The following is a 57671-nucleotide window of genomic DNA, read 5'->3' on the forward strand; positions in this document are numbered from 1 at the left end:
GCATTTCAATTATAATCAAAGGATTTCTTTTTTTCAGCACCGCCAGAAGGCTTCTTTAGAACCACCAGCCTAGCTGGTGGTTTTCGTTCTTACAAAAATGTCGCTTGATTATCCAAGCGACATTTTCTTAAAAAATTCAAAGTCACTTTTTGTCACTAATTCTGTTCAAGCCTAACCCTATATTAAGCTATAAAGAAAAAGTATTTTACAAGCTCATTTTTATTTCTACTTTTGTCGTACAAAAATTCGAGAACGTCATGTTCCGAAGAGCAAACAAATCAGAACGAGGATACCTATATGTGTAGACTTTATAATTTTGCTCAAGGCATTTGCCAGTAAGCACTCACCCCCACCAAACAAAATTTAATCGCATCGTGCAAAAAAGTTTTTTGCATGGTTGCTCAACTCATAAAATTTTTCAATCAGGAGATTTATAAATGAATATCAATTCGAAAAATATTGCTGCCAAGATTATCCTTTTATCTGCAATCACCTCTTTCGCCGCAGAACCTCTTTCTGTCACTACAAAGTCTGGCGTAACCGCAACACTCTACGGTTTTGCATCTCTCAACGCCGCCTACGAAGATTCCAAGAGCAATAACGGCAACTTCGCCAACTTCGTTGCAGCCTCGGACCTTACCAACGAAAACGATGGCGGCTGGCATCTCACCCCGAATCTAACTCGAATCGGTTTCAATCTTTCGAGCGGTAACGATACGACTTATTTCAAGGCCAACGGTAAAGTCGAAGTAGACTTTTACGGTGGTGGTTCCGCCAACAATCCTAACCCGCGTCTCCGCCACGGCTACGGTGAAATTTCTTTCGGCAAGACTGGATTCTCTATTTTGGGCGGTCAAACTTGGGACGTGATTTCTCCGTTGGTGACCCCGACTCTCAACGCAGGCGTTCTCAATAACTCCGGCGACGCAGGCCTTCGTAGAGCTCAGCTGAGACTCACCGAGAAAATTCCTGTTGGTGAAGGCTCCGTGGATATTGCCGCCGCTGTTGTCCGCACCATCGGCGAAAACCAGCCGTACAATTCCTCTTCTGCCTCTGAAACCGGTACCGACGCTGACATTCCTACTTTCCAGGGCCGCATCGGCATTACGCTTCCGCTGTGGGTGGAAAACAAGAAGGCTGGTTTGGGCGTTTCTGGCCATTACGGACAAGAAGAAATCGACTTGGACGCAACTGGCGACACCAAGAATATTCCTACTTGGTCTGCTAACGTCGACTTGACTCTCCCCATCACGGGCGCAATCACCCTCCTTGGCGAAGGATTTATCGGCGAAAATCTGGATACATACGCTGCCGGCATCGGGCGCGGATTTGTCGCCAACACCGAAGACCCCGAAAGCGTCAAGAGCATCAAGGCATACGGCGGATGGTTTGCCCTGCAAGCTAAACTGATCCAAAAACTGGCAATTAACGCTGGTGCGGGCATTGACAAGCTGGACCGCGATGACATCGAAACTGTGGGCGGCCGCGAACAGAACATTTCCGTTTTCGCAAACGCCACCTACAGCCTGACCGATGCATTCTCGCTCGGATTTGAATACTTGCACGTTCAAACCGATTACCTGACCGCCGGCACCGTGAAAGAAGCCGACTTGAACCGTTATCAACTTTCTGCAACTTATGGTTTCTAACGAAGGAGACTTGAATAATGAATCAGAAACAAATTTTCAATAAAATCCGCAATCGAATCGCTTTCACATTCCTCTTTAGCCTCGCCTGCGCTACTTCTGCAATCGCCGCAGACAAAATTTCCATCGGTTACCTGTCTTCTACAGGTCAAGGAAAATTCTTTATCGCTAAAGATGCTGGCATTTTCGAGAAAAATGGCCTTGACGTAACGCTCGTAGAATTTTCGAATTCTGGCGACGGCATTGCCGCTGTCCGCGCAGGTAAACTCGATGCAGGCGCATTCGGTTCGCTCGCTCCGCTTATTCACATTTCGCAGGGTGCCGACATCCGCGTGATTGGTGGCATCATGGGCGGTGACCAGGCCGTGATTACCCGCAAAGAAAACGCAGCCTCCGTCAAAAAGTTGAGTGACCTCAAGGGCAAGAAAATTGCCACCATTCGCCTGGGTACTGCCGACGCCATCGTTCGCGGCGGCCTCAAGAAAGAAGGCGTTGACTGGCGCAAGGATGTCACCATCGTAGAACTCAAGAATCCGCCTGCCGTTATCGAAGCCGTCAAGAACGGAAGCGTATTCGCCGGCGTCACTTGGGGCCCTCACGACCTCCGCGCCGAAGAAGCAGGCCTTTCTGTGGTGCTCCGCAGTAAGGACATTAACCCTGGCCATATTTGCTGCCGCCTCATTGCTTCGCTCCGCAAAATCGAAGGCCGCGACGATGTTTACAAGCGCCTGGTCAAGTCGCTGATCGAAGCCGAAGAACTGGTGCAAAATGACCACAAGAAGAGTGTGGAAATTATTGCCAAGTGGATCAAGCTCGATACCGCCCTTGTCAACAAGGCGTTCTACAGCGGGCACGTCACGCAGGATACGGACCCGAACGTGAAGGGTGTCGAATTCTTCTGGGATTTCTTGAAAGATGCTGAATTTATCAAATCTGACAGGAAAGTCTCCGAATACGTTCGCACCGATTTCTACAAGGCCGCCATCGCAGAACTTCGCAAGGAAAATCCCAAGTCCGAATTCTACGCCAAGGCAGAAAATATTTTCAAATCCAGGAATTAAGGAAAGTATGACAACAAAGCAAAATGGTTTTGAAACAACGAATCTCGGTTTTTCGTACGATGGCAGAGCCATCCTGAAAGACATCAACTTGAAAATCAACCAAGGAGAATTCGTATGCCTGCTAGGCGAAAGCGGTAGTGGCAAGACCACTTTGCTTAACCTTCTCGCCGGGCTGACCAAGCCGAGCGAGGGACATGTCTACTGGAAAGGAAAAGAAATCGAAAAGCCTTCTGCCGAAAGGAGTGTAGTCTTTCAGGACTACACCCTTTTCCCTTGGCTTACCCTTCTCCAAAATGTAACGCTCGCCATTAAAAAGACAAAAAAGCTGAAGACGAGCTACGCCAAAAATTTAGCCGAAGAATACTTGAACTTAGTAGGACTTTCTGGAAGCCTGCATAAATACCCCTTTGAACTTTCGGGCGGAATGCGCCAGCGCGGAGCCATAGCGCGTGCCTTAAGTGTCAGCGCTGACGCCCTTCTTTTAGACGAACCCTTTGGCGCTCTCGACCCCGTAAACCGTGCAAGCCTCCAGGATTTGGTGCTGGAACTTTGCCGCGGCGTCAAGGACCGTCCTATTACCACATTATTTGTCACGCACGACATTCGCGAAGCCGTTTATCTCGGGAGCCGCATTATCGTTTTAGGCTCTACCCCGGGGCGTATCATTGCAGACATCCCGCTTGATTTCCCGGTAAAGAAGAATCGTGGCGACTGGTTTCGCAACGAAAAAGTCCAAGAAACCATTGCAACTATTGAAGACGCCTACCACAAGGACATCCTTGAAAAACTAGGCCACATTGTACAAGGAGGTGCCAGCATATGAGAACTTTTACAAAATACTTATCCAAGTTTTCGGGAATCCTTTTTCTTCTCTTCTTATTAGGAATTTGGGTGCTAATCAGTTGCGGCCCGGAATGGGACAGTCAATACCTGTTCCCGTCTCCTAAGGCAATCCTGAAAGCGCTCTTTGATTCTCGCGAAGAACTTTTGCGCAGTGCGGGAGCGTCTCTTTTAAAACTGGTGCCCGCCTATTTGGTCGCATCGATTGTCGGAATTTCTATCGGAATCGTTTCTGGTTCCGTTCCATGGGTATCGAACATGCTAAAACCTATTTCCAGGTTTGCGGCCCCCATTCCGCCCAACGTCTACATTCCTTACGCTATCGCCATTTTACCGACGTTCTATTTGTCTTCGACATTCATCATTTTTATTGCCGCCTTTTGGCCCATCTACTTGAATACGGCTGCCGGTGCCGCCGAAATCCCCGAAAAATACAAGCGTAACGCTGCCATCATCGGAATCGGAAAGTTTGAATACCTGTGGAGAATCGCCCTTGTAGCAAGCCTGCCGTCAATATTTTCGGGGCTTTCTGTAGGCATGGGACTTTCGTTCATCATGCTCACCGTGGCTGAACTTTTCGGCGAAAATACGGGACTTGGTCACTTCGTGCAATTTTACGCGGACTATTCCGATTATCCTAACATGGTTGCAGGCATTCTTTGGACAGGCATTGTGGTGCTTGCGATTATGGAACTGTGTGAACTTGTTAAACGCAAGCTCCTGTTCTGGACAAAAGCGAACTAGTCATGATTAGTAACACTTCAAAAATATTTATATTGGCGGTGAAAATTGGAGATTTAAAATGAGCCTGACCGTCGAACGCGCAAAAGAAATCAGCAAGGGCCACGTGACCGAAGAATCGCTGGTCATCCATTCCCTCAACGTATGCTACGCCATGGGCGCCATGGCCAAACACTTCGGCGAAGACGTTGAACACTGGCAAGCCGTGGGCTATCTGCATGATTACGACTACCAGGAATTCCCCGAAGAACACCTGCAGCACACCGAAAAGGAACTGCTCGCGCAGGGCGTCTCCGAAGAAGACGTGCGCGCCATTTTGGCACACGGCTTTGAAATCGTGAACCAGGTGGAACCCAAGACCAACATGGAAAAGAGCCTGTTCACCGTCGACGAACTCACCGGAATCATCCAGGCCTGCGCAAGGATGCGCCCCAACGGAATTTTGGACCTCGAAGTGAAAAGTTTCATGAAGAAGTTCAAGGACAAGAAATTCGCCGCCAAGTGCAACCGCGACTACATCCTGAAAGGCTGCGCCCTACTCGGCATGGACGTGAAAGACGTCGCCGCCATCTGCATTGAGGGCATGCGCGAACACGCCGCCGAAATCGGCCTTGCCGGTAGCGCCGCGTAATTACGGCGCTATCCAAAATCCGTAAAGTTTTTAAAAAACCGTTACGGAGCGTCAAAAGGCCACCTTTTAATGCAAATATGATATATATTTGTATTAAAGGTTTTTTATGCCCGAAAACAAGAAAGAACTTTCCGAAGAAGATATCAAGAACCGCTACATAACGCCGGCGTTAAACGCTGTAGGCTGGGCGGCCGAAGATATGCGCATGGAAAAGTATTTCACCGACGGGCGCGTTATTTTTCAGGGCGGCAAGCATGCCCGCAAGCAGGGTAAAAAGGCAGACTATCTGCTTTATTCTGCCCCCAACTATCCGATCGCTATTGTCGAGGCGAAAGACAACAACCACCCTGTGGGCGGTGGTTTGCAACAGGCGATGGATTACGCCGAAATTCTCGACATTCCGTTTGCATACAGCAGCAACGGCGACGGCTTTGTGGAGCATGACTTTTTGACAGGAATGGAAGCGGAAATTCCGCTTGACAAGTTCCCAACTCGCGAGCAACTTCTTGCGCGTGTGCGAGCAAGCAAGAAATTCACTCCGGAACAGGAAACCGTCATCAACCAGCCATACTACTGGGACGCGGACACGCACGCTCCCCGTTACTACCAGCGTATTGCGATCAACCGCACGATTGAGGCGGTCGCGAAAGGCCAGCAGAGAATATTGCTCGTGATGGCGACGGGTACAGGCAAAACCTATACGGCTTTCCAGATTATCGAACGCCTGCACAAGTCCGGCTGCAAAAAGAAAATCCTGTACCTAGCAGACCGCAATGTTTTGATTGACCAGACCATGGTCCAAGATTTCAAGCCCTTCAAGAAAATCATGACCAAGATAAAGGGCAAGGAACTAGATTCCAGTTTTGAAATCTACATGGCGCTTTACCAGCAGCTGGTTTCTTATGATGAAGGCGTACCCGATCCGTTTACGGAATTCAAGCCTGAATTTTTCGACTTGATTCTGGTGGACGAATGTCATCGCGGTTCAGCAAAAGAAGATTCCGAATGGCGAAAAATTCTGGAATACTTCAGCGGCGCAACGCAGATTGGCATGACGGCAACACCCAAGGTCAAGAACGGTGCAAACAACCTGGAATATTTTGGCGAACCGATTTTCACGTACTCGTTGAAGCAAGGTATTGAAGATGGGTTCCTTGCGCCGTATCGCGTGACAAACAGTTTCTTGAATGTAGATTTGAACGGCTGGACGCCCGAAAGCGCGCAAGAAATAGACCTCTTTGGGAACGTGATTCCGGAGCAACTTTACCAGCGCCCGGATTTTGGCCGCGAACTTGTCATCAAGACTCGTCGCGAAGTTGTTGCCAGGCGCATTACCCAGATGCTTTACAAGATTGGCCGCATGACCAAGACTATTGTATTCTGCCCCGATGTAGAAGAAGCCGAAGCGATGCGCCAACTGCTTGCGACTTTGAATGCCGACATGATGAAGGAAGACCCGCGCTACGTCATGCGCATTACGGGCGATGATGCTGTCGGCAAAAAACAGCTCGGAAACTTTATTGAACCCGACGAACCCTATCCGGTGGTGGTGACAACATCAGAAATGTTGAGCACTGGTGTAGATTGCAAAACCTGCGGGCTTATCGTCATTGACAAGGAAATCGGATCGATGACGGAGTTCAAGCAGATTGTAGGCCGCGGCACTCGTCTCAAGACAGACAAGGGCAAATGGCATTTCGAAATCCTTGATTTTCGCAATGCGACAAAACTGTTCAAGGACCCCGAATTCGATGGCGAGCCCGAAATGCCCGAGGAACCTCATGGACATGGCAGAGGATTTCACGAACCGCCTCCGCCTCCATATAACGCTGGCCCCAAGAAATACTACATCAATCACGTGGAAGTGAAGATTGACGCCGAGACGGTTTCGTATCTGGGAGCCGACGGCAAGACTCAGGTGGTCGAAAGTTTTACCGACTTTACCCGCAAGAATATCCGCGGCAAATTCGCAACACTTGATGACTTTATCAAGCGTTGGACAGCCGAAGAACGCAAGGCTGCCGTTGTTGAAGAACTCAAGGAATACGATGTTCTGATTGACGCAATCCGCGAGGCGAACCCGGACTTGGCGAAAGTCGATGTTTTCGATATTATTTGCCACGTGGCGTTCGACCAAAAGCCACTGACTCGCAGCGAACGCGCGAACAACGTGAAAAAGCGTAATTATTTGGCAAAATATGAGGGCAAGGCCCGCGAGGTTTTGGAAGCCCTTCTCGTAAAATATGCCGATGACGGCATTTTGCAGATGGAACAGAACGAAGTCCTGAAACTCGACCCGTTCAGCCATATTGGCACCGTTCCCAAGATTATGAAGCTTTTTGGCGGCCGCGAAGGCTACGAGGCCGCAGTTATAGACCTGAAAAAGCAGCTCTACTTGACCGACGACGTCGCATAATATATATATTTAGAATGTCGGTGTAAATGTCGGGGTATTTGTCAGTGTAAATGACTATGTATCTGTCGGGGTATTTGTCATATTATTTGTCGGAGTAAATATGTACGAGCCGCCATACAAACTGAACTCAGAAATTTTGAAAATAGCGACGGAAATATCGTCGCTGGTTGAACGCTTTGTCATCCGTTTGGAACAAGCCGACTCTCTTAAATTGCGCAAGGCGAATAAAATCAAGAGTATTCATAGTTCTCTTGCCATTGAAGGGAATTCTTTGAGCGAAGATGTGGTGAGCGACATTATTAACGGCAAAAGAGTCCTTGCACCTGCGCGAGAAATTCTTGAGGTCAAGAACGCCTTGGCGACATACGAACTGTACCCCAAATTGAACGCTTTTTCAGTTAAGGATCTTTTAAAAGCTCATGGCGTAATGATGCAGGGAATCGCCCTAGATGCAGGAAATTTCCGTAACTGCAATGAGGGTGTTTTTAAAGGGAAAAAATGCATTCACTTGGCCCCACCGCCAAATCGAGTTCCGGCGCTCATGGCGGATTTGTTTGAATGGCTAAAGAAGAGCAACGAACATCTGCTTATTCGTTCTTGCGTATTCCATTACGAATTTGAATTTATACACCCGTTTAGTGACGGCAACGGCCGTATGGGTAGGCTTTGGCAATCCCTTATTCTTGGAAAATGGAACCCGGCCTTTGAACATCTGCCGATAGAGAATATGGTGTATGCGAACCAGCAAAAGTATTATGACGCTATTGCAAAGTCCTCTGCTTCGAGCGAATGCAGTGCATTTATCGTATTCATGCTTCAGAACATCCTTGATTCATTGAAAAAATTTAAGGATGCTCCTATTGAAGGTGATGTTTCAACAGTAACCGAAACGAAACTCTCGACACGTCAGCAAAAAATTGTTGATATGATCCGAAAAGACGATATCACGATTGCAAGTGTCGCGAAAAAATTGAAAGTTTCTGAACGAACTATCGAACGTGAAATGTCGAAACTGCAGCAACTGATGGTTATTTACCGCGAGGGTTCAGACAAAACCGGCCGTTGGCTCGTCAAATAAAGTTTTAGTAGGTAATATATGTCCGTAAACAACTTGGTCAAAAGATTGCAGAACGAAATGCGCGGCGATGCCGGTATCAATGGCGACGCCCAGCGAATCGAACAGATGGTGTGGATGTTTTTCTTGAAGGTCTATGACGCTCAGGAAGAAATCTGGGAATGCACCAAGGACAAGTACAAATCCATCATCCCCGAAAAGATGCGCTGGCGCAACTGGGCTGTCGATGAAAAAGACGGCAAGGCGCTCACGGGCGATGCGTTGCTCGCGTTCGTGAACAACGAACTTTTCCCGACGCTCAAAAAACTGCCTGTCAACGAGAATACTCCGCGCGGCAAGGCGATTGTGCGGATGGTCTTCGAAGATTTGAACCAGTACATGAAAGACGGCATCATCCTCCGCAAGCTCATCAATATCATTGATGAAGTGGACTTTAGCGACGCAGACGACCGCCACACCTTCGGCGATATTTACGAAGGAATCCTGAAAGATTTGCAGAGTGCAGGCAATGCGGGCGAATTCTACACGCCGCGAGCTTTGACAGATTTTATTGTACAACAGCTGCACCCGAAACTCGGCGAAACATTCGGCGACTTTACCAGTGGAACAGGCGGTTTCTTGACCAGTTGCCTGAACTACCTGAAACCCTCCGTAATGACGACGAGCGACGAAAAGAAATTCCAGTCAGCCATTGTCGGGCAGGAATGGAAACCGCTCCCGTACCTGCTTTCAATTACCAACATGCTCGTCCACGACATCGAAGAGCCGAACATCACCCACACGGATTCGCTTGGCCGCAAGGTGACGGAATTCAAGGACAGCGACAAGGTGGATTGCATCGGCATGAATCCGCCGTATGGCGGCAGCACAGGCATGAACGCCAAGCTGAACTTCCCGATAAACATGCAGAGCAGCGAAACGGCCGACCTTTTCATTGTACTCATCATGTATCGCCTCAAAAAGATGGGCCGTGCGGGCGTGATTATCCCCGACGGCTTCCTGTTCGGCACCGACGGCGCAAAACTCGCCATCAAGCAGAAGTTACTCCGCGAATTCAACCTACACACTGTCATTCGCCTGCCGGGCAGCATCTTTAGCCCCTACACCAGCATTGCCACGAACATCCTGTTCTTTGACAACGAAAAGGCGAAAGGCGCCCCGACAGGGTTCAGCACCAAGGAAACCTGGTTCTACCGTCTCGATATGCCCGAAGGTTACAAGCACTTCAGCAAGACAAAGCCCATGCGCCTTGAACACTGCAAGCCCATAATAGACTGGTGGAACAACCGCGAAGAAATCCTTGAAACCAACGACGACGGCGAAGTCGTGAGCGAAAAGTCCCGCAAGTTCACCCCCGAAGAACTCGTGGAAATGGACTGCAACTTTGACCAGTGCAAATTTCCCAAGGAAGAAGAGGATGTTTTGCCGCCCGCAGAACTCCTGGAAGACTACCACAAGAAACGCGCCGCACTCGACAAGAAAATCGACAAGAAGCTGGAGCAGATTCAGAAACTCCTCGGGATTGAGGTAGGCGCCTAATGGACGGAAAGCAACTCAAGAACAGCATTCTGCAATGGGCGATACAAGGCAAACTTGTCCCGCAGAACCCCAAGGACGAACCCGCTTCAAAACTCCTAGAGCGGATTGCAGAATCCCGAAATGAAAGTTCCCTGAGCCTGCCGAAGGGAACTGCCAAAGGCACGAAGTCGAAGGATCCTGGGCGTAAAAAAAGCGCTCAGTCCTCCCGCATCTATCGCGAAAACGGCGTGTGGTATGAACAAGTCGGCACCGCCACCCCCAAGGATATTTCAGATGAAATACCCTTTGAAATACCTAAGAATTGGACGTGGTGTAGGCTAAAGGATTATTTAGACGTTCGTGATGGAACCCACGATTCCCCAAAATATTATTCGTCAGGAATACCATTTGTTACAAGCAAAAATCTTGTAAATGGGCAAATTGATTTCTCTAATGTAAAATACATATCGCAAGAAGACCACGAAGCCTTTTCTGCTCGTTCGAAGGTGGATGACAACGACATTCTTTTTGCAATGATTGGCAGCATTGGAAATCCTGTTTTAGTAAAGAAAACTTGTGATTTTAGTATAAAAAATGTCGCTTTGTTTAAGCCATATAATGAAGAAACTGATATGCATTATATGCTTTTGTATTTTCAGCATATTCAAACGGGCTTGAAGAAAATCGCTGCTGGAGGAGTTCAATCATTTATTTCATTGAATGTTTTTCGTAATTGGTTATTTCCCCTTCCGCCCCTAGCCGAACAGAAACGAATCGTCGCAAAACTTGAACAAGTTCTCCCGCTCGCAGAAGAATACGGAGCCGCCCAGGAACAACTCGACAAACTCAACAAGGAACTTCCCGAAGCCCTCAAAAAAAGCATCCTCCAAGAAGCCATCCAAGGCAAACTCGTCCCCCAGAACTCCAAAGACGAACCCGCCCATAAACTATTGGAACGTATCACGGCCGCCCGCAGCGAAGCTAATCAGCCAAAGGGTGCAAAGTCAAAGAAATCCACCCCAACATCTCGCATCTACTGCGAAAACGGCACCTGGTACGAACAAATCGGCTCCGCTACTCCCAAGGATATTTCAGATGAAATCCCGTTCGAAATCCCTGAAAGTTGGGCTTGGTGTAGATTAGGGAATTGTTCTGATTATGCGGCTTCAAAAGAAAAAGCCAAATCCTTTAAAGACATTCAAGAAATGTGGTCATTAGATTTGGAAGATATTGAAAAGAATTCAGGACGAATAGTAAAAAGATTAAAGGTTAGTGAGCGAAAAATTGTTGGCGAAAAAGTTATCTTTAAAAAGGGACAGGTTCTTTATAGCAAATTGCGTCCGTATTTAAAGAAAATATTGGTCGCTCCCGAAGATGGCGTTTGCTCATCCGAAATAGTACCTTTTTCACCATTTGAGTGTTTGGACGCTAGTTATTTGGTAACTGTTTTAAAATCGCCCCATGTCGATTACACAATAAATCTCGTTACTTATGGTGTGAAAATGCCTCGTGTAGGTACGGACACGATGTTGAATCTACTGATTCCAATTCCGCCCTTAGCCGAACAAAAACGAATCGTTGCCAAATTAGAACAACTCTTTAAGGTGCTGTAAAAAAGGTAATATATGGCATTATTTTCAGAAAGATATGGATTTGTCAAGCCACGTGAAATGTTCCAAATAGACAGCTTGGACGAACGTACTAAAAATCGAATTTGGAATTGGGTTGATGAAAATTTCATAAAAAACATCCCATTAAAGCAATTCATTGGTGGCGACTACATTGACTTAGACAAAGCCTATGTTTTAAAGCATATTTTTTGTGACATCTATGGCAATACTGTAGATAATCCTATTCTCACAACTCTATCTTCCGTAACGGCTTATTTTAAGCTTCGTTTTTCATCAGAGCCATTTTGGGATATTTTGGACCTCATCGAACTTATTGTAGAATCCTGGATTCCGTGTATGGACAAACCATATGGAACAGAATTTGTGAAACGAATGTCCAAATTGAACCGGATTTTGGAGCAAGAAAAAGTTGGCTATCGTTTAGTTAATGGCAAAATGACACGTATTGTAGAAAATGCTGAAATTGACACTATTGAAGAATCGCTAAAAACGGAGCACAAATCAGTCACCGACCATGTTCAAAGCGCTCTACATAGTTTTGCAGATAGAAATAATCCCGACTATAGAAACGCTATTCAAGAGGCTTTTTATGCAGTTGAGGCGTGGCTGAAAAATGAATGCGGCAACCCAAAATCAGAATTCAGATCAGCATTGCAGACGTTGAAAGATAAAGGCAAATTAGACATTCACCCAGTATTGACGAATGTCTTTAATGGCTTTTATGCCTACATGTCCGATGAAAAAGGTCTGCGTCATGCATTGTTGGACCAGAGTGCTAAATTCGAATTTGAAGAAACAAAGTGCATGATTGTCTTTTGCTGCACAATGATTAACTATTTAGAAGCAAAGAAAAAGTAATTTTTTCGCGTGAAAAATGAGCAAACGAAAGCCAACATTAAAAGAAATTCTATTTAATCGATATCAAAAAAATGGCATTTCTGATTTCGAAATAGAGCCACTCTCTAATTACCTAGAAAAAATTATTTTTGAGCAGCAAGCATTTCTTGATAAAAATTTCATAGCCAGATTAAATAGCGACAATGATTTTGCGGACCGATTATACGAACTCTATTTCATTTCCGCGTTGAAAAACAACAATCTAAGCCTTGAGCATAAATCAGACGCTGGACTTGACATCTGGATAAATGATATCTCTGGCTGGGGTGAGTTTGTGTGCGCACACAATACAGAAGAAATGAAAAAAAATAATATTCTAGGAGAAGCCCGTATTGTCGACCCTAATGAAACGCTTTTACGCATTACATCTGTATTAAAAACCAAGTCCGATAAAATATTAGATGATTTAAGTAAAGGACGGGTTGAAGATAATCAGCCGATAATAATATTTTTATCAACTGGGCAACTTATAGATTGGCGCCCAATGAACCCTAAAGGGGACATTTGTAGTTTTGTTAGAGCCGTTCTTCCTATTAGTGAACCGACATTGATGATAAATATGAGCACAAAAGAAAGTCAATTGTGCAGAAAGTATCAATTTGGCATTCCGAAAAAGAATGTGGTTGTTGAAAACGATTTTTTTCTAGAAAAGCAAAACGAACTGATTAGTGCAGTAGTTTTTTCTTATTGTTCAATTTATAATCGCTTTGACAATCCTTCTTCCTCTTTTAAGGATGGAGATGATTTCATCGTTGTTCATAATCCTTTAGCAAAAAATCCTATTCCGCACAGATTGTTGAAGTGTCGCGAAGAATACGTATGCGAATACGAAGAAAATGTTTCTTTTTCGATTCGGAATATAAAAGAGACTTAAATTGACTTCAAAAACATTATACAAATACCTTGATGCCGAAGGCGGCTTGAAGATGATGAAATGTCACAATCTTCGATTCGCTAACGCCACAAGATTAAACGATCCTTTTGACTGTCATCCCAGTTTGATAGACTTCTCTAAAGTTCCTGCAGAAAAATGCAAAAGATGGCCAGCACATTTAATTGAGGAATTAGAGTCTTGCCAATATAAAAACCTGCGCAAGCGTACTTGGATTTGCAGCCTCTCTAAAGTCTATGACTCCTTGCTTATGTGGTGCTTTTACAGCAGTTACAGCGGTGTCTGTATCGGCATCGATATGGAAAAAGCGGAGAAGTACCTCTCTCAAGTAATGAACGGGGTCTATTTTGGCACACAACAATTAGAAGTACAGTACAAAGACATTGTCAATAAACCGGATTTCTTTCACAAAATCGACATGATTAATTACACCCGTTACCAGCTGTCAACAAAAGCTAAGGAATGGGAGCATGAAAAAGAAGTTCGCTTGTTGCTGACAGATCCATTAGTTGGAACAATTCCTTCAGAATATTCAGAAAGTGCTAAAAAGGAAGACGGTTCGGTTGATTATGAAGATGTCCGCTTTTATCCAGTTATAGGGAGAGAATGTTTTTGCGAACTCTATCTCGGTATCAATGTGGAAAAAGACAAACAGGATGAAATTCTGAAAGTCGCGCGATGGCTTAATCCTGAAATGAAAATTTATAGGATGACTGTTGACCCTGATGCTTTTAAGTTGAAGCCCGTGTTGATTCAATAAAAAGTTATATTAACACCTAAACTGCAAGGAATTCCGATGCGAAAGAAACCGTCAGAACTGGATTTTGAAGAATACATCCGTCAGGTCGAGCCCGCCAAGCGGGAAAAGTCCTACGCGTGGTCTACGGCTATTGGCTTGCAGCAGGTTGATGGCCTGACGCCTTCGGATTATCTGCTCGAAGTCGCCAAGAAGAACATCGAAGGGGAAATTTCCCTGAACAAGGCACAGGCGCTTATCGATTCTTATTACGAATCGAAGACGGAGCGCTCCGACGATGAAGACGAAACTGAAGAAGCCGACAAGGTTTCGACTCGCATTGCGCAAATTTTGAGTGAAAAGTCGTTCAATTTTTCACCCTCTTTTTTGATTGCCATTCACAAGCGCCTTTTCGAGGGAGTGTTCAAACATGCTGGAGAAATCCGCAAGTACGATATTTCCAAAAAAGAATGGGTACTGAACGGAGATTCCGTAATGTACGGGGCATCGTTTGAATTGCGGATGGCTCTGGATTATGATTTTGAGCGCGAACGTGAATTTAGCTATAGCAATTTAAGCATGAATGAAATCGTCCGTCATCTGGCGTTTTTCGTGTCGCGTCTTTGGCAGATTCATGCCTTCGGTGAGGGCAATACGCGTACCACGGCGGTTTTTACCATCAAGTATCTGCGTTCCATGGGCTTTAAAGTCGGAAACGACATTTTCGCCAAGAATTCGTGGTATTTCAGGAATGCGCTCGTCCGCGCCAACTACAAGAATGTGCGAAAAGGAATCCAGCAGGAGCCGGAATATCTTGAGAAATTCTTCCGTAATTTGCTGATGGGCGAACACAACGAACTGAAAAACCGCTACTTGCATGTTGACTACAAGAAAGTCAAGGGCAAAACTGCGACTGAAAAATTGAAGAAAACTGAGACGGCCAAAAAAGTGCAGACGAAATGTCACAGCAAAAATGTCACAGTAAAATGTCACAGCAAAATGTCACAGCAAAATGTCACAGTAAAAATCAGTGAGCGCCAGAAACAGATTCTAGACATCGTGAAAGGGAATCCGAATGTTTTGCAAACGGAACTAGCTGAACGCTTTGGCGTCCGGCGAGAGACCATCTACCGTGACATGAAAAAGCTCGTGGATGCGGGAATTCTTAGTCGCTCCGAATCAGACAAAAAATGCACATGGAAGGTGGTGAAAAAGTTTTAGAGGGCAAATGAAGATTTTTTAAGGTGCCAGATTGGATCCTTAAAGCCTTACCGCGCAGGGAATAGTCCTGCGCTATAAAAAGCTATAAAAAAATTGTATATCCCGAAATATTGCACCGCTTAGGTGCAATTTGTATTTTTGCTTGTCACACTTTTAACTCTGTGAGTCACCACTAAACGTTTTTCTACACGACAAAATGTCCGAAGTCAAAAAAATTCTTGCAAAAGATTTCTACAAGATTGATTCCCAAAATTCAACGCTACTCGATGTCCGCGAAACGAGTGAAGCCATCGTGCGCCCTGTAAATGGTGCGCTGCAGGTTCCGTTCTTTGAATTGTCCAAGAAGATTGATAGCATCCCGAAAGACAAGCCTGTTTACGTATTCTGTTCTACAGGAGACCGTTCCGAACAAGTTGCCGAAATTCTCGCCGATCGCGATTATGACGTGTACAATGTAGAAGGCGGGCTTGATGCCGTCCCGAAAATTCACTTCGTTGATGCCAAGGGTCTCAAGTGCCCGGGCCCCATCGTGAAGGTGGACGAAGCGGTCAAAAGTGTGTCCGTTGGCGAAGAAGTTCAGGTGGAAGCGACCGAGAAAGCATTCTTCTCGGATGTGGATGTCTGGTGCCAGCGTACCGGCAACGAGTTGAAATCGCTTTCCGAAAAAGACGGCGTAATCTATGCGACCATCGTAAAGCGCGACGCACCCAAATCTCTTGAAAATCGTGAATTTGAGCATGGCAAGACTTTTGTCGTTTTTAGCGGCGATTTGGACAAGGCGATTGCCTCTTTCATTATGGCGAACGGAGCTGCCGCCATGGGACGCCCGGTTACCATGTTCTTCACCTTCTGGGGAGTAAGCATTTTGCGCAGGCCCGAAAAGGTGCGCATCAAGAAATCGCTCATCGGAAAAATGTTTGGGTTCATGATGCCCCGCGGTTCCAAGAAACTCGGACTTTCGCGCATGAACTTTGGCGGAATTGGCGCAAAGATGATTCGCGCGGTCATGAAGCAGAATGGAGTGTCTTCGCTGGAAGAATTGATTGAAAGCGCAAGGCAGAAGGGCGTGAAGTTTGTCGCCTGCCAGATGTCGATGGAACTCATGGGCATCACAGCCGAAGAGCTGATTGACGGCGTTGAACTCGGCGGCGTCGCGACGATGCTCGGTTCCACTGAAAAATCCGACTTGACATATTTTATTTAAGGTCCCGTTATGATAAACAGACAGACTGCTCTTGAAATTTTGAATGCAAACGCAGATTCGTTACCGAACTTGATTGAACAGGCATATCAGCTGCGTACCAAGTACAAAGGCAACCGCGTAAGCATCCAGTTGCTCACCAATGTCCGCAGCGGAAACTGCACGCAGAACTGCGCCTATTGCGCCCAGTCGCGCGATTCTGCAGCTCCGATTGAAAAGTACCGCTATGTAGAAGACAAGAAACTTTACGGCGACAACGATCTCGTTGACGAAATGCATTTGGCGAGACACTGTATCGGGCTCAGCGGCATCCGTTTTGCGGACGACGATATCGAAAAACTTGCCGAGCGCATCCGCAAGATGAAAAAGAATGACACGCAAATCTGTTGCTCCATCGGGTTCCTGACCGAAAAGCAGGCGTTGATTCTTAAGGAAGCGGGTCTCAACCGCATCAATCACAACCTGAACAGCAGCCGTCGTTTTTACCCGAGCATTTGCACCACGCACACTTACCAAGAACGAATCGACAACCTGAAAATGATGAAGGGCCTCGGCTTTGAAATTTGCTCCGGCGGCATCATCGGCATGGGTGAAACACCCGAAGATGTCATCGATATGCTTTTCGAACTGCTTGAAATCAATCCGGATTCGGTGCCCATCAACTTCTTACTCCCGGCAGAAGGTACGCGCCTTGCGGAGCGTGATATTTCGGCGCTGACCCCCGAGTACTGTATCAAGGTGCTTTGCCTTGCGCGCCTGATGCTCCCGAAATCGGACATCCGCTGCGCCGCCGGCCGCGAAGTGTATTTCAAGGGTCACGAGAAGACGCTCTTCAAGGTAGCCGATTCCATTTTTGCGTCAGGCTACCTCACCGAAGGCGGCCAGAGTCTCGAAGAGACCTTCCGCACCATCGAGGCGGCTGGCTTCACCTGGCAAGTAGAAAGCGAATCATCCCACTAACTTCAAAAAATACTGGTGAATGCTTGTGTCGCTATTGAGTTCCGGATGGAACGAAAGCGCAATTTGGTTCTTGTAGCGAACGGCAACGATTTGCTCCAGCGCGTCGGCTCTATTTGAGCTTGCCGTACGTGAAAGGATTTCGACGCCTTCGCCGACCGATTCAAAGAAGGGCGCGCGAATAAAGGTCTGCGGCACTTTTCCGATGTGAGCGACTTCGTTTTCCGTAAAGAAGCTGCCGAGTTGCCGACCATAGGCATTGCGGCGGATAATCGCGGGGAGCGTCGCGAAATGCGCATTGTTTTCGCCGGCAATTTTTTCGGCAAGGAGGATTGCGCCGGCACATGTTGCGAGTACGGGCAGGCCTTCGGCAATTTTTTTACGAAGTGGCTCGAAAAGCCCTAAGTCGTGGAGCAGTTTTCCTTGCACGGTGCTTTCGCCACCGGGGAGCACAAGACCGTCCAAATGTCGGTTCAAGTCGCGCAACTGTCTGATTTCAAATGCTTCGGCGCCTAGCGATTCGAGGATGCGTTCATGTTCAATGAACGCCCCCTGCACCGCGAGCACGCCAATTTGCGGTTTGTTAATTCCCATTACTTCCCCCTTTCGGCCATCAGCAGCGCGATTTCCTGTTCGTTGATACCGACCATGGCTTCACCCAAGTCTTCAGAAAGCTTGGCGATAAGCTTTGCGTCGGTATAGTTGGTGACGGCCTGTACGATGGCGGCGGCACGCTTGGCGGGGTTACCTGACTTGAAGATTCCAGAACCTACGAAAACGCCTTCGGCACCGAGTTGCATCATGAGGGCGGCATCGGCGGGGGTGGCAACACCACCGGCAGCGAAGTTCACCACGGGAAGTTTCTTGTTGTCGTGAACGAAGCGCACCAGATCGTACGACACCTGGAGTTCCTTGGCGTGATTGAAGAGCTCGTCTTCGCGCATGCTCGAGATGCGGGCGATTTCCTGGTTCATCAGGCGCATGTGTCGTACGGCCTGGACGATGTCGCCCGTACCCGGCTCCCCTTTGGTACGGATCATCGATGCGCCTTCTTCGATACGGCGCAGCGCTTCGCCTAAGTCCTTCGCGCCGCACACGAACGGAACGTCAAATTCGCGCTTGTTGATGTGGAAAATGTCGTCGGCAGGAGAAAGCACTTCGCTTTCGTCGATGTAGTCGATCTCAATGGCCTGCAAAATTTGCGCTTCGGCAAAATGACCGATACGGCATTTGGCCATGACCGGGATAGAGACGGCGTCCTGAATACCTTTGATCATCTTGGGGTCGCTCATGCGCGATACACCGCCCGCAGCACGGATATCGGCCGGGATGCGTTCCAATGCCATCACGGCGGCGGCACCTGCGGCTTCGGCGATTTTGGCTTGTTCGGGGGTTGTCACATCCATAATGACACCGCCCTTGAGCATCTGGGCAAGATTCTTATTGAGTTCGTAACGGTTCTGGTCAGACATGTAAATCTCCTTGGTTGTGGAATGGTTTAATTTCAGGCTGTAATTTAAAACATTCGCTTGACCTGCACAATATTCAGTTTTTTACTATTTTTATAAGGTCAGTTAAATATCAGATTAGCAATACTAATAAGGTCAGTTTCATGTTCACTTACGATATGTCCAAGGCGGGAGCAAATAGCCTCTACCATTACCTTTACCAATGCATCAAAAAAGATATCGTAAGCGGAAACGTCCTTGCCGAAGAACAGCTCCCTTCCAAACGAAACCTCGCGCAGAATCTCGGCATTAGCGTCGTGACCGTTGAAAACGCTTACGCCCAGCTCCTCGCTGAAGGCTACATTTACTCGCTCCCTAAAAAAGGCTTCTTTGTCGCAGACATAAATGCCGCGGCTAATGCGCAAGTCCATCGGATTCGCAAGAAATCTCGCACACGCAGGCTCCTCGCAGAACCCTCCGATGAATCAGAACATATCAACCCGAAATATATCGCTGACTTCGCAAGCAATGGTGCCGACATCGAGGCATTCCCCTTTACCACTTGGGCAAAAATCACTCGCGAGGTCCTTTGCGAAAGGCAAAGTGATTTGCTGCAAGTTTCTCCGGGAATGGGCTCGCTAGAACTTCGCCGAGCCATTGCCCGCATGCTCCGCGAATTCAGAAATATCCAGGTATCGCCCGAACAGATTGTCATTGGCGCCGGAACTGATTACCTTTATGGCTTGCTAGTACAATTGCTCGGATTTGACAAGTGCTATGGCGTAGAAGACCCGGGATGGAGTAAAATATCAAAACTGTACAGCCAATACGGTGTCAAGGTGAGTCACATTCCCATTGCGGCGGAAAGTTTCGTAGACTCCGTCAAGAAATCTGACGTTGATGTCGTTCATATTTCGCCGGCGCACCATTTTCCGACCGGGATGGTGATGCCTGTCGGCGAACGCTATCGCCTGCTCAGTTGGGCTGCCGAATCCCCAAATCGCTACATCGTTGAAGATGACTATGACAGCGAATTCCGCATGACCGGAAAACCCATTCCCGCGTTACAGAACATCGATGTCACCGAAAAGGTGATTTACCTGAATACCTTTTCCAAGACGATGACTTCTGCGATTCGCCTCAGTTATATGGTGCTCCCGCCGCATCTTGCCGAGAAATTCCATAACAAACTTTCGTTCTATTCGTGTACGGTTTCGAATCTGGACCAGTATGTGATGGCAAAATTCATCGATCTCGGTTACTACGAGACGCACATCAACCGCATGCGCAACCTGTACCGAGCCAAGCGCGACATGCTCCTTTCGGCTATCCGCAAGAGCAAGCTTTCGAACGTTGCCCGAATTTACGAAGAAGATGCCGGGCTCCACTTTATCTTGGAAGTGAACACGAAATGTTCCGATATTGAATTCTGCAACCGCGCCCGATTCCGTGGGGTAAACATCCGCGCTCTTTCGGAGTATTATTTTGAGGCGAAGCCATCGCAGCATAAGTTTGTCGTGAACTACTCGTCGGTAGATAAAGCGAGCATGCAAAAAGCAGTGCAGATACTCGCGAGCCTTTGCAACTAAAAAGTTTAATGTTTCAAATCGCAAGCAGCCTGTTCGTAGTCAATGAGCTGCGTAATGGTCGGGTGTGTTCCGCAAACGGCGCAGTCGTCGTTATGACTCGGGAGCTTTACTTTACGGAATTCTGCTGTGAGCGCGTTGTAGGTGAGTAAGTGGCCTGTAAGTAAATTACCCACTCCAAGAATATACTTGATTGCTTCCATCGCCTGCAAACTTCCGATTACGCCTGCAATTGCCCCAATCACGCCCGCCTCTTTGCAGGTCGGCACAGAACCTTTCGGGGGCGGTTCCTCGAAAATACAGCGATAGCAAGGGCCTTGTTCGGGCACGTATGTCATCAGCTGCCCCTGAAATCCGACAATGCCTGCATGCGAGAAAGGCTTCTTTGCCATGACGCAGGCGTCATTAATCAAGAACTTCGTCGGAAAATTGTCGGTGCCGTCAACGATAAAATCGTAATCCTTAATGAGGTCGAGAATATTTTCGCTCGTCACGAAAGTATGATAAGTAATCACCTTGACATCAGGGTTCATTGCCTCCATGGTTTCTTTCGCAGATTGCACCTTGGGCTTACCCACATCTTGCGCGGCATGAATAATCTGACGCTGCAAATTCGAAAGGTCAACCACATCGGCATCGGCAATGCCGATCGTGCCCACGCCGGCGGCGGCAAGGTACATGGCCACAGGAGCGCCAAGACCACCCGCACCAATGACGAGTACCTTCGCGTTCAAGAGCTTCTTTTGGCCTTTTACGCCGACATCTTTAAGAATAATGTGGCGTGAATAGCGTTCCAATTGCTCGTTGGTAAATGCCATTTTGGGGATTATCCCTTCAATCACACGTACTTCGAGAGCGTTACGACATCTTCGCCGCTCCACGTGTAAAGCGCAAGCAGGGGCTCGTCGCTTGTTCGCATCGAATGTACGTGATTTGATGGATGCAGAATAAATTCGCCCGGGTTGCGAACTTTTGAAACGCCGTCTAAAGTCCACTCGGCATGTCCCGAAAGCACCACGTAAAGTTCCGTGGCAGGGTGGTAATGCGCCGGATAAAACGTGTTCTTGCCCAAGAGCGTAAAGCCGTAGCAAAAATGATCGTCATGAAAAGGCGCTTCGGGCCCGAGAATTTCGCCCCAGCCCATTTGATTGCCCAAATCAGGCATGTCGGGGCGCGGCTCGTAATTATACTTCCACGGCAAAAAAGGGAGCGCAGGCTTTAATGCGTTCAGCACGCGCTCCGTTTCGGGGCTACCAAATTGAATCGCCTCTTCAATCCAGCGAATCAACGGAGAATCGCTTTTTTCGAAAATCCCACTCGGGGCAGGGATTTCACGCGCTACAAACTTGGCTGCCTCTTGACCGATATCATCGTCAATTTGGGCGCGTTCATTCAGAAATCGCTTCGATTCTTCAATTAAACGGGCGATAAAATCTTGCATCAAAATACACTCGTTTTACTTCAAGCTTGATTTCAGTACGGCAACCGTATGGCCGATCACTTCGCCCTTTAGGAATGCTTCGTAAGCTTCTTTAGCAGTAAGCTTCGAAGATTCAAGCGACTTTTCGATTTCGAAAGCGTTCTTGCCGGATTCCTTCACCGAAATGTTGGCGAATGCTTTTTGCAAGTCGCTTGCGCGGTAGAATCGGAACGGCCCGAGGCCCGCCTTTTCTTGAGCGGCGTAGCCCGAAATCACGTCTTCAGGTTCCGCTTGCACCTTCCAGGAATAAGTAAAGATTTCAGAAGAAAGGCCTGCCAATTCGCCGAGCTTGATAAACGCACTGAGCGGCACGCGGCCACCGAGTGTAGAATAGACTGCACCCTTGTCGGCCAAGTAATCGCGGGCCTGCTTGAGCGCCAGATAATGCAAATCCAGCATTTGCTCATGCACGAATTCCGGAATCACTTCGACGCGCTTTTCCAGGTAATGGCCGCTGTTTCGTTTGTCTTCAATCTTGGTGTTATCGGTTAACGGAACATTGGGCAAGTTCTCATAAATCACGTCGTAACGGCGCTTGCCATTTTGAAGAGGCTGCAACAGGTCGCCTGCGCCGAATTCCAACTCAACCGAATCTGCATCTTTCAAATTCTTCTTGATATTTTCGGCCGCGGCGTTCACCACACTTTTCTGCAAATCGGTAAAGCCCACGCGTTTTGCGCCCAAGAGTTCAACGCCCGTCAGGACATCGATTCCAGAACCTGTACCAATCGAAGCGAATGCTTCCACATCGTGCCCCAGGTTTTCACGAATCAGTTTGAACGCGGGAGCCGCAATGTAAGCGACCCAATCACTAGTAATATCTTCGGTCTTTGGCAAATAGGCGTGATCCGTTACAGCCACGGAAAGGTAATCTTGAACATGTTTCGGTGCTTCTTCTAAAGCCAGATACTTTTTAACATCAACTAAAATACTCATTTATAGGTTGCCTCACTTTTTTTGAGTGCAAATATAGATGTGGACTATAACTGTGTCCAATACAAAATTTCTAGCACTTGCTATCAATTTTTTATATAAGTAAAAAGCCCGTTTTTCCTTGACAAGGTTTATGCATTTATGTAGATTTATGCATAGAAATTCAAACCACGTTTTTTCAGCGCTTGGGAATGCTCAAAAATGCGACGTTCTTTTCGGTGCTGTTAACAAAAGGAGCCTTATACAATGGCACATTATCTCTTTACTTCTGAATCGGTGTCCAAGGGACACCCCGACAAAGTTTGCGACCAGATCTCGGATGCAATTCTCGACGCCTGCCTCGCCCAAGACCCGAACAGCCGCGTGGCTTGCGAAACGCTCGCCAACACCGGTCTCGTTGTGATTTCCGGCGAAATTACCACCAAGGCCGTAATTGACTACCAGCAGATTGCACGCAAGACTATTAAGAGCATCGGTTATGTGAACCCGGAACTTGCTTTTGATTATAAGGGTTGCTCCGTACTCGTTGCAGTGGACAAGCAGTCGCCCGATATCGCTCAGGGTGTTGACGCCAAGGCCGCCGAAGGCAAGGAAGATGACAAGCAGGGCGCAGGAGATCAGGGCATGATGTTCGGTTACGCCGTGAACGAAACCAAGGAACTGATGCCGCTTCCGATTAGTCTTGCTCACAAGCTCATGGAAGAAATCCAGAACCTCCGCGAATCCGGCAAAATCAAGTGGCTCCGCCCCGATGCGAAATCGCAGGTGACCGTCGAATATGACGAAAATGACAAGCCCGTGCGCGTCGATACCGTGGTGGTCAGCACGCAGCACGACGAATTCGTGAACGGCAAGGAACTCAAGCATTCGACCATCGAAAAGGAAATCATCGAAAAACTCATCAAGAAGGTGATTCCCGCAAAGCTTTTGGACAAGAAGACTCGCTTCCTCATCAATCCGACGGGCAAGTTCGTGATTGGTGGCCCGCACGGTGACTGCGGCCTGACCGGTCGTAAGATTATCGTGGACACCTACGGCGGCATGGGTCGTCACGGTGGTGGTGCATTCAGCGGCAAGGACCCGAGTAAGGTCGACCGCAGCGCTGCTTACGCCGCACGCTATGTGGCAAAGAATATTGTCGCCGCAGGCCTTGCAGACCGTTGCGAAGTTCAGCTCGCTTACGCCATCGGTTATTCCAAGCCGGTGTCTGTGCTGGTGAATACGTTCAAGACTGGCAAGATTGATGACCGCAAGATTGAAGAAATCGTGAAGAAGACCTTCGACCTTTCTCCGGCCGGCATCGTGAAGATGCTCGATTTGAAGAAGCCCGGCTACCAGGCAACTGCCGCGCTTGGCCACTTCGGTCGCACCGGCGCCCGCTTCACCTGGGAAAAGACGGACAAGGCAGCCGCACTTAAGAAGTTGGCCAAGATCTAAGCGAACTCTCTCTAGTAAAAAAATTAAGGCTCGTCATTGACGAGCCTTTTTTGTATACAAAAAACACCCTCGGCAACTAATGCTGCCGAGGGGTTCCTGCGCGGAGAGTAGTGCACAGGAAATTTAGGAGTACAATTTATTACTTATTCCAGTCAACTTCATGGTAGATTTTTTCGGTGAATTCGTCGGCGTTCAGCTGCAGGTATCCGACTTTATGCAGCAAATCTGCGAAGTAATGCAAGTCGGCTTTCAGGTTGCGACCGCTCTTGATTTTCTGTTCAGGAGACTGGTATTCGTACGACTTGATGAGTGCAGTTGCGAATTCCTTGTCTTCGATAGCGGAGTGCTTGCCAGCCTGCATGAGTTCCACGGTTTCTTCCGGATGTTCGCTGATCCAGGTGTGAGCCTGTTCGAGAGCGCGGAGGAGAGCCTTGATTTTTTCCGGTTCCTTTTCCAGCAGGACGCCTGAAACATAATAGAAGCAGCAATAGCGACCTGCGAAAACGGGGTCCGTTGCCAAATCCATCAGCACATCGGCGCGGCCGTCAACTGCGGCAAGGCTTCCCAGCGGATCCCAAAGCGAAACCGCTTCGACCTGCCCACGTTCCAAAGCCTCGAGCGCCAAGTTGCCATCGGCATAGGGCAAGAATTGCACATCGTTTATAGCAGAAACGCCGTTTGCTTCAAGCCAAAGTGTTGCGGCCTGATGCGGAGTGGCGCCAATAGCGTTCACGGCGATCTTCTTGCCTTTCAAACCTTGAGCGTTACGAATCGGCGAGCCCTTCTTGACAAGCAGATGAATGCAACCGATATGGAATCCTTCGACCACCTTAATATTCACGCCGTTTTCGACGGACTGGAAAAAGGCGAAGTCGGAGTTCGTAATCGGATACGTTCCGTTGTTGAGCCCGATTTTACGGGTTTCCGCATTTGCCGACACGAATTTCACATCGACACCTTCTTTAGCAAAGAAACCTTTTTCTTTGGCGACAAAGAACGGCGCAATGCAAAGGGTGCCATCGGAAACGGGGATTTCGACCGTGCCGAATTTAAAAGCAGATTCTTCGTTTTTTTCGGTCTTTTCAGTTTTTTCTTCTTCGCAAGCGATGAGTGCAAAACCCAAAGAGAAAATAAAGAATGCAGAAAGCAGTATTTTGATTTTATTCATGTTATACACTCCTGTTATGGTTGAATTAGTACATCTTTTAATACGTATGTTTTTTCTTGTGTCATTTCAGCGAGAGTTCCTGAGATACCTTCACGGCCAAAGCCGCTCATTTTGTAACCACCAAAAGGTTGTTCAATATGTCGGTAGTTCCCTGAGCCGTTAATAACAACGGCGCCGCATTGAAGGCTTGCTGCAATGTGCATCGCTCGATCTACAGATTTAGTCATAACGCCCGCTTGAAGCCCGTACCTTGACGCATTGGCGATTTTGACAGCATCTTCATCTGTTTTGAACGTGATAATCGGAAACACTGGCCCAAAGACTTCCATATCTTTCGCAATGTCCATATCAAGCGTTACATCATCTAAAATGGTGGGTTCAAAATAGGTGATATTATAGGCGTGCCCGCCACAAATTAATTTTGCCCCCTGCTCAATGGTCTTTTGAATTTGCGATTCAACCTTTTGGGCGGCATTTCCATTTATCAAGCAACCGTATTCCGTTTCGTCATCCTGTGGACTTCCGTGTTTGATTTTGGACAGAGCCTCCAACAGTTTTTTTATAAAAAGGTCGTGGATAGATTCGTGAACAAGGAAACGCTTTGAAGAGCAACAAGTTTGTCCAGCGTTTTCAAGTCGCCCTTCAACGGCAGCGGCAATCGCTTTCGAAATATCGGCGTCGTCAAGCACGATGAATGGATCGTTTCCGCCCAATTCCAAAAAAACTCGTTTGAGTGTTTTGGCGCCGGTTTCTGCCAACGAAATTCCCACTTCTGTGCTACCAGTGAGGGAAATTGCGTTTACTTTGGGGTTTTCCGCAAGGATTTTTCCGACAACTTCGCCAGAGCCGGTTATAATTTGCAGTACGTTTCCCGGAATTCCCTGTTCTAAACAAAGGGCAACTAATTTTATTAATGTAAGAGGATTATCGCTTGCTGGCTTAACAATGACGGCGTTTCCTGTAGCAAGAGCGGCCGCCATTTTGTGAGCGACAAGTAAAACCGGGTAATTGAAGGGCGTAATGCAGGCTACAACTCCGAGAGGCTCATGACGGGTGAAGAGAATGTCTTTTTCGATTCCCTTTTGGGAATCCGTCAAGGTCTTTCCATAATGATGAGCGGCGGCTTCTGCATATCCTCGAATTGTTTGTGCACTAACGCGTATTTCTCCACGAGCTTCCTGAATGATTTTTCCCATTTCCCGTGAAAGGCTTTGTGCAAGATCTTCAAGATGTTCTTCAATGGCGTCTGCACAACGGCTCAATATACGGACGCGTTCATGAGTAGGCGTATTTGCCCAAATGCGCTTTCCTGCTTGCGCTGCATCAATCGCTTGGTAGACATCGCTTGCAGTTGCTTTGGGTACGATATCAATGAATTCCTGTGTCGCGGGATTCAAGATGCGAATAACGCCACGGTCAGAAGCGTCCGCTCGTTTTCCATCAATTATCATTTGCATAAAGTTTCCCGCCCTAAATTACTTGCTCTTTTTATTGCTTTCCCTTATCGCTTGTTCGAAATCGGCGATAATGTCGCGCGGATCTTCGATACCGACGGACACGCGAATCATGTCGTCAGGAATTCCTGCGGCAAGCCTATCCTTCGGCGAAAGCTGAGAATGTGTACTTGTTGCCGGGTGCAGCACGCTTGTGCGGGCATCGCCCACATGCACCACCAAGGCAGCAACTTTCAAAGCCTTCACGAACGAGCGAATGGCAGCCTTGCCTCCCTTGAGACCAAAGGTCAGCACGCCGCTTCCGCCCTGATAATCGAAATACTTGCGAATGCGCTTGTTATTCGGGCTAGATTTGAGCGCCGGATAGTTGACCCAGTTTACCGCCGGATGCTTGGAGAGGTATTCCGCCAAGGCCAAAGCGTTAGAACTGTGCTGCGGCATGCGCAAATGGAGTGTTTCAAGGCCCAGGTTCAAAAGGAATGCATTGAAGGGGCTCTGGGCTGCACCGAAATCGCGCAAAAACTGGGCGCGGGCTTTGACAATGTAGGCAGCGCGGCCAAATTTTTCAGTGTAAGAAGTATTCGCGTACTGCGCATCGGGATTGACAAGATCCGGGAACTTTCCATTATTCCAGTTATAATTGCCACCATCAATCACGACACCGCCCAAGGCAATGGCGTGGCCGTCAATGTACTTGGTCGCAGAGTGAATGACGACATTCGCCCCATGCTTCAAGGGCTTCACCAAGAACGGCGTTGCAAGCGTGTTATCCACAAGGAACGGCACGTCGAATTCCTTGGCAAGCTTCGAGAACTTTTCAAAATCCAGAACGCCAAGCGCCGGGTTACCAATGGTTTCGCCGAAGACCAATTTTGTATTCGGGCGGAACGCCTTGCGGAGTTCTGCAATAGGAGCTTCCGGGTCAATAAAAGTCGTTTCGACACCTAGTTTAGAAAGTCGAACATCAAGCAGCGTGTAGGTTCCGCCATACACCGCCTTAGAGGCTACGATATGATCGCCCGCCTTCACCAAATTCGAAATAGCGAGCAATACGGCCGACTGTCCCGAAGCCGTTGCGACAGCGCCCACGCCGCCTTCCAACTCGGTAATTTTTGCTTCAAAAGCCGCTACCGTCGGGTTGCCCGTACGCGTATACTTATTGCCCGACTGCTTGAGGGCGAAAAGACGTTCTACTTCGTCAACATCTTCGTACTTGTAAGTGGTTGACTGGAAAATCGGCAATACGCGAGGTTCGCCCACTTTCGGCTTCCAGCCCGCCTGCAGGCACTTGGTGCCGAAATTCCAATTTGCCGGATTCGTAACATCCGCTGAGATTTTACTTGACTTTTTCGATGTTTTAATTGACATGTGAATCACTCTCCTTATAAATTTCAATGCGAAAAATAGAAAGGAGCTTTTGATTATTCCAATACTTTGTTCTTATACAGAATTATCAAATTTTTTTATACCGATGTGACGAAATGTGTTGCTATAATTTTTGATGATATCTAGATATTAAAAAAGTCTATTAGACATTTGTTTTTGCGACTTCTACATTTGGCTCAATGACAAAAAAAGTGGCAGTCGGTTTATCGGGCGGTGTAGATTCCGCCCTTTCGGCGTACCTGTTGCAAAAGCAGGGGTACGATGTGGTGGGCCTCACCATGGCAACGTGGGACGGCTCGGTGAATATGCCCGCAGTAGAAGGTCGTGAAGGCTGCTACGGCCCGAGCGAAGACAAAAATATTGAAGAAGCGAAACTGGTGGCAGACCGCTTGGGAATCCCGCATTATGTGGTTCCTGTCGCCGGCGAATATAAAACCAAGGTGCTGGATTATTTCCGCGCCGAATACCGCGCTGGTCGTACGCCGAACCCGTGCGTGCGTTGCAATCAGTCTATCAAGTTTGGCGCATTGCGTTTGGCCGCCCGCAAAATGGGAATTGAGTTTGATTATTTTGCCACCGGACATTACGCTCGTCTCGATTTCAAAAACGAGAACGAACCTTTTCTGTATCGCGCCTTAGATACGGGCAAGGATCAGACCTATTTTCTGTCTAGGCTTTCGGCGGAGCAGCTTTCGACGGTGCTTTTCCCGCTGGGAAACATGCATAAGCAAGATGTCAAGGCGCTTGCCGCTGAAATAGGCTGGGATGATTTTGCCACCAAGCGCGAAAGCCAGGATTTTATAGAATGCGGCGATTACTCGGTACTGTTTGAAGAATCGGACCAGGTGCCGGGTGATTTTGTCGATGTGAATGGCAAGGTGCTGGGTAAACACAAGGGTATTGTGAATTACACGGTGGGCCAGCGCAAGGGCTTGAATATTGGTGGGCAAAAGGAACCGCTTTTCGTGGTGGCGATAGATGCCGCCAAGAATCAGGTGGTTCTTGGCCCCCGTAGCGCGCTTTCTTGCATTCAGGTTTCTGCCATCGATTTGAACTTGATGGTCTCTGAAAACTCGCCACTGCTCAAGGGCCCGCTGGATGCCCATATTCGCTTGGGCCACAAGGGATCTCCCGCAAAGATTCTGGACCTGGAACCGGGCCGCATTCGCGTGGAATTCGAGACGCCGCAATTCGCTGCCGCCCCCGGCCAAGTTCTTGTGCTTTATGCCGGCGAAGGCGTCGTCGCCTCGGCGATTATTGATAAATAAATTATCTGCAGTGTCGCATTAGGGCTGCAATATATGCTTTGGCGTAGCGCGATGGCGTTACGCCTTTTCGCATCACGTAACCGATGGTCATTTTGTCGTGGACGTCGAGTTGCCTTGCGATAATGTTGCGGCCGTTGAGCTTGTGGCTGATCACGCCGGAGCAAATGGTGTAGCCGTCAAGGCCGATAAGTAGGTTGAAAAGCGTGGCGCGGTCGCGGACCTTGATATTGCGCGGACAATCGAAATCAATAGCGGTTAGGGGTTCTTCGGCAAAGTAGAAGGAATTGAAATCGCCCTGTTCGTAGGTCAGGTATGGATACGGCTTCAAGTCTTCTAGCGTGATTTTTTCTTTCTTGGCGAGCGGGTTTTTAGACGACATAAACACGTGCAAGGGGGTCGCAAAGAGCTCTTCAAAGACCAAATTGTTCTTTTGTATGAGTTTTTTTATGACTTTTTCGTTCTTATCGCTCAAATAAAGTACCCCAATTTCGCTTTTTAACTTCGCAATATCGTCAATAATTTCATTTGTTTGGGTCTCTCGGAGCGTAAAATCGTAGCTCGGACCACCGAATTTTCGGATGACATCGACGAATGCGTTGACCGCAAAAGAGTAATGCTGACAGCTCACGGAGAAGATGGTGTTGCCACTTTTTCCACCTTTGTAGCGGTCTTCCATGAGAGTCGCTTGTTCCAAAACTTGCCTTGCATAAGAAAGGAATTCATCACCCTCGTTAGTGATCGTGACGCCTTTATTGGAGCGGTTAAAGATGGTGACGCCCATTTCTTCTTCGAGGTCATGAATGGCCGCCGTAAGGCTCGGTTGCGAGATGAATACGCGCTTGGATGCTTCGGTAATATTGCGCGTATCGGCGATGGCGATGGCGTACTTAAGTTGTTGTAAAGTCATAGGGCTTTCTTATAGCTAGTTATTTAAATGTTTTTGTTTGTACCATAGGAAAAAGCTATGGTGAATGCCTAAAAAATAGTATTTTACCGATGGTGAAAAAGGAGATATATTTGGCGGCGTAATCGAAAAACAAACAAAAAAGGTAGGTAAAACACTATGAGCAATAAAAAAACATCTGTAATCGGTTTCCCGCGCATTGGTAAGGCCCGCGAACTCAAGTTTGCAAGCGAAAAGTTCTTCAAGGGCGAAATCTCCGAAGCGGAGCTCCAGAACGTCGCCGCCGAGATCCGTCAGTACGGTTGGGCAAAGCAGAAGGCCGCCGGCATCGACTTTATTCCTTCGAATGATTTCTCGTTCTACGATAACGTTCTCGATACCGCATTCTTGTTCGGCATTGTTCCGGAACGTTACAAGAGCTTGAACCTGAGCACGCTCGAAAAGTATTTCGCAGCCGCTCACGGTTACCAGGGCGAAAAGGGCGACGTGAAGGCCCTCCCCATGAAGAAGTGGTTCAATACGAACTACCACTACATTGTTCCGGAAATCGATGACGCTTCTGAATTCAAGGTGAATGATTCCAAGCCGGTGCAGGAATTCAACGAAGCAAAGGCTGCCGGAATCAAGACCGTGCCGACTTTGATTGGCGCCTACACGTTCCTCCGCTTGGCCCGCTATAATGGCAAGAAGCAGGCGAAGGATTTCGCCGCCTCTGCAGTAGCCGCTTACGCAAAGGTCGCTGAACTGCTCGCCGCTGCCGGTGCCGAATGGATCAGCTTTGCCGAACCCGCCTTGGTATTCGACGTGACCGCCGAAGAAAAGCAGCTCTTCAAGTCTATTTATGTGGAGCTCATCAAAAAGGTGCGTGCCGCAGGCCTCAAGATTGCCTTGCAGACTTACTTTGGCGATATCCGCGATGTGTATCAGGATGTGGCTGCCCTCGGTTTCGATGCCCTCGGTCTTGATTTTGTCGAAGGCCTCAAGTCGCTGGAACTCATCAAGTCTGGTTTCCCGAAGAATACGCTCCTGCTTGCCGGTATCGTGAACGGCAAGAACATCTGGCGTGCCGATTACGCCCAGAAGAATGCCTTGCTCGCCGAAATCGTGAGTGCTGTCGGTGCAGAAAACGTAGTGGTTGGAACTTCTTGCTCGCTGTTGCATGTGCCGTATACGGTCGCTGCTGAACAGAAGCTTCCTGCTGAAACGCTCCGTCACTTCGCCTTCGCCGAAGAAAAACTCGTTGAACTTGCTGAACTTGCAAGCGGTGACGCCGCTGCCCTTGAAAAGAATAAGGCTCTCTTTGCCACTCCGCGTGTGCAGGCAAATGCCAAGGTGCAGGCTGAACTTGCCGCCCTCAGTGCCGCTGACTTTGAACGCAAGCCGAGCCGCCTCGAACGTCGCGAAGTGCAGAAGGCTGAATTCAAGCTGCCCGCATTCCCGACGACCACAATCGGCTCCTTCCCGCAGACTGCTGAAGTCCGCGCAAACCGCGCCGCATTCCGCAAGGGTGAAATCTCCAAGGAACAGTATGTGGAATTCAACAAGAAGAAGATTGCCGAATGCATCAAGCTGCAAGAAGAAATCGGCCTCGACGTAATTGTCCACGGTGAATTCGAACGCAATGACATGGTGGAATATTTCGGCACGAAGATTGACGGCTTTATCTTTACGCAGAACGCTTGGGTGCAGAGCTATGGCACTCGTTGCGTGAAACCGCCTGTAGTTTGGGGCGACGTGAGCCGCAGTGCTCCGATTACCGTTGAATGGTCTGTATACGCCCAAAGCTGCACCAAGAAGCCGGTGAAGGGCATGCTCACGGGCCCGGTGACGATTCTCAACTGGTCTTTCCCGCGCGAAGACGTTTCGCTGAAGGTGCAGGCACAGGAAATCGGCTTCGCTATCCGCGACGAAGTCCTTGACCTTGAAAAGAACGGCATTCGCATTATTCAGATTGATGAAGCCGCCCTCCGCGAAAAGTTGCCGCTGCGTAAGAGCGACTGGCACAAGGAATACCTTGACTGGGCCATTCCGGCATTCCGCCTGGTGCATGCCAAGGTCAAGCCCGAAACGCAGATTCACACGCACATGTGCTATAGCGAATTCAACGACATCGTGCGCGATATCGACAACATGGACGCCGACGTGATCACCTTCGAAGCAAGCCGTTCTGACCTCAAGTTACTTGACGCCCTGAACGAAGCCAAGTTTGAAACTCAGGTGGGCCCGGGTGTGTATGACATTCACTCTCCGCGCGTTCCCTCGGAACAGGAAATTGTGGACGCTCTCCACAAGATCATTGCGAAAGTTCCGCAGCAGAATGTGTGGGTGAACCCCGATTGCGGCCTCAAGACCCGCGGCGAAACCGAAACGACGGCAAGCCTCAAGAATCTTGTGGCTGCTGCCAAGAAACTCCGCGCTGAATAATCCTCTTTGGAATATTCCTTGAACGAGGCGTCTCACGTTTTTTGCGTGAGGCGTTTTTTATTGCACTTCCGCTGAAATTATTATACATTAAGGATATGGATATCGCATCGAGTACATACCGCCGGATTTTTGTATTGGGCTCCGGATTCAGTAAATCGTTTTGCCCGCAGATGCCTACGCTGCGCGACTTGAACGAACTGATTCCCTTTGGAATTTCGGACGAGTTCCCGCACCTGCGTGATTACTGCAGGCGGTTTCTGGAGCTTTGCAATAACCAGGCCGAATACTTGAATATTGAAACACTTTCGACTTCGATTCTGTCGGCGCAGATTTTTCCCGGTGTGCGTGAAAGCCTTTACCATTCCAGTTTGCGTTTTGAACTGTTGCGCTTTATTGCGGGCGCCATTCGCCACGACCATGCGGTAGATTCCCAGTCGGCGACTATTCTCCGCAAGTTTTTGGCGGACTGTGTGAATTGCCCGAGCGAGGGCGTTCGCGATACTCTGTTGCTCAGCTTCAATTACGACACGCTGATTGAAAATATCATTGCCGACGATCCTAAAATGGGCGCGACCGTGGCGGTGGATTACGGTGTGCGTATTGATCCTGCCGACCGCAGTGCGGTTCGTGCGCCGCGTACCCATTCGATTGATTTGATCAAGCTGCATGGCTCGCTGAACTGGTATCCGGTCAAGGGTGCCTCTGACCCGCTGGATTTGAAAAACGTGTGCCAGGTGGAACCTTGTGACCGCAGTTTCCCGATTTACCGCGAAGATACTCCGATTTATATTCCGATGGCCCATGCCAAGGAATCGTTCTTGCGCGGGAGCCTGTTTAATTTGTTGTGGAGTAAGGCCGATTATTACCTCAAGAACGCTCAGGAGATTTTCTTCTTGGGTTACGGTTTCCCGAAGTCCGACATGAACAATCTGGAATTCCTGTTGAGGCACCGTGACCGCTTTAAGAAGGTGGTGGTGTTCGAGCGCGAAGGTCACCCCGATTTGGAACGCCTGCGGGCCCTCCTGGGCGATACTCTGGTGCAGTCCATGGACGCCAAGGAATTCTTGACTAAGTTCTAGGAGCGCGTAATTCGCGTTGCCGAGGTCTTGCTATATTTTGCACCGAAGGGTGCAAAAATGAAACTTTTTGGATTGGCCATATTTATGCTTGCGGGCATTGCATGTGCCCAATTGGTGCAAAAGAAGACGCCGACGGCTGCCGATTCCATTGATCTTGGCAACAAGAAAGGCCCGATTGTCTATTCGGACCCTAAAGAAAACGAAAAGTCAGCTATAAAAGATGCGACTATCGAAATGGACAGTCGCAAGATTTCAAACGATTCTACCGTCGGGACTTTGATTGGTGTCGGAGCTGAATTCGTGGGCGATGTCGTGAAAGGCATGCTTTCGCCCAATTCTGCTGAAACCGACGCTGTCGAACTTGAAAGAACGAGACGATAGGCTCGGGTTATCCCAAATACTTTTCGCCGGATTCTACGCTCTGGTAGATGAGCGTGTTGATGGTCATGGGACCCACACCGCCCGGAACCGGAGTGTAGGCGGATGCCACGTCATCAAGGCCCTTTTCGATATCGCCGACGCCACCCGGATGGTAGCCGGCATCAACCACGACGGCACCCTGCTTGATCCATTCCTTCTTGATGAATTCCGGCTTGCCCACGGCACCGACCAAGATGTCGGCCTGCTTCACGAATTCGGGCAGGTTTTCGGTCTTGCTGTGGCAAATGGTCACGGTGCAGTCTGCATTCAAGAGCATGAGAGCCATGGGCTTGCCAAGGATGGCACTGCGGCCAACAACCACGGCGTGCTTACCCTTGAGGGGAATGTTGTAGGCTTTCAGGAGGCGCATAATGCCAGCCGGCGTTGCGCAACCGTAAGCAGGTTCGCCCATTGCCATGCGGCCAAAGCCGAGGCAAGTCACGCCATCAACGTCTTTGCGGGCGTCAATGGCTTCGAAAGCGGCGCGTTCGTCGATGTGGCGCGGAACCGGGTGCTGCAGCAGAATGCCGTGTACGTCGTTGTTTTCGTTGAGTTCCTGAATCTTGTCGAGGAGTTCCTGCGTGGTGGTGTTCTTCGGGAGCACCACGCGGATGCTTTCCATGCCCACGCGGGCGCAGGCGTTGCCCTTCATCTTCACGTAAGTGGCGCTTGCCGGATCGTCACCCACCAAAATCGTTGCGAGGATCGGGGTCTTGCCCGTCTTTTCCTTGAGCTTTGCCACGCGGGCGCTGAGTTCTTCTTCAGTGGTCTTGGCAAGGGCCTTGCCGTCGAGGATGAGTGCTGCCATAAGTGTCTCCGGGGCGCAAAGTGCGCAGTTTTTGCCAAAAATAAAAAAAACACCCTGCATTTTGCAGGGTGCTTAAAGTGTTCTGTTGGAAATTCTTAGAACAGGTCCTTGAGGGAAGGGACCAAGGAGCAAACCAAAACCCACGGATAAGAAAGCGAGCCCTTGAGCCAACCGGTCGTAGAAGCGCTCTGAACAGCCGGAGTGCTTGCGGAAGCGGTCATGGCTTCGAGAGAGCTGCGGACGCCTTCGATAGAGGTATCGAAGGAGGCCTTGTTCTCGTTGGCTGAGCTAATGAAATTTTTGAATCTGGAATTCATACAATTTCCTTATTTTTCTCACTCTTATGTGTAAATTTAGTAACAAAAACCTTATCGTGCAACCCCTTTGTAAACCCTCGTTTACGGCAGTTGTGTAAGCTAAGTTGTTGCCTATTTGGATAAAAGCCTTTAAATTTCTCTAAAAACGGCAATTTTAGTTTAAAATTTTTTCTGGGAAATCGGAATTTTGTACTTTTTAGGGCAAAATGAAGGCTTCAAAAAGTGTTCACCATGCGTTCCTAAAAGTGTTTTCTATCTTTGGATGTGGCGTAAATCACTATAAATTGCGATGTAAGTCGCTATAAATCAAGGCGTTATATGAAAAATTTTGAGTATTTTTCGGCTTCTTTGGCACTGTCTTTGGTGCTGGTAGCTTGTGGTGGCGGTGAAAAACCCGCTGTAGACCCCGCTCCCGTGGCTGCTACGGCTGTTGCGGACTCGTCGAAACCGGATTTGAACAACCCCGTTGACCGCTATAGCTATGCGCTGGGCATGGATTTGGGCAAGGCTGTGGCGAATGTCAATGTCGACTTGAACATTGCCGTGCTCATGGGCGCCATCAAGGACCAGGTGGATTCTAGCCGCACAGTACTGATGAGTGATTCTGCGTCGGAATCGGCCTTGCAGGACTTGCTTTTGCAGATGCAGAAGAAGAAGGAAGCTGACGACAAGGCTCAGGCCCAGAAGGCTTTGGATGAACAGGCCAAGTTCTTTGCCGAAAACGCCAAGGATTCTACGGTCAAGAAGACTCCGAAGGGTGTGCAGTACAAGGTGATCAAGGCCGGTACGGGCATTTCTCCCAAGATGGGCGACAAGGTGCAGGTGCACTATATTGGCGCTCTCCTGGACGGCACGGAATTCGACAATAGCGTCAAGCGCGGCGAACCGCTGGAATTCCCGGTGGATGCCGTGATTGAAGGCTGGCAGGACTTGCTGCAGGTTATGAAGGAAGGCGACAAGGTGAAGGCTTGGATTCCGAGCGCCCTTGCCTATGGCGAAGCTGGCGTGCCCCCGATGATTCCGGCCAATGCGATGCTGGTGTTCGAGGTGGAACTCTTGAAGGTTTTTGCCGAAGTGCCTGCCATCGACAGCGCTGCTGTGGCTCCTGCTGCCCCTGCGGCTGCCCCGAAGGCTGAAACAAAGCCGGCAGAACCCGCCAAGGCCGAAGCGAAACCGGCTGAAAAGAAGGCTGAGGCTAAGCCCGCTGAAAAAAAGGCTGAGGCTAAGCCCGCTGAAAAAAAGGCTGAGGTAAAGCCTGCTGAAAAGAAGCCGGAAGCGAAGCCTGCCGAAGCAGCAAAACCCGCTGCCAAGCCGGCCGAAGCCGCGAAACCCGCTCCTAAGAAGTAACGTACTGCTAAATAATTATACGTTTATTGCCCCGCGCAAGCGGGGCTTACTTTATTGCAACCACTTCCTACTGCCTACTGTCTACTTCCTACTATTTTTTTAAATTTGCGGTGACACTTTTAACTTCCACTAGTGTTACAATGGTATGAACAGGAAAAATCTCCTTGACCGCATGACTTTTTCGAAACTCTACGAGGCTTACGCCCCGATGGTTTACAGACGCTGTGTGTTTTTGCTCAAGGATGATGCCGAAGCCAAGGATATGGTGCAAAACGTGTTTTTGCGCGTATACGAACATATCGATTCCCTGGATTTGTCACAACCGTCAAGCTTGTTGTGGAATACGGCGACCAGGCTTTGCCTGAACCGCATTCGCGACAAGAAACGCCGCGGGCTAGATGTGGATTCGAGCGAACTTTTGCTCACCATCGCCTGCGCCGAAGAAGATGACGGCGTGGAAGCCAGGGGACTTTTGGCAAAGATTTTTTCTAAGGAGCAGGAATCGACCCGCACGATTGCGACGCTGCATTATGTAGACGGCATGACTCTGGAAGAAACTGCTGAAACCGTTGGACTTTCGGTGAGCGGCGTGCGCAAGCGTTTGCGTACCCTGCAAGCCAAGATTAAAAATCTGGAGGTTGAAAGATGACATCTGTCAATAAAATTTCCGATTTCAAGCTGGAACGCTATTTGCTCGGGGAATTGCCCGAAAAAGAAATGCGCGATCTCCAGGAACGTGAACTGAGCGACGAAATCTTTGCCGCCCGCGTGCGCGAAATGCGTTTGCAGGGTAAGCGCTTTGTGGCAGAAAATCCGTTTGAGGCTTTGGAAGCGAAAATGGATGCTGCAGACGAGGCTGCCCATGACGAGGGCAACGTGATTTCTGGGGTGTGGCTCAAGGTAGCCGCAGCCCTGGTGATTGCACTCGGCGTGTTCTCCATGGTGATCTTGAATCGCGACGTATCGACTTACGACAGCAATGCAACTTCGATGGAAGTCGCTATGGCCGATGCCGACAATGGTACGCGAATCAAGGGTATGCAGGCTTCTTTGGAAGTCTGGAAAAAGACGGGTGACAGTGCCGTTCAAATGGTGAACCTGGGCAATGCCTACGAAGGCGACGAAATCCAGCTGCGTTACCGTGTTCCGCAAAAATGTTTTGGTATGCTCATTAGCATGGACGGCAACGGAACCGTTACGATGCACATGGGCGAGGGCAACAATGCCATTGAACTGGAGCCCGGCAAAATGACGACGCTTCCGTTCGCCTACAAGCTGGATAACGCTCCGAAATTTGAAAAGTTCTTCTTGCTGACTTCGCAGAATTCTTTTGCAATCAATGTAGATGATTTTGACAAGAGCTTGAAGCAGGCGGGGGTAGAAATGGTTTCATTTACGCTCCGTAAGGTGGAAAAGTAAGGGGGAGAAAATGAAGAAGATTTTGGGTAGAATTTTATTCTGCGATTTTTTGTCGGGTTCGGCTATTTTCTGCCTGGTTTGCCTGGTGGCGATTTTGGCGGCGGCGAGCAACGCCCATGCCGCTACGAATTCTGGCGAGATCGCAATTAACCGTTACGTGTTTGCCGTGAGTGCAAACAACGGTGGTAAGGGCCGCCCGGTGCTGCGCTATGCCGAAAGCGATGCCCGCGCCTTTGCGAATGTGCTTTCGCAGATGGGCGGTGTGTCTAAGCAGAATGTTTACCGTGTGACTGAACCTAGCGTTGCCTCTTTGCAAAGCCAGCTGGATGCGCTCGATAAAAAGCTGCAGGCTTCGAAGTCTGCGAAGGGTGCCGATGCGAATTCCCGCGAAGAAGTGCTGGTGTATTACAGCGGCCACGCCGATGAAAAGGGACTGCGCCTCGGTGAAGAAATTTACAGCTGGAAGGAATTCCGCAAGCGTGTGGATGCCTTGCATGCCGATGTGAAAATTGCCGTGATTGACGCTTGCGGCTCGGGCGCCATTACGCGCGCGAAGGGCGGTGTCGCTGTCCCTGCGTTCATGGTCGACAAAAGCAGCGACATGAAAGGCTACGCCTTTATCACCAGCAGCACTCAAGATGAGTCGAGCCAGGAAAGTGATAAGCTGAAGGGTTCCTTCTTCACGCATTCGCTGGTGAGCGGCCTTCGCGGCGCGGGCGACGTGAGCGGGGATGGCAAGGTGACGCTTTCTGAAGCTTATCAGTTTGCCTTCAACGAAACGCTCCAGAAAACGGAAGCTACGATGGGTGGCGCCCAGCACCCCAGCCGCGACATGAATTTGGCGGGCACCGGGGATGTGGTGATGACGGATTTGCGCAGCACGAGCGCAGGCTTGGAATTGGACGAGAATGTAGACGGTCACTTGTTCATCCGCGACGAAAAGGGTGAACTTGTCGCCGAACTTTACAAGAAATCTGGTCGCGCCATGAGCCTCGGGTTCCCTGCCGGCAAGTACAGCGTACGCTTGGAACGTCCTGCCGAATATAAGGAAGCATCGATCACGCTTTATGACAACAACCGTGCGCGTCTCGGCAAAAAGCAGTTCACGGCGGTCGCTGTCGAAAAGACGGCTCTTCGTGGCGAAATCAAGAGCGAACGTTCTTGCGCTAATGGCGATACGGCAAAATGCTCCCTGGATTCGCTTGACCGCAACGGAGTTTCTCGCACGACGTTTGGTTTTTACGACCGCGACAAGGATCCGCGCAAGGGCGTGCAGCTGGGCCTTTTTGCGACCAAGACGAAAGACTACATGGTCGGTTCGCAGGTGAGCTTGTTTGTGAACAGCGCAAGTAAAGATATGCGAGGCATTCAAATAACAGGTATCTTGAATATCGCGAACGAAAATATTGACGGCGCGCAGATTTCGGGTGCCGTGAACTATGCCGAAAGCGTTGATGGTTTGCAGCTATCCTATATCAACTGGGCGTCTGAAAAATCCGAAGGTGCGCAGATCGGTTTTGTGAACGCCGCTCTCGATACCATGCGCTACTTGCAGCTGGGTTTTGTGAATGCTTCTGAATACAGCAAGACTCACGTTGGTTTTGTGAACACGAGTATGGGCTCCAAAGTACAGGTCGGCTTTGTCAATGTGGCTAAGGACAATGATGTTCAGGTGGGCTTTACGAATGTGGCGGTCAATTCCCGTGTAGGCGTGGGCTTTGTGAATGCCACGGCTTGGGAAGGCGGCACGCAGGTGGGTTACGTGAATGTGGCGCCCAAGTCCAAGGGCCGCCAGGTGGGTTTTGTGAACGTTTGCTTGGAATGCGAAAAGACTCCGGTGGGCTTTATCAGCGTGGTCGGTAACGGTGTATGGTCTGCTACCACCTCCTTGAACGAAATGGGAGCTCTGGATCTTTCACTCCACTTGGGTACGGCTTATTTCTACACCGCCTTTGAATGGGCTCGTCCCTTTGAAAAGGGTGAAGGATTCGAACACTTTGAAGATCACTACGAAAGCGGTTATGGTATCGGTACGCAGTTCGGCAAGTACGGCAACCACTTTGAGTTGGAATACATGTTCTTGAATGCCTTCGAAAATGTTGCTTTCAGCGGTGAAAACAATTACAATTACCACCACCGCCTGCGCTTGGGCTTTGTACATAAGCTGTTCCCAGGGTTAGGCCTTACGGTGGGTGGCTCGCTGAACTGGGCGACGATTGGCGATGCGGACGAGATTTGGCTCAAGCCCTGGAACAACTACCACGACGATTTTGGTAGCGAAAAGCATAAGGCTCGTTGGTGGCCCGGCTTCTACTCGGGCATTACCGTGGGTAGATTCTAAAAGAAAAATTTATTCCGCGCAAAGCCTGCCGAGTTCATCCTTCTTTTCAAGGATGGTGCCGAGCAGGCTTTTGTAATCCATATCGGTTTCGTTGCGGAGCAATTCAGTGATTTCTATAACCGGCGCGTAGATTGGAGAGAGAGAGGTTCCCGAGAACGCCCTTCAGCGCGTGGGCCGCCTCGAAGGCGTCCTTCAGGTTTTTCCCTTCAATGGCATCTTTCAGTTTGCCGAAATTGGCTTCATTGGGGATGGTCGCCACGAGTTTCAAATAAAGAGCCTCGTTCCCGAAGCAGCGTGCAAGCCCTTCGGCGGTATTTGCCCCAAAAGTGTTCAGTTTATCGACGGTTATCATGCGCCCCTCCGGTGTTCAAGTTCCTTTTCGATGAAGGGCGCAAAGTCCTTCGGCGGAACCGGTTTAGAGAAGTAGTAGCCCTGGATAATCTGGCAACCCATTTCCTTGAGTATTTTGAGTTGGGAGGCTGTTTCCACGCCTTCTGCCACGGCAGGAATCTTGAGGAATTTTGCAATGTCCGCTACTAGTTCCACGAGTTTCAGGTCGCGTTCGCTCTTTTCCATGTTGCGCACAAACGACATGTCAATTTTCAAAATGTCGATGGGGAGCGTCGTAATCATGTTCAACGAAGAATATCCGGCGCCGAAATCGTCCATCTCGATGCGGAATCCCTTCTTGCGCAGGTTCTCGATGACTTCGATAAGGCGCTCCATGTTTTCGCAGTAGGCGCTCTCGGTCACTTCAAGCATGTATTCTTCCGGGGAAAGGCCGTTTTCTTCGAGGAGCCGCAGGAGCTTCGCTTCCAGTTCCGGATCCAGGATGTCAATGCGGGACACGTTCACGGAAACGGGTACCGTTACGCCGAATTCATCTTTCCATTTGCGAATTTGCTTTGCCACTTCGTTCCAGACAAAGTTGTCCACCTTCTGGATGAGCCCGTTCCCTTCGAACAGCGGAATAAAGTCGCCCGGACTGATGAATCCCAGCGTCGGATGTATCCAGCGGATAAGGGCTTCTGCACTGGTGAGCCGCGGGGTGTCGCCTTCGATGTTAAACTTGGGCTGGTAATAGACAACCAGGTTCTTGTTGTCTATGGCGCTTTGCAAGTCGCGGATGAGTGTTTCCTCGAACATGTAGCGGGAATGCATCTCATTGTTGTAGCGGGTGAACGATTGGCTTAGATCGCCACGGTTCTTGTCGCAGGCGGCTTTCGCGCGGTCGAACCAGGCCTCGATTTCTACGTTGCGGTCCACGTTTTCCCATAGGCCGCAGCGTACGCGGATGTGGTTTACCTCGAAGAATTCTGTAATGATTCCCTGGACAATGTCTCGGATGTTGTCGTAGTTTTCCTGGTGGGTCGCGAAGATGTAGAATGTATCCGCATCCGCACGGCAGGCGATGGCGTTCATGGAGGCGAGCTCCTTCTCGAGGGCTTCGCCGATTTCGGCAAGCAGGTGGTCGCCGAAATCTCTTCCGCAAAATTCGTTCACCAAATGGAATTGCTCAATGTCGAAGACGATTGCGTCGCGGGGAATGTCCCTGCTCCACAGCTCGATCTGGCGGATGTATTCAAAGAAGTAGTCCTTGGTGTAAAGGCCGGAAATATGATCGCGTTCCGTCTGGCGGATAATATCCCTGTCTTCGCAGAGCTCAATAATTCTTTCGCAGCGGGCGAGAACCACCTCGGGCATGTCGAAGGGTTTGGCGATAAAGTCGGCGGCGCCCAGTTTGAGGCTGCGGACTTCGGATTCCTTTTCGGAGGTCATCACGATGACCGGAATGCGCTTGAGTGTTTCGGTGGTTTCTCTTTTTTTCAGGAATTCAAACCCGTCCATCACGGGCATGAGTAGGTCCAATAGGATAAGCGAAAACCGCTTGTCTTGTCTGGAGAGTGCTGCGAGAGCATCCTTGGCGTTGTCGGCATATTCGACGTCGTAGTTCACGGAAAGGATATTACCCAGGATTTCGCGGTTTACCACCTCGTCGTCTACGATAAGGACGTGTCTTTTGATGGTAGTGATCTGGCGTAGTTTTTTCATTTGAAAAAATTCCTTGTATCCGTAGATAAATATATGTAAAAAGAAACAAAAAAATAACAACGTGCGCGACAAAGCGTTTTTTTTAGATATCTTTAAAACAGAATTACCAGAATACGAGGTCCCCATGTTCGGTCGACACCTTCCCCTGAGCGAGCAGGCATTGCAAGTTATCGAGCAAATCGGCGAAGACATGCCGGGTGGCTTTTTTATTTACAAGGCGACAGGTAACGAGGAACTGCTTTACGCGAACAAGGCCGTGTTCAAGATTTTCGGCTGCGAAACGCTCGAGGAATTCAAGGAACTCACGGGTTACACTTTCAAGGGGATGCTCTACCCGGACGACTATGAGAAGGTTTCCGCGACCATTGCGGACCAGATCGAAAAAAGCCAAGGTAACCTAGACTACGTGGAATACCGCATTGTCCGTAAGGATGGCAAGATCCGCTGGCTCGATGACTACGGCCATTACGTGAATTCCGATGTGTATGGCGGGCTATTCTATGTGTTTATTTCGGACATTACCGAAAAGCGTGTGCAGATGGAGGCGGACAAGGCCGTATACACTGCGGTGATTGATGCGTTGAGCCGTGCCTACAATGCCGTGTGGCTTATCAATGACATTGCGACCGGGAGCTTTTCGCTATTCCGTGCCGACACTTCCGAAGGCAGTATCCACGCAAGGCCCACCAAGGAGGCCTTGGAACTGCTCACCTACGAAGACGCCAAGGCGAACTACATCAAAAACTTTGTCGCCCCGTCGGACAGGGATCGCTTGAGAAAGGAACTGACGCTTGAAAACATTATTGCGAACACCACGAGCAAGAAGGTTTTCGGCGTAGTATTCAAGCGCGTCGTGGGTGACAAGGAATGCTATTACCGCATCGAGTTTGCACAGGTGCAGCTCCCCAACGGCAAGACCGGCATTGTGGCGGGTTTCAAGGACGTAGACGAGGATGTGCGCAAGGAACAGGAAATACAGCAGGTGCTGCGCGACGCCATCGATTCGGCAAATGCCTCCAGCAAGGCGAAGAGCGACTTCCTCTCTAGTATGAGCCACGATATCCGCACGCCCATGAACGGGATTATCGGCATGACGGCAATCGCGACGGCCCATCTGGATGACCGGGAGCGTGTGGAGGACTGCCTCAAGAAAATTTCGGAAGCCTCGAGCCACTTGCTTTCGCTCATCAACGAGGTGCTTGACATGAACAAGATCGAGTCGGGCAAAGTGGAACTGAACGAGGAAAACTTCAACCTCTCGGAGCTTGTGAACACGCTGCTTGCCATGACCAAGGCTCAGCTCGAAAGCCACCGCCACAAATTGAAGGTGAACATTGCGGATGTAATCCACGAACATGTCATTGGCGATAGCCACCGCATTCAGCAGGTGTTCGTGAACTTGATGAGCAATGCTATCAAGTATACTCCCGATGGCGGGACCATCTCCTTGACGGTAGCGGAACGGCCTACCAACGCCCATGGTATAGCCTGCTATGAATTTGTCTTTGAAGACAACGGCATTGGCATGACGGAGGATTTCCAGAAGCACCTGTTTGAGCCGTTCACGCGCGCAAACGACAAGAAGACTGCCGCCATACAGGGAACGGGGCTCGGTATGACAATCTCGCAGAGCCTGGTGCGCATGATGGGTGGCGACATCCAAGTGAAAAGCAAGCCCGGGGAAGGGTCGCGCTTTACTGTTACCGTCTACTTGAAATTTGTGGACGTGCAGAACGCGGAATCCCACAAGGAAGACCCGCTCAAGAATCTGGAAGACTTGAAGTTCGAGGGCAAGCGCATCTTGCTGGTGGAAGACCATCCGGTGAATGCGGAAATCGCGAAGAACGTGTTGCAAATGACGGGGCTCGAAGTGGAATGGGTCGTGGACGGCGAAGCGGCTGTAGAACGGATGGCAAACAGCAAGGAAGGCGAATTCGACCTGGTGTTCATGGATATCCAGATGCCGAACATGGACGGCTACCAGGCGACGGCGGCCATCAGGGCCATGACGACCTACGCAAGGAGAATTCCCATCGTGGCGATGACCGCGAACGCCTTTGCCGACGATATCCGCAGGGCGAAGGAGGTTGGCATGAACGGTCATATTTCCAAGCCGCTGGACTTTAATGAATTGGCTAGAATCTTGCAGAAGTGGATAAGGGTGTAGATTTATGTTGTTTGAAAAAGGTCAAAAATCTTGTGTCTTGTGCGCATGGGCGCTCTCCTTCGGGTGTGCGCTAGGCTGGGGCGCCTTCGTAATGCCCGCCACCACGCTCCTACCGATTGCAGGCCCCCTAGGGACGGTTATCGCCCTCGTGCTTGGCGCCGCGCTGATGGGCGTTATTGCCTACAATTTTCATATCATGATGAACCGTATTCCCGGCACGGGAAGCGTGTTCTCCTTTACCAAGCAGCTTTTCGGTTACGACCATTCCTTCCTTTGCACCTGGGCCACGGCGCTTGCGTACTTGGCGGTACTGTGGGCCAACATGTCGGCCTTCGTGCTGTTTATCCGTTTCTTGTTCGGCCCCGTACTGCAAAGGGGATTCTGTTACAGCATCATGGGTTGCGAGGTTTGGGCAGGGGAACTGTTTACCACGCTTGCGATTATACTCCTGTTCGGATTTATCAGTTGCATGAATACGAATGTGCTGCGCTGGGTGAACACGGTGCTTGCGCTCCTGTTCTTTGGCGGTGTAGTGGGCCTGTTTGCAATTGTCGCCAGCAAGGGCGGAATAGACTTTTCGCACATGAGTCCGGCGTTTGCGACGGCGGGTACCGCGAAGGGGCATGCTCCCTTGATGCAGATTGTGAATGTGCTGGTGCTTGCCCCCTGGGCGTTTGTAGGCTTTGGCGTGGTGAGCTTTGCCTCTTCGACTTACCGGTTCAAGCCGAAATACAGTTTTGCGATTATGATGGCCGCCCTTGTTGCCGGTGCCATCGTCTATTCCCTCACCGCGCTGCTTTCGGTCTCGGTGACCCCCGCGAATTTTGGCGACTGGGAAGCTTATTTTACCAACCTGAAGAACCTCAAGGGCATTGAATCTGTCCCGGTATTCCACGCCGTTTTCAAGACCCTCGGTAACGGCGGCATTGTGCTGCTCGCCATCACCGTCATGGCGGCCATTTCTACGAGCCTTCTTGGGCTTTACCGTTCGCTCGGGCGCATGTTCATGAGCCTTGCCAACGATTCCGTGATGCCGGCCTGGTTCGGACATACCAACCGCCACGGCGCCACTAACCACAGCATTATCTACGTGATGCTCCTTTCCTGCATTATTCCGTTCTTCGGGAGAACCGCTATCGGTTGGATTGTAGACATCACCTCTATCAGTGCCTCCATCATCTACCTATATGTGTCTGCGGGTATTGTCAAGATGGCGCGCGGCGAAACCGGCAAGCGCAAGACGGTAATGAACTTTACCGGAACGCTGGGTATCGTCATCTCTACGTTCTTTTTCTTCTTCCCGCTTACGCCGACGCTCTGGAACATGAATACCATTGCCACGGAATCCTTCATGATTCTGATGGCGTGGAGCATTGTCGGGTTCATTGTCTACAGGGCAGTATTCATGCATGACCAGGAGAATCGATTTGGCAAGTCGGCCATTATGTGGGTGACTATGCTGTTCATATTGCTGTTCTCGGCCGTCATGTGGGAACGTCAAGTCACCAACGACGAAACCGAAGATGTCATTGCGCACATTACCGAGTTCCATACGGGATTGCACCAGAAGATGCATGTCCCCATGACCGAAGGCCAGATGATTCAGGAAAAGGACTTCATGGAAGAGCAGATGAACCTTGTCCGCGATTCCCAGCTGAAGAACAACCTGGTAGAAACTCTCTTCATCGTCCTGTGCATTTTCATCGTGGTGAACATTTACCGCACGCAGCAGCAACGCGAACAGAAATTGGACCACGAAAAGCATATTGCCGAGGAATCCAACAAGGCAAAGACCATATTCCTTTCGAACATGAGCCATGACCTGCGCACGCCCATGAATGCCATTATCGGCTACACCAACCTGGCGCGTAAACCGGAGGCAAGCCCCGAACAAATCCAGAAATACTTGGCCAAGATTGATTCCTCTAACATGTACTTGATGGCCCTCATCAACGACATGCTCGAAATGAGCCGCATCGAAATCGGGAAGATGGAACTGGAAGAGCGACCCACCGACCTGCGGAAAATGATGGACGAAATCCGTGACATGTTCGAGGCGCAGATGGTGGGCAAGAACATCGCCTTTGCCGTGAAATACGACGGCCTCAGGAACCCAGTGGTGCTCTGCGACAGGAACCGCATGAACCGCGTGATTCTGAACCTGGTCAGCAATTCCTTCAAGTTTACTTCGGAAGGCGGGCACGTGTCAGTGAGCCTCGTCGAAAAGGAATGTGTTGAAGAGGGCAAGGCTGCATTCGAAATCCGCGTGAAGGATGACGGCGTCGGCATTTCGCCCGAGTTTGCAGACCGCGTGTTCGATGCCTTCGAGCGTGAGCGTGTTTCGACCATCAGCGGCGTGCAGGGAACGGGCCTCGGGCTTGCGATTGCAAAGAACGTGGTGTCGTTGATGGGCGGGACAATCAAGTTTGAATCGACAGTCGGCAAGGGGACGGAATTCTTCGTGAATGTGGTGCTGAAGACGGCCGCAGGCACGGATGTTCCCGAAAGCGACGGGCGCAATATTTCTTTTGCGGCCAAGGCGGATTTCACGAACATGCGCCTATTGCTGGTGGAAGACATGGAAGTGAATCGCGAACTGGCCAAAATCATTCTCGAAAGTCTCGGGTTCAAGGTCGAGATGGCGGTAAACGGCAAGCAGGCGGTCGAAATGGTGGAGAAGAACCCTGCCGGCTACTACAACGGGATTGTCATGGATATCCAGATGCCTGTGATGGACGGTTGCGAAGCGAGTCGCCAGATTCGTGCCATGCCCGACAAGAAAAAGGCCGGCGTTCCCATTATCGCCATGACCGCGAACGCCTTTGGCGATGACCTCAAAAAGTCGAAAGATGCCGGCATGAACGCTCACCTGGCAAAGCCCATCGATGTCGGCATGCTCACGGAAACACTTGTGCAGTGGGTACGGTAGCAGAACACGGGAAGAAATTATGACTTATTCAATTATTGGCATCCTGGCGACAATCCTTTTGCTTATTGGCAACCGCGACGTGTTGCGGAAGCAGCGCGAGTCGGAGTATTCGCGTACCCGCCTGTATTACCGCCGATTCTTGCTTGGCGTGCTTGTGTACTACATCACCGACATGCTGTGGGGCTTGCTGGACGAACAGCGCCTGACTAGCCTCCAGTTTATCGATACTACCGTCTATTTCGTGGCCATGATAGCGACGGTCGTGCTGTGGGCGCGCTACGTGGTGTCTTATCTCAACCGCAAGAATTTTTTCGAAAAGTGGCTCTTGCGCACGGGACAAGCCATCTTCGGTGTATTCCTTATCTTTATCGTCATCAATTTCTTCTATCCGGTGTTTTTCTGGTTCGATGACCAAGGCGTTTACCACACCGCATTCATGCGGCATGCGGCACTTTTGGTACAAATTGCGATGTTCCTTTCTACATCAATCTATACTTTTTACATGACCGCGAAGACGCAGGGCGATATCCGCCAGCGGCACTTGACTATCGGGCTCTTTGGCCTTGCCATGGTGGTGATGATAGCCTTCCAGGTGTTCTTCCCCCTGTGGCCCTTCTATGCGATGGGCTGCATGATCGGCATAACCCTCTTGCATAGTTTTGTGCTCGAGGATGAAACAGAGGAATACCGCCGCGAACTGGAGCGGAGCCGCGAGGCGCTCAAGGAAGCACTAGCTGCCGCCGAAAAGGCAAGCAAGGCGAAGACGGTGTTTCTTTCCAACATGAGCCACGAAATCCGCACGCCCATGAATGCCATCATCGGACTAAATAGTATCGCCTTGGGCGATGCGGGTATCTCAGAGGCCACGAGGGAGCACTTGCAGAAAATCGGGACGTCGGCGCATCACCTGCTGGGCGTTATCAACGACATCCTGGATATCAGCCGCATCGAATCGGGCAGCATGTCGCTCAAGAATGCGGAATTCTCGTTCGTGCAAGAACTCGAGCAGGTGAACGCTATCGTGACGGCGCAGTGCCACGACAAGAAAATCCGTTACAGTTGCGATGTGAAGGGCGGGGTGTCCAACTGCTATATCGGCGACGAGATGAAACTCAGACAGGTGCTGATAAACATTCTCGGGAATGCCGTCAAGTTCACTCCCGAAGGCGGCTCCGTTTCGCTTGTGGTGGAAGCGCTCGCGGTCGACGGGGAAAAATGCCCCCTGCGCTTTACCGTAGAAGATTCGGGAATCGGTATCGGCAAGGATTTTATGCCGCGCATGTTCGAAGCTTTTGCGCTGGAAGACGAATCCTACACCAGCAAGCACGGCAGTACGGGCCTAGGGCTTTCTATTACCAAGAGCATCGTGGAACTGATGGATGGGCGCATCGATGTGGAAAGCGAGAAGGGCGTCGGTTCCAAGTTCACCGTTACCGTCACGCTGCAGAAGTCTCCGCACAATGGAGGTGGACTTTGCTCGTCGGGCGGACAGCGCGAAAAACCGCGCGCGACACTTTCCGGAAGAAAGGTGCTGCTCGCCGAAGATCTCCCTGTAAATGCGGAAATTATGGCGATGGTGCTTTCGATGCGCGAGATGAAGGCGGAACGCGCGGAAAACGGGCGCATTGCCGTAGAGATGTTCAAGTCGCATGAACCGGGCTACTATTCCGCAATCCTTATGGACGTGCGCATGCCCGAAATGGACGGTCTCGAGGCGACCCGCGTCATCCGTTCCATGGACCGCGAAGACGCGAAGCGCATTCCCATTATCGCGCTCACCGCGAACGCCTTCGATGAAGACGTGCAGAACAGCCTGCAGGCGGGCCTGAACGCCCATCTGAGCAAACCCGTGGAACCCGACGTACTCTTCGAGACGCTCGAGGAATTGCTGTAATCCATATTTTTTTTTGGTGAAGGTAACACATTTCGTTCCCTCGGGTGTTACAATGGCAAATAGGGCCTCCTATTTGCTATTTTTGTGAGAACGCGAGTTATTTTGAAACGTTATATTGAAATTTTCGTTTTGTTGCTGGCTATGTTGAGTGTAGCCGCCGTGGCACAAGAACCTGTGCCCGATTCGCTTGCACCCCAGGGAATCACTTTTAACGGAATCGTGCAAGATTCCTCCTTTGCCGCAGGCGAAAAGCTCAATGTCGAAATCCTGGAATCGGGCGAAGCGTTGCAGACGACTGTTGGCACGCCCTTTAGCATCGTGCTCCCCGAAGACACCCTCTGGAACGTGTGCGTCACCAATTCCGACACCGCGGGCGCCGAAAAAGAAAAATGCTACGAACTCAAGTACATTGGCGCAGAACGCAGTTTCTCGCAAGCGCTTGGCGAAGCTTTTGTTCAAGACGAGAGACGAGAGACGAAAGACGAGAGAGATTCTACAGAGGAAGGGGAAAGTCTTCCCCTCGCTGCTGCCGCTGACACGGCATCCACTACCCCTTCTAGCGTGGTTGACACCCCGCAACGCCCTGACACGGTGGCGCAAGATTCCGCAAAGCAAGACGTTGATGTCGATGCGCTCCTTGCCGGTGGCGATAACGCCAAGGTAACCGAACTTAAGAAAGTCGTGGTGCAACTCCGCCGCCGCCCCAAGCGTAAGCCCGGTGAATCGGTGGTGTCGGCAAAGTCTATCAAGCGTATGCCGAGCCTCGCCGAAGCCGATGTGATCAAGAGCATCCAGGCGCTTCCGGGCGTTGTCGCCAGCTCCGATTTCAGCTCCAAGATTTATGTGCGCGGTGGCGCCGCCGACCAGAACCTGTTCCTGTTCGACAACGCCGTCGTTTATTCGCCGGTGCATTTCTTCGGACTTTTCAGTACGTTCCTTGTCGAAGGTATCGACGATGTGCAATTCTACAAGAGCGGATTCCCCGCACAGTACGGCAACCGCTTAAGTTCCGTGCTTAAGATGGATGGCCGCGCCGGTGGCCAGGATACCGTAGACGAATGGTTCAGCAAGTCAAGTATCAAAATCAGTACGTTTGCCGCGCAACTCCACACCGAAGGCCATAAGGGTCCCGCTCGCTGGGTGCTCGCGGGTCGTACGACTTACATCGGCTACATGCTCGATTTGATGAATGCTTTGGACATCATCGATCTTGCGCTGGACTATGAATTTACAGACCTGCAGGGTACCTTCATGTACAACTTTAGCGACGATACCCGCATGAAGCTGAGCTTCTACGTCGGTAAAGACCGCCTGAGCTTTGACCCGCTCTATATGGACTGGGGCAACATCGCCATTCCGCTCGGCATTTACCACCGCATCAATGGCGATTGGGACTACAACGCGACTCTCGCCTTCAGTGAATTCTATCAGACCATGAGTATCAGCGACCTCATGTCGATTGAAATGTTCCTGTACACCTTTGCGGGCAAGCAGTGGGTCAACTATCGCGGCGTTCCGAATCATACGTTTACGCTGGGCTACGAACTGGAATACGACTACGAACGTTACCGCGAACAGATGTCTACCATCAGTGTGGTCGACATTCAGAAACCGTTCCATCATGTGGCTTACCTGCAAGACGCCTGGAAGTTTGCACCTGATTACTTGCTGCAATACGGCCTCCGCTTTAACTACCAGACGGCAGCGGAACACTTTGGCGTAGAACCGCGCACCTCCTTGACCGTGAATATCGACGACGACAAGACGGTGGAATTCTACGGCGGCTATTACCTGCAGTACCTGAATTCGATCGTCTATACCGACCAGGAAACGCTGAACGAATTCTATTACCCGGCCACGACAACTACCAAGGGCAAGCATATCAAGCCGGCTTCTTCTTGGCTGTTCGCAGCGGAATATAGCCAGCGCGGTATCTTTGACGATTACGATGCGACTGTGGGTGTTTACTACAAGACGCAAAGCAACTTGAACACGTTCGTGGCCGTGCTCGACAGTAACGACGAAACCACTTCGGATGACTTTGTGGTGGCTGACGGATTCGGTACGGCGGAAGGCTATTCCTTCGGTTACGAACTGTCGCTGCGCAAAGATAAAGGCTGGTGGTTTGGCGGCATTAACTGGAGCCAGAGCATTAGTGTCATGAAGACGGATGACGGCACCAAGCCTTATTTCCCGAGCTGGCATCAGCCTTACGCCCTCAAGATGGACTTGGGCATTAACTGGCGCGGTAAAGAAGACGCCTTGTCGGTTCACCCGACGCAAAAGGACATGTACGTGCGTTCTTCTGTTATCATGAAGTATTCCGCGGGTATGCCCATCAGCGAATACAAAGGCTACTATGTGTCGCAGGATTTGGGCCACCAGCAGTATACCGATGAAACAATCGTGTTGCCGGGTAGCCGCAATGCCGCCCGTCAATCAGATTACTTCCGCGTTGACGTAAAGGCCATCGACATTGGCCGCGAAAACAAGTGGAGCTTCAGTTGGACGATCATCAACTTGACTGACCATAAGAACATGTTCTATACTTTCTACGATACGAGCAAGAACCCGCCAGAAAAGACCGAAATTACTCAGTTCCCCTTTTTACCGATTATGCTGAATTATGAGTACTATTTCTAGACAAAATAATAATGGTGTCATCCTGAGCGTAGTGCGGGGACTTTTTCTTCTCGTAGCTTTATTCCTCGCGGCTTGTAGCGATTTTCACGGCCCGTGGGATTACTACCCCGAAAAGCGTGACGTGTACACGGGTATCTACACCTACGGCTACGTTATCAGTGGCGAATCGCCTTATGTCTGCTTTTCGAAGGTTTACGAACTCGACGAAACGGCTGCAGAAAGCTTTGCCTTTTACGATAGCGCCTACGTGACGGTGTCGGGTTCTTTTGCTGACGGCAAAGAGGATGTCGATACGACTCTTGTCTTGCGCCCTTATCGGCCTTATAGCGGCAAGCCGAATTGCTTTAGCGGCTATGGTTATCTTGGTAAAGTGGGCGAGACTTACAAGCTGGAAGCCTACTTTGAATGGGACAGCTCGGGCCACAAGGCAAAATCCCGTTACACGGCAGAGGCGACCATTCCGAACCCGGTAAGCGTCAAGGGGCTGAATGCTCCCCAGCAAGATGGCAGCTACAAGTGGATTCCCTACAATGAATCGATGCCCAGGTTCGAGATAGACTTCTTGGAATTCCCCATGGACATGGAATTCGTGAAGTGCGCCATGGATTACGACAGGACCGTCAAGGGTGTCATATCGGTCATGAACTATGACATGACGAATGCCGAGTCGCAGAATACCACGATTAATCATATGTTCAAGGGCTTTACTAGCGAAGACGACGAAGGCTATCGTGGAATTTCGCTTCATGATCCGTTGGAACAGTCCCAGAATCTTGGCTTCACATCGAACCGCAGGGTGGCCGATTATTATGCACTGGATACGCTTTACCTGATGAATATGATGTTGCCGCTTGGTGATGTTTCGGTAGATTTCTATTCGACCGATGCAGCCTACATTGACTATATCGACAAGGTAAAGGAATCGGTGAACGACTCGCGTATTGTGCCCGAATCCAACATTGAAAATGGAATGGGCGTATTTAGTGGAATGGCGAAGTCAAGGGTGCTGTTGCATGTCAATGGCGAGGGCGTGAATATGAAGCACATTGCTCACCACAACTGCTACAATACCGAGGGCGATCTTTCGGACAGCTGGGATTCCAAGGGCTGCAGGCTTTATCAAGATGTCTTCTGCGCGGGAATCTATGCCGAACAATACTGGTACGAAGATTTGGCAGAACTCAATAGCTGGGCGTATGAACGTTACCGCGATACCGTGTCTAGCAGGCATCTTGAATCTTGCTTTGCCTCTAACGTGAAGGCAGCCATGATGCTCGATACTACTAAGTGGTCGCTGTTCTTGCCCGACACGATTAGCGAGGGTGCGAAATTTATGGCTTACGCCGATGGCCTCAAACGCTATTGCGTGGCAAGCAACTTCGAGAACAACAAGATTGCCGATTGTTACGGCTTGTACCAGTCGTGCATTGTGAGCCCGGAAGCCAACTACTGCAAGGATTATCTGTGGACCTGGTGCGCTGACCGCGACTGGCCCAACGAGGAACAGTGCTGGAGCGCCTTGGTGAGCCGCTACTACCTAACCGAACAGAAGTCGAGCATTATCAAGCGCGAAGTTCAGAGAATCTGCGACTATTACCACCCCGTTACTTGCGACAACTGGTGCGAAAAGCAGAAAGATGGTCACATGAAATGCCAGTAACATTATGGCGATAATTTTATAAGACAAGCGCCCCGGCTTAACCGCCGGGGCGCTTTCTGTATGCAAGTTTTTGAATGCTGAAGAGTTACTTATTCTTTAACGCAAGGATTCGCTTGACGCTTTCGTCAATGCGGGATTCTTTTATGTCGCCGTTTTCGACGGCCTTGACGACGGCATCGAATACCTGCGTGAATTCGCGTGAGCAAAGTACCACGTCAACACCTGCCTGAATTGACTTGATTGCGGCTTCAGCGTTGCCGAATTGCGTGGTGATGGCGCCCATGTCCATGGCGTCGGTCACGATGACTCCATTGAAGCCGAGTTCGCCGCGGAGCTTGTCTTGCAGAATGACCGGTGAAAGCGTTGCGGGCAGTTCGTTGCCGGTGACTTTCGGGGCCGCGATGTGAGCGGTCATGATCATCTGGGCGCCTGCCTTGATGCCTGCCTTGAACGGAATCATTTCGCACTTGAGCATTTCATCCCAGGTTTTGTTGGTTTCGGCGTAGCCGGAATGCGTGTCGGTTTTTACGTCGCCGTGGCCGGGGAAGTGCTTGAGCGTGCCGATAATGCCTGCGGAATCGAGACCGTTCAGGTAGCTTACCACGAAATCGGCGGCGGTCTCGGGATCATCCGAGAAGGCGCGCGGGCCGATGACGATGTTTTCCGGGTTCGTGTTCACGTCGGCGACCGGGGCGTAGTCGATGTCGAAGCCGTATTCCTTGATGTAGCTTCCGATGGTGAATGCCGCCTTGTAGGCTTCGTTCGGGTCGCCGCTTTCGGCGATGGCGGCCATGCTTTCGTACTTGGGAACGTCAAAGTTTTCGTTGTTTGCGATGCGGGCGACGCGGCCGCCTTCTTCGTCAATGGCGAGGAACGGAGAACCGTTCAGTTTCCTGATTTCGGCGATAAATGCTTCCAATTGCGATTCGTCTACAATGTTGTGGGCGTAAAGAATCATACCGCCGATGGGGTAGTCCTTGTTGATGGCGAGCATGGTTTCGTTCACTTTCTGCAGCTTGAAATCCGGAAGTTCGGCGTATTCGTTCCAGTGGATGCTGGTGTCAAGTGCTTCGGGGCGCACAAAGAACATCTGGCCCACCTTCTCGCGGATGGACATCTTGCTTACGTCAATCGATGCACCCTCTTTGCCTGAATCGTCAGGGGCCGATGATGAAGAATCGTCACCACAAGCGACTAGTGTCAGGGTTAACGATAATGCAAAAATGGAATGTCGCGCGATGCTCGCAATGACGTTTTTCTTGAAATCCATAAACACCTCGTTAAATTATTCAATATTGAAGACCTTACCCGAAAGCATCAAGCGAATCGCCTTCGAAAGGGTAGTCTTGTTTGTGAGTTTGTCTGTATCGACTTCCTTCTTTTCGCCGCTAATGTCAAAGGCGAGTGTGGCGCCGTTGTCGTTCACGTCCATCTTGACTTTTGCGCCCATCACGAGCGGCAAGTTCACGTCATCGTGACCGGCAGGGAATCCGCACATCACAGGAATGTCGTATTTCTTGAGGTAGCTCGAAAGCATGGCCTCGGTACTTTCGTAATCAAGATCGGTGCCGGAATCCACGAACTCGCCGAGAATCACGCCGCGCACGTTTTCCATGACGCCGTGCAGTTCGATGGAATGGAACATGCGGTCGATGTTGCGAAGGTTTTCGCCGATTTCTTCCATGAACAAGATGATTCCGTCGTTCTGGAAAACGTCGATGTCGCTTGCGCCAATGAGTGGCACGAAGGTGGTCATGTTGCCGCCTACGAGAATGCCTTCGGCTTTACCCTTCTGGTTGTACTTGTGCTTGGGAACCTTGTAAGTCGGCACTTCGCCTTTGAGCAAGTCTCGCAGGAGTGTGCTGTTGTCGTCTTTGCCTGCGGTTTTGGCAATGCTGGAGCTCATGGTGCCGTGAATGCTCATGACGCCTGCCTTGGTCTGCATGGCGTGCAGTGTGGTGATGTCGCTATAGCCAATAAGCCACTTGGGATTCTTTTTCACAAGTTTCGGGTCAATGAGGTCGACCAGTTGAATGGTGCCGTAGCCGCCGCGGTTGGCAAGGATTGCCTTGATGCTTGTGTCCTTGAGGGCGGTAATAAAGTCTTTGGCGCGTTCTTCGGCGGTGCCGGCGTATTTGCCAGCTTCAAGTTTGTCCACGTTCTTGCCGATAACGGGCGTGAATCCCCATTCTTTAATGACATCGGCTGTCTTTTGGATGTTGGAATCGGGGGTGGTGTACGAAGGCGAAATTAAGGCAACCTTGTCGCCCTTTTTCAGGAATGCGGGCATTGTGCATTCGGCAAGGGGCGTTGATTCTCCGGGCCAATCGATGGCGCTAGTGGAGCCGTCGTCGCTGCAGGCTGAAAGGATACATAGGGCTGCGATAGCACTGAATGTGCCAAATTTTTTAATATCCATGATTTTCTCCAATTCTAGTGGGGGAAAATAAAAAAATTTGCTTTTGCGGTAACACTTTTCGCGAGGTGGGGTGTTTTAATTATGTAATTTTGAAGAAACCCTATTGCGGAAAGTTATGAAACGACTGAAATTATTACCGTTAACGCTTGTCGTGATGCTCCTTTCGGGGGTGGCATTTGCCGATCGCGATGCCGAAATTCGCGATTTGAAGCTGGAAAAAGATAAGCTGAATTCCGAAATACAGAAATTGAACCGCCAGATTGCCTCGACCGATTCGATGCTCAAGGCGGACGATTCCCGCTACAAGACGTTGCAGGCCCGCTACAAGGCCGACACGGAACGCCGCCGTAGCGAAATCGATACCTTGAATGCCAAAATCAAGAACGTGGCTGCTGAACTCCAGACGGAACGCAACAAACAGGCCCGCGCCAAGAACAAGAGCGACAATGTGGCATCCAAGCGCAAGGCTCTGCGCGAAGAACTCGCAGGCATCAGCAAACGTTTAGAAGCACAAGTCGCGCAGACGCTCCCGTGGGAACGCGAAAGCAGACTGGACCGTGTCAAATCGCTCACCCGCGATATCGAAAGCGGTAATGCCAGCGAAGAAGAAGCTTTTTCTCGCCTGAAATCGCTTGTTGCCGAAGAAACCAAGTTCGGTGACGAAGTGGCAATCATTAACAGCCCGCTGACCCGTAAAGACGGCGAACTCATTAACGCGGCGATTTTGCGTATTGGTAACCAGTGGATGGTTTACAGCGACGACAACGGCACCGTTTTCGGAACGCTCGTGCGCAAGATGGTGGATGGCAAGATTGTCTACGAATGGAACGAAGACTTGAATTTGGAAGAACGCGCTGCGGTAAAGCTCGCACTTGACGTGAAGCAGGCGAAAAAGCCACCTCAGGTCGTGAAGCTGCCCGTAAGTCTTTCTGTGGTGGGGGGTGAGAAATGATAGACGAGAGACAAAAGACGAGAGACGAGAGAGTGTTTGAACGTGTCATCCTGAGCGAAGCCCGTCAGGGCGCAGTCGAAGGATCTAGAGCATTTTTGTTTGCAACGATCCTTTTCCTCTCGGCGACTTCTGCTTTTGCGTGGCCGTGGTCGGGCTCGGGCGAAAGCAAGGCGACTGCCGAAGACCAGGCACGAATCAAGGATTCCCTGCAGACTGAAGAAGTTCGCAACTTGCAGCGCGAAGTAGAGGCTTTGACCCGCATTCGCCTGCAGA

Annotated in this window: 47 protein-coding genes (1 of these 47 running past the window's edge); 32 read left to right on the forward strand and 15 right to left on the reverse strand. The window is 50.0% G+C overall.

Going from position 1 to position 57671, the window contains the following annotated elements:
• Window positions 1–437 precede the first annotated feature (437 nt).
• From BUA40_RS02385 to bioB, 15 genes are all read left to right on the forward strand, one after another.
• Window positions 438–1649 (forward strand): hypothetical protein, encoded by a 1212-nt coding sequence (locus BUA40_RS02385; RefSeq protein WP_072797906.1) that lies wholly within the window; start codon window positions 438–440, stop codon window positions 1647–1649.
• 17 nt (window positions 1650–1666) lie between these two features.
• Window positions 1667–2707 (forward strand): ABC transporter substrate-binding protein, encoded by a 1041-nt coding sequence (locus BUA40_RS02390; RefSeq protein WP_072797908.1) that lies wholly within the window; start codon window positions 1667–1669, stop codon window positions 2705–2707.
• A 7-nt stretch (window positions 2708–2714) separates the two neighbouring features.
• Window positions 2715–3530, forward strand: coding sequence for an ABC transporter ATP-binding protein (locus BUA40_RS02395; protein WP_072797910.1), 816 nt, complete (start codon window positions 2715–2717; stop codon window positions 3528–3530).
• Window positions 3531–3598: 68 nt separating this feature from the next.
• The gene (locus tag BUA40_RS02400) at window positions 3599–4291 is read left to right on the forward strand and encodes an ABC transporter permease (protein WP_255369166.1); all 693 of its coding nucleotides are present in this window, start codon (window positions 3599–3601) and stop codon (window positions 4289–4291) included.
• Window positions 4292–4349: 58 nt separating this feature from the next.
• Window positions 4350–4919, forward strand: a complete 570-nt coding sequence (locus BUA40_RS02405) for an HD domain-containing protein (protein ID WP_072797914.1) — start codon at window positions 4350–4352, stop codon at window positions 4917–4919.
• A gap of 106 nt (window positions 4920–5025) precedes the next feature.
• Window positions 5026–7335 (forward strand): EcoAI/FtnUII family type I restriction enzme subunit R, encoded by a 2310-nt coding sequence (gene hsdR / locus BUA40_RS02410; protein ID WP_072797917.1) that lies wholly within the window; start codon window positions 5026–5028, stop codon window positions 7333–7335.
• Between the two features lie 100 nt (window positions 7336–7435).
• Window positions 7436–8413 carry a Fic family protein gene (locus tag BUA40_RS02415; RefSeq protein ID WP_072797919.1) on the forward strand — a complete coding sequence of 326 codons (978 nt, stop codon included), beginning with the start codon at window positions 7436–7438 and terminating at the stop codon, window positions 8411–8413.
• Window positions 8414–8431: 18 nt separating this feature from the next.
• Window positions 8432–9949, forward strand: coding sequence for a class I SAM-dependent DNA methyltransferase (locus BUA40_RS02420; RefSeq protein WP_072797922.1), 1518 nt, complete (start codon window positions 8432–8434; stop codon window positions 9947–9949).
• A complete protein-coding gene (locus BUA40_RS02425; RefSeq protein WP_072797925.1) occupies window positions 9949–11541 on the forward strand; it encodes a restriction endonuclease subunit S in 1593 nt (530 codons plus the stop codon). Before BUA40_RS02420 ends, BUA40_RS02425 begins: the two co-directional genes overlap by 1 nt.
• 12 nt (window positions 11542–11553) lie before the next feature.
• Window positions 11554–12417: an AbiJ-NTD4 domain-containing protein gene (locus tag BUA40_RS02430; RefSeq protein ID WP_072797927.1), complete on the forward strand. Its 864-nt coding sequence runs from the start codon at window positions 11554–11556 to the stop codon at window positions 12415–12417.
• A gap of 16 nt (window positions 12418–12433) precedes the next feature.
• Complete coding sequence (locus BUA40_RS02435; RefSeq protein ID WP_072797929.1) at window positions 12434–13330, forward strand: hypothetical protein; 897 nt, start codon at window positions 12434–12436, stop codon at window positions 13328–13330.
• Window positions 13331–13382: 52 nt separating this feature from the next.
• Window positions 13383–14108 carry a DUF2971 domain-containing protein gene (locus tag BUA40_RS02440; RefSeq protein WP_072798348.1) on the forward strand — a complete coding sequence of 242 codons (726 nt, stop codon included), beginning with the start codon at window positions 13383–13385 and terminating at the stop codon, window positions 14106–14108.
• Window positions 14109–14144: 36 nt separating this feature from the next.
• A complete protein-coding gene (locus BUA40_RS02445; RefSeq protein WP_072797932.1) occupies window positions 14145–15305 on the forward strand; it encodes a Fic family protein in 1161 nt (386 codons plus the stop codon).
• Between the two features lie 196 nt (window positions 15306–15501).
• A complete protein-coding gene (locus BUA40_RS02450; protein WP_072797935.1) occupies window positions 15502–16509 on the forward strand; it encodes a DsrE/DsrF/DrsH-like family protein in 1008 nt (335 codons plus the stop codon).
• 9 nt (window positions 16510–16518) lie between these two features.
• Complete coding sequence (gene bioB, locus BUA40_RS02455; protein ID WP_072797937.1) at window positions 16519–17466, forward strand: biotin synthase BioB; 948 nt, start codon at window positions 16519–16521, stop codon at window positions 17464–17466.
• On the opposite strand, the gene pdxT is transcribed toward bioB, so the two are convergent.
• Both pdxT and pdxS read right to left on the reverse strand, forming a co-directional pair.
• On the reverse strand, window positions 17455–18057 hold the full coding sequence (pdxT, locus tag BUA40_RS02460; protein WP_072797940.1) for a pyridoxal 5'-phosphate synthase glutaminase subunit PdxT: 603 nt from the start codon (window positions 18055–18057) through the stop codon (window positions 17455–17457). The genes bioB and pdxT overlap by 12 nt on opposite strands.
• Complete coding sequence (pdxS, locus tag BUA40_RS02465) at window positions 18057–18935, reverse strand: pyridoxal 5'-phosphate synthase lyase subunit PdxS (RefSeq protein WP_072797954.1); 879 nt, start codon at window positions 18933–18935, stop codon at window positions 18057–18059. The genes pdxT and pdxS overlap by 1 nt, the downstream gene beginning before the upstream one ends.
• 140 nt (window positions 18936–19075) lie before the next feature.
• Here pdxS and BUA40_RS02470 point away from each other — a divergent pair, with 140 nt between their 5' ends.
• A complete protein-coding gene (locus BUA40_RS02470; RefSeq protein ID WP_072797957.1) occupies window positions 19076–20500 on the forward strand; it encodes a MocR-like pyridoxine biosynthesis transcription factor PdxR in 1425 nt (474 codons plus the stop codon).
• 5 nt (window positions 20501–20505) lie between these two features.
• On the opposite strand, the gene thiF is transcribed toward BUA40_RS02470, so the two are convergent.
• The 3 genes from thiF to BUA40_RS02485 are packed head-to-tail and all read right to left on the reverse strand — an operon-like array spanning window position 20506 to window position 22913.
• A complete protein-coding gene (thiF, locus tag BUA40_RS02475) occupies window positions 20506–21315 on the reverse strand; it encodes a thiazole biosynthesis adenylyltransferase ThiF (RefSeq protein ID WP_072797959.1) in 810 nt (269 codons plus the stop codon).
• 20 nt (window positions 21316–21335) lie between these two features.
• Complete coding sequence (locus BUA40_RS02480) at window positions 21336–21938, reverse strand: dimethylsulfonioproprionate lyase family protein (protein WP_072797961.1); 603 nt, start codon at window positions 21936–21938, stop codon at window positions 21336–21338.
• Window positions 21939–21953: 15 nt separating this feature from the next.
• Window positions 21954–22913 carry a 50S ribosomal protein L11 methyltransferase gene (locus tag BUA40_RS02485; protein ID WP_072797964.1) on the reverse strand — a complete coding sequence of 320 codons (960 nt, stop codon included), beginning with the start codon at window positions 22911–22913 and terminating at the stop codon, window positions 21954–21956.
• 243 nt (window positions 22914–23156) lie between these two features.
• Here BUA40_RS02485 and metK point away from each other — a divergent pair, with 243 nt between their 5' ends.
• Entirely contained in the window at window positions 23157–24347 is a 1191-nt protein-coding gene (gene metK / locus BUA40_RS02490; RefSeq protein WP_072797966.1) for a methionine adenosyltransferase, read from the forward strand.
• 139 nt (window positions 24348–24486) lie between these two features.
• Here the strand turns inward: metK and BUA40_RS02495 are convergent, their stop codons facing one another.
• The 3 genes from BUA40_RS02495 to BUA40_RS02505 are packed head-to-tail and all read right to left on the reverse strand — an operon-like array spanning window position 24487 to window position 28337.
• A complete protein-coding gene (locus BUA40_RS02495) occupies window positions 24487–25515 on the reverse strand; it encodes an ABC transporter substrate-binding protein (RefSeq protein WP_072797967.1) in 1029 nt (342 codons plus the stop codon).
• A 14-nt stretch (window positions 25516–25529) separates the two neighbouring features.
• Window positions 25530–26966 carry an aldehyde dehydrogenase family protein gene (locus tag BUA40_RS02500; RefSeq protein ID WP_218588178.1) on the reverse strand — a complete coding sequence of 479 codons (1437 nt, stop codon included), beginning with the start codon at window positions 26964–26966 and terminating at the stop codon, window positions 25530–25532.
• Window positions 26967–26990: 24 nt separating this feature from the next.
• A complete protein-coding gene (locus tag BUA40_RS02505; RefSeq protein WP_072797969.1) occupies window positions 26991–28337 on the reverse strand; it encodes an O-acetylhomoserine aminocarboxypropyltransferase/cysteine synthase family protein in 1347 nt (448 codons plus the stop codon).
• A gap of 197 nt (window positions 28338–28534) precedes the next feature.
• Between BUA40_RS02505 and mnmA the strand changes: the two genes are divergently transcribed.
• The gene (gene mnmA / locus BUA40_RS02510; RefSeq protein ID WP_072797970.1) at window positions 28535–29623 is read left to right on the forward strand and encodes a tRNA 2-thiouridine(34) synthase MnmA; all 1089 of its coding nucleotides are present in this window, start codon (window positions 28535–28537) and stop codon (window positions 29621–29623) included.
• Between the two features lies 1 nt (window position 29624).
• Here the strand turns inward: mnmA and BUA40_RS02515 are convergent, their stop codons facing one another.
• Entirely contained in the window at window positions 29625–30530 is a 906-nt protein-coding gene (locus tag BUA40_RS02515; RefSeq protein ID WP_072797971.1) for a LysR family transcriptional regulator, read from the reverse strand.
• 156 nt (window positions 30531–30686) lie between these two features.
• Here BUA40_RS02515 and metE point away from each other — a divergent pair, with 156 nt between their 5' ends.
• The 3 genes from metE (at window position 30687) to BUA40_RS02530 (ending at window position 34411) form a co-directional block, all read left to right on the forward strand.
• Entirely contained in the window at window positions 30687–32951 is a 2265-nt protein-coding gene (metE, locus tag BUA40_RS02520; protein WP_072797978.1) for a 5-methyltetrahydropteroyltriglutamate--homocysteine S-methyltransferase, read from the forward strand.
• 95 nt (window positions 32952–33046) lie between these two features.
• The gene (locus BUA40_RS02525) at window positions 33047–34030 is read left to right on the forward strand and encodes a hypothetical protein (RefSeq protein WP_072797979.1); all 984 of its coding nucleotides are present in this window, start codon (window positions 33047–33049) and stop codon (window positions 34028–34030) included.
• A 57-nt stretch (window positions 34031–34087) separates the two neighbouring features.
• Entirely contained in the window at window positions 34088–34411 is a 324-nt protein-coding gene (locus BUA40_RS02530) for a hypothetical protein (RefSeq protein WP_143149668.1), read from the forward strand.
• A gap of 7 nt (window positions 34412–34418) precedes the next feature.
• Here the strand turns inward: BUA40_RS02530 and folD are convergent, their stop codons facing one another.
• Together folD and BUA40_RS02540 are read right to left on the reverse strand one after the other, a co-directional pair.
• A complete protein-coding gene (gene folD / locus BUA40_RS02535; protein WP_072798351.1) occupies window positions 34419–35258 on the reverse strand; it encodes a bifunctional methylenetetrahydrofolate dehydrogenase/methenyltetrahydrofolate cyclohydrolase FolD in 840 nt (279 codons plus the stop codon).
• A 95-nt stretch (window positions 35259–35353) separates the two neighbouring features.
• The gene (locus tag BUA40_RS02540) at window positions 35354–35575 is read right to left on the reverse strand and encodes a hypothetical protein (RefSeq protein WP_072797981.1); all 222 of its coding nucleotides are present in this window, start codon (window positions 35573–35575) and stop codon (window positions 35354–35356) included.
• 348 nt (window positions 35576–35923) lie between these two features.
• On the opposite strand from BUA40_RS02540, the gene BUA40_RS02545 reads away from it, so the two are divergent.
• The 4 genes from BUA40_RS02545 to BUA40_RS02560 all read left to right on the forward strand — a co-directional run bounded on the left by BUA40_RS02545 (window position 35924) and on the right by BUA40_RS02560 (window position 40682).
• Window positions 35924–36922, forward strand: coding sequence for an FKBP-type peptidyl-prolyl cis-trans isomerase (locus BUA40_RS02545; RefSeq protein ID WP_255369167.1), 999 nt, complete (start codon window positions 35924–35926; stop codon window positions 36920–36922).
• 145 nt (window positions 36923–37067) lie between these two features.
• Window positions 37068–37571 carry an RNA polymerase sigma factor gene (locus BUA40_RS02550; protein WP_072797983.1) on the forward strand — a complete coding sequence of 168 codons (504 nt, stop codon included), beginning with the start codon at window positions 37068–37070 and terminating at the stop codon, window positions 37569–37571.
• Complete coding sequence (locus BUA40_RS02555; protein WP_072797985.1) at window positions 37568–38341, forward strand: hypothetical protein; 774 nt, start codon at window positions 37568–37570, stop codon at window positions 38339–38341. Before BUA40_RS02550 ends, BUA40_RS02555 begins: the two co-directional genes overlap by 4 nt.
• A 10-nt stretch (window positions 38342–38351) precedes the next feature.
• Window positions 38352–40682, forward strand: a complete 2331-nt coding sequence (locus tag BUA40_RS02560; RefSeq protein ID WP_072797986.1) for a caspase family protein — start codon at window positions 38352–38354, stop codon at window positions 40680–40682.
• Between the two features lie 103 nt (window positions 40683–40785).
• Here BUA40_RS02560 and BUA40_RS02565 read toward each other — a convergent pair whose 3' ends face one another.
• Together BUA40_RS02565 and BUA40_RS02570 are read right to left on the reverse strand one after the other, a co-directional pair.
• Window positions 40786–41034, reverse strand: coding sequence for an Hpt domain-containing protein (locus tag BUA40_RS02565; RefSeq protein ID WP_072797988.1), 249 nt, complete (start codon window positions 41032–41034; stop codon window positions 40786–40788).
• Window positions 41031–42734, reverse strand: a complete 1704-nt coding sequence (locus BUA40_RS02570; protein ID WP_072797991.1) for a putative bifunctional diguanylate cyclase/phosphodiesterase — start codon at window positions 42732–42734, stop codon at window positions 41031–41033. The genes BUA40_RS02565 and BUA40_RS02570 overlap by 4 nt, the downstream gene beginning before the upstream one ends.
• A 124-nt stretch (window positions 42735–42858) precedes the next feature.
• On the opposite strand from BUA40_RS02570, the gene BUA40_RS02575 reads away from it, so the two are divergent.
• The 5 genes from BUA40_RS02575 (at window position 42859) to BUA40_RS02595 (ending at window position 54027) form a co-directional block, all read left to right on the forward strand.
• On the forward strand, window positions 42859–44901 hold the full coding sequence (locus BUA40_RS02575; protein ID WP_072797993.1) for a hybrid sensor histidine kinase/response regulator: 2043 nt from the start codon (window positions 42859–42861) through the stop codon (window positions 44899–44901).
• A 4-nt stretch (window positions 44902–44905) separates the two neighbouring features.
• Window positions 44906–47830, forward strand: a complete 2925-nt coding sequence (locus BUA40_RS02580) for an ATP-binding response regulator (RefSeq protein ID WP_072797995.1) — start codon at window positions 44906–44908, stop codon at window positions 47828–47830.
• Window positions 47831–47849: 19 nt separating this feature from the next.
• A complete protein-coding gene (locus BUA40_RS02585; protein WP_072797997.1) occupies window positions 47850–49724 on the forward strand; it encodes a hybrid sensor histidine kinase/response regulator in 1875 nt (624 codons plus the stop codon).
• A 129-nt stretch (window positions 49725–49853) separates the two neighbouring features.
• Window positions 49854–52367 carry a TonB-dependent receptor plug domain-containing protein gene (locus tag BUA40_RS02590; RefSeq protein ID WP_255369168.1) on the forward strand — a complete coding sequence of 838 codons (2514 nt, stop codon included), beginning with the start codon at window positions 49854–49856 and terminating at the stop codon, window positions 52365–52367.
• Between the two features lie 31 nt (window positions 52368–52398).
• A complete protein-coding gene (locus BUA40_RS02595; RefSeq protein ID WP_143149669.1) occupies window positions 52399–54027 on the forward strand; it encodes a hypothetical protein in 1629 nt (542 codons plus the stop codon).
• Window positions 54028–54112: 85 nt separating this feature from the next.
• Here BUA40_RS02595 and BUA40_RS02600 read toward each other — a convergent pair whose 3' ends face one another.
• Complete coding sequence (locus BUA40_RS02600; RefSeq protein WP_072798003.1) at window positions 54113–55297, reverse strand: glycoside hydrolase family 3 protein; 1185 nt, start codon at window positions 55295–55297, stop codon at window positions 54113–54115.
• A gap of 15 nt (window positions 55298–55312) precedes the next feature.
• A complete protein-coding gene (locus BUA40_RS02605; protein ID WP_072798005.1) occupies window positions 55313–56446 on the reverse strand; it encodes a S66 peptidase family protein in 1134 nt (377 codons plus the stop codon).
• Between the two features lie 115 nt (window positions 56447–56561).
• Between BUA40_RS02605 and BUA40_RS02610 the strand changes: the two genes are divergently transcribed.
• Window positions 56562–57398 carry a DUF3450 family protein gene (locus tag BUA40_RS02610; protein ID WP_072798008.1) on the forward strand — a complete coding sequence of 279 codons (837 nt, stop codon included), beginning with the start codon at window positions 56562–56564 and terminating at the stop codon, window positions 57396–57398.
• On the forward strand, window positions 57395–57671 hold the beginning of the coding sequence (locus tag BUA40_RS02615) for a MotA/TolQ/ExbB proton channel family protein (protein WP_083585235.1). 1358 nt of this gene lie beyond the right edge of the window; the window shows 277 of its 1635 coding nt (coding positions 1–277); the start codon lies at window positions 57395–57397; the stop codon falls past the right edge of the window. The genes BUA40_RS02610 and BUA40_RS02615 overlap by 4 nt, the downstream gene beginning before the upstream one ends.

This window comes from Fibrobacter sp. UWT2, from assembly GCF_900142545.1.
In the GTDB taxonomy this organism is placed as follows: Bacteria; Fibrobacterota; Fibrobacteria; order Fibrobacterales; family Fibrobacteraceae; genus Fibrobacter.

What these genes read in the sequence shown, in the direction of transcription:
- BUA40_RS02385 (WP_072797906.1), top strand. Translation starts at nt 438, where the DNA reads ATGAATATCAATTCGAAAAATATTGCTGCCAAGATTATCCTTTTATCT.
- BUA40_RS02390 (WP_072797908.1), top strand. Translation starts at nt 1,667, where the DNA reads ATGAATCAGAAACAAATTTTCAATAAAATCCGCAATCGAATCGCTTTC.
- BUA40_RS02395 (WP_072797910.1), top strand. Translation starts at nt 2,715, where the DNA reads ATGACAACAAAGCAAAATGGTTTTGAAACAACGAATCTCGGTTTTTCG.
- BUA40_RS02405 (WP_072797914.1), top strand. Translation starts at nt 4,350, where the DNA reads ATGAGCCTGACCGTCGAACGCGCAAAAGAAATCAGCAAGGGCCACGTG.
- hsdR (WP_072797917.1), top strand. Translation starts at nt 5,026, where the DNA reads ATGCCCGAAAACAAGAAAGAACTTTCCGAAGAAGATATCAAGAACCGC.
- BUA40_RS02415 (WP_072797919.1), top strand. Translation starts at nt 7,436, where the DNA reads ATGTACGAGCCGCCATACAAACTGAACTCAGAAATTTTGAAAATAGCG.
- BUA40_RS02420 (WP_072797922.1), top strand. Translation starts at nt 8,432, where the DNA reads ATGTCCGTAAACAACTTGGTCAAAAGATTGCAGAACGAAATGCGCGGC.
- BUA40_RS02425 (WP_072797925.1), top strand. Translation starts at nt 9,949, where the DNA reads ATGGACGGAAAGCAACTCAAGAACAGCATTCTGCAATGGGCGATACAA.
- BUA40_RS02430 (WP_072797927.1), top strand. Translation starts at nt 11,554, where the DNA reads ATGGCATTATTTTCAGAAAGATATGGATTTGTCAAGCCACGTGAAATG.
- BUA40_RS02435 (WP_072797929.1), top strand. Translation starts at nt 12,434, where the DNA reads ATGAGCAAACGAAAGCCAACATTAAAAGAAATTCTATTTAATCGATAT.
- BUA40_RS02440 (WP_072798348.1), top strand. Translation starts at nt 13,383, where the DNA reads ATGATGAAATGTCACAATCTTCGATTCGCTAACGCCACAAGATTAAAC.
- BUA40_RS02445 (WP_072797932.1), top strand. Translation starts at nt 14,145, where the DNA reads ATGCGAAAGAAACCGTCAGAACTGGATTTTGAAGAATACATCCGTCAG.
- BUA40_RS02450 (WP_072797935.1), top strand. Translation starts at nt 15,502, where the DNA reads ATGTCCGAAGTCAAAAAAATTCTTGCAAAAGATTTCTACAAGATTGAT.
- bioB (WP_072797937.1), top strand. Translation starts at nt 16,519, where the DNA reads ATGATAAACAGACAGACTGCTCTTGAAATTTTGAATGCAAACGCAGAT.
- pdxT (WP_072797940.1), bottom strand. Translation starts at nt 18,057, where the DNA reads ATGGGAATTAACAAACCGCAAATTGGCGTGCTCGCGGTGCAGGGGGCG.
- pdxS (WP_072797954.1), bottom strand. Translation starts at nt 18,935, where the DNA reads ATGTCTGACCAGAACCGTTACGAACTCAATAAGAATCTTGCCCAGATG.
- BUA40_RS02470 (WP_072797957.1), top strand. Translation starts at nt 19,076, where the DNA reads ATGTTCACTTACGATATGTCCAAGGCGGGAGCAAATAGCCTCTACCAT.
- thiF (WP_072797959.1), bottom strand. Translation starts at nt 21,315, where the DNA reads ATGGCATTTACCAACGAGCAATTGGAACGCTATTCACGCCACATTATT.
- BUA40_RS02480 (WP_072797961.1), bottom strand. Translation starts at nt 21,938, where the DNA reads ATGCAAGATTTTATCGCCCGTTTAATTGAAGAATCGAAGCGATTTCTG.
- BUA40_RS02485 (WP_072797964.1), bottom strand. Translation starts at nt 22,913, where the DNA reads ATGAGTATTTTAGTTGATGTTAAAAAGTATCTGGCTTTAGAAGAAGCA.
- metK (WP_072797966.1), top strand. Translation starts at nt 23,157, where the DNA reads ATGGCACATTATCTCTTTACTTCTGAATCGGTGTCCAAGGGACACCCC.
- BUA40_RS02495 (WP_072797967.1), bottom strand. Translation starts at nt 25,515, where the DNA reads ATGAATAAAATCAAAATACTGCTTTCTGCATTCTTTATTTTCTCTTTG.
- BUA40_RS02500 (WP_218588178.1), bottom strand. Translation starts at nt 26,966, where the DNA reads ATGATAATTGATGGAAAACGAGCGGACGCTTCTGACCGTGGCGTTATT.
- BUA40_RS02505 (WP_072797969.1), bottom strand. Translation starts at nt 28,337, where the DNA reads ATGTCAATTAAAACATCGAAAAAGTCAAGTAAAATCTCAGCGGATGTT.
- mnmA (WP_072797970.1), top strand. Translation starts at nt 28,535, where the DNA reads ATGACAAAAAAAGTGGCAGTCGGTTTATCGGGCGGTGTAGATTCCGCC.
- BUA40_RS02515 (WP_072797971.1), bottom strand. Translation starts at nt 30,530, where the DNA reads ATGACTTTACAACAACTTAAGTACGCCATCGCCATCGCCGATACGCGC.
- metE (WP_072797978.1), top strand. Translation starts at nt 30,687, where the DNA reads ATGAGCAATAAAAAAACATCTGTAATCGGTTTCCCGCGCATTGGTAAG.
- BUA40_RS02525 (WP_072797979.1), top strand. Translation starts at nt 33,047, where the DNA reads ATGGATATCGCATCGAGTACATACCGCCGGATTTTTGTATTGGGCTCC.
- BUA40_RS02530 (WP_143149668.1), top strand. Translation starts at nt 34,088, where the DNA reads ATGAAACTTTTTGGATTGGCCATATTTATGCTTGCGGGCATTGCATGT.
- folD (WP_072798351.1), bottom strand. Translation starts at nt 35,258, where the DNA reads ATGGCAGCACTCATCCTCGACGGCAAGGCCCTTGCCAAGACCACTGAA.
- BUA40_RS02540 (WP_072797981.1), bottom strand. Translation starts at nt 35,575, where the DNA reads ATGAATTCCAGATTCAAAAATTTCATTAGCTCAGCCAACGAGAACAAG.
- BUA40_RS02550 (WP_072797983.1), top strand. Translation starts at nt 37,068, where the DNA reads ATGAACAGGAAAAATCTCCTTGACCGCATGACTTTTTCGAAACTCTAC.
- BUA40_RS02555 (WP_072797985.1), top strand. Translation starts at nt 37,568, where the DNA reads ATGACATCTGTCAATAAAATTTCCGATTTCAAGCTGGAACGCTATTTG.
- BUA40_RS02560 (WP_072797986.1), top strand. Translation starts at nt 38,352, where the DNA reads ATGAAGAAGATTTTGGGTAGAATTTTATTCTGCGATTTTTTGTCGGGT.
- BUA40_RS02565 (WP_072797988.1), bottom strand. Translation starts at nt 41,034, where the DNA reads ATGATAACCGTCGATAAACTGAACACTTTTGGGGCAAATACCGCCGAA.
- BUA40_RS02570 (WP_072797991.1), bottom strand. Translation starts at nt 42,734, where the DNA reads ATGAAAAAACTACGCCAGATCACTACCATCAAAAGACACGTCCTTATC.
- BUA40_RS02575 (WP_072797993.1), top strand. Translation starts at nt 42,859, where the DNA reads ATGTTCGGTCGACACCTTCCCCTGAGCGAGCAGGCATTGCAAGTTATC.
- BUA40_RS02580 (WP_072797995.1), top strand. Translation starts at nt 44,906, where the DNA reads ATGTTGTTTGAAAAAGGTCAAAAATCTTGTGTCTTGTGCGCATGGGCG.
- BUA40_RS02585 (WP_072797997.1), top strand. Translation starts at nt 47,850, where the DNA reads ATGACTTATTCAATTATTGGCATCCTGGCGACAATCCTTTTGCTTATT.
- BUA40_RS02600 (WP_072798003.1), bottom strand. Translation starts at nt 55,297, where the DNA reads ATGGATTTCAAGAAAAACGTCATTGCGAGCATCGCGCGACATTCCATT.
- BUA40_RS02605 (WP_072798005.1), bottom strand. Translation starts at nt 56,446, where the DNA reads ATGGATATTAAAAAATTTGGCACATTCAGTGCTATCGCAGCCCTATGT.
- BUA40_RS02610 (WP_072798008.1), top strand. Translation starts at nt 56,562, where the DNA reads ATGAAACGACTGAAATTATTACCGTTAACGCTTGTCGTGATGCTCCTT.